The sequence below is a fragment of the Streptomyces sp. NPDC001920 genome, assembly GCF_053594495.1.
Window position 1 is genome coordinate 191,384 of record NZ_JBSFEP010000008.1, and the last position, 55,804, is coordinate 247,187.

General features: G+C 70.6%; 55 protein-coding genes, 2 tRNA genes, 1 pseudogene and 1 riboswitch (2 of these 59 cut by a window edge). Of the genes and pseudogenes, 21 read left to right on the plus strand and 37 right to left on the minus strand.

Annotated features, from left to right (window positions below; all coding sequences use genetic code 11):
• The 4 genes in view from ACWCPI_RS15935 to ACWCPI_RS15950 are tightly spaced (at most 33 nt apart) and all read right to left on the minus strand, a layout consistent with a single transcriptional unit that may run on beyond the window.
• Positions 1 to 691, minus strand: the 5' portion of a protein-coding gene (locus ACWCPI_RS15935; protein WP_451038676.1) for a DUF1707 SHOCT-like domain-containing protein. It extends 128 nt beyond the left edge of the window; 691 of the gene's 819 nt are visible here — the first part of the coding sequence; its start codon is at positions 689 to 691; its stop codon lies beyond the left edge, outside the window.
• 33 nt (positions 692 to 724) lie between these two features.
• Positions 725 to 1,762: an ABC transporter ATP-binding protein gene (locus ACWCPI_RS15940; RefSeq protein WP_451038677.1), complete on the minus strand. Its 1,038-nt coding sequence runs from the start codon at positions 1,760 to 1,762 to the stop codon at positions 725 to 727.
• Positions 1,763 to 1,772: 10 nt separating this feature from the next.
• Positions 1,773 to 2,594, minus strand: a complete 822-nt coding sequence (locus ACWCPI_RS15945; protein ID WP_451038678.1) for an ABC transporter permease — start codon at positions 2,592 to 2,594, stop codon at positions 1,773 to 1,775.
• Positions 2,587 to 3,387 carry an ABC transporter permease gene (locus tag ACWCPI_RS15950; protein WP_451038791.1) on the minus strand — a complete coding sequence of 267 codons (801 nt, stop codon included), beginning with the start codon at positions 3,385 to 3,387 and terminating at the stop codon, positions 2,587 to 2,589. Before ACWCPI_RS15950 ends, ACWCPI_RS15945 begins: the two co-directional genes overlap by 8 nt.
• 236 nt (positions 3,388 to 3,623) lie before the next feature.
• Here ACWCPI_RS15950 and ACWCPI_RS15955 point away from each other — a divergent pair, with 236 nt between their 5' ends.
• Positions 3,624 to 5,999, plus strand: a complete 2,376-nt coding sequence (locus ACWCPI_RS15955) for a transglycosylase domain-containing protein (protein WP_451038679.1) — start codon at positions 3,624 to 3,626, stop codon at positions 5,997 to 5,999.
• Between the two features lie 33 nt (positions 6,000 to 6,032).
• On the opposite strand, the gene sugE is transcribed toward ACWCPI_RS15955, so the two are convergent.
• The 3 genes from sugE to ACWCPI_RS15970 form a co-directional block, all read right to left on the minus strand.
• On the minus strand, positions 6,033 to 6,353 hold the full coding sequence (gene sugE / locus ACWCPI_RS15960) for a quaternary ammonium compound efflux SMR transporter SugE (protein WP_451038680.1): 321 nt from the start codon (positions 6,351 to 6,353) through the stop codon (positions 6,033 to 6,035).
• Between the two features lie 35 nt (positions 6,354 to 6,388).
• Positions 6,389 to 6,450: riboswitch (guanidine-III (ykkC-III) riboswitch) on the minus strand.
• Between the two features lie 57 nt (positions 6,451 to 6,507).
• A complete protein-coding gene (locus ACWCPI_RS15965; protein WP_451038681.1) occupies positions 6,508 to 6,864 on the minus strand; it encodes a GroES family chaperonin in 357 nt (118 codons plus the stop codon).
• Positions 6,865 to 6,918: 54 nt separating this feature from the next.
• Positions 6,919 to 7,248 carry a DUF3618 domain-containing protein gene (locus ACWCPI_RS15970; RefSeq protein WP_451038682.1) on the minus strand — a complete coding sequence of 110 codons (330 nt, stop codon included), beginning with the start codon at positions 7,246 to 7,248 and terminating at the stop codon, positions 6,919 to 6,921.
• Positions 7,249 to 7,343: 95 nt separating this feature from the next.
• On the opposite strand from ACWCPI_RS15970, the gene bcp reads away from it, so the two are divergent.
• The 4 genes from bcp (at position 7,344) to ACWCPI_RS15990 (ending at position 9,366) form a co-directional block, all read left to right on the plus strand.
• Entirely contained in the window at positions 7,344 to 7,811 is a 468-nt protein-coding gene (bcp, locus tag ACWCPI_RS15975; protein ID WP_451038683.1) for a thioredoxin-dependent thiol peroxidase, read from the plus strand.
• Between the two features lie 140 nt (positions 7,812 to 7,951).
• Positions 7,952 to 8,614 (plus strand): HNH endonuclease signature motif containing protein, encoded by a 663-nt coding sequence (locus ACWCPI_RS15980; RefSeq protein ID WP_451038684.1) that lies wholly within the window; start codon positions 7,952 to 7,954, stop codon positions 8,612 to 8,614.
• A complete protein-coding gene (locus ACWCPI_RS15985; RefSeq protein ID WP_451038685.1) occupies positions 8,611 to 9,285 on the plus strand; it encodes an HNH endonuclease signature motif containing protein in 675 nt (224 codons plus the stop codon). The genes ACWCPI_RS15980 and ACWCPI_RS15985 overlap by 4 nt, the downstream gene beginning before the upstream one ends.
• A tRNA-Leu gene (locus ACWCPI_RS15990) sits at positions 9,285 to 9,366 on the plus strand. Before ACWCPI_RS15985 ends, ACWCPI_RS15990 begins: the two co-directional genes overlap by 1 nt.
• A gap of 52 nt (positions 9,367 to 9,418) precedes the next feature.
• On the opposite strand, the gene rdgB is transcribed toward ACWCPI_RS15990, so the two are convergent.
• From rdgB to ACWCPI_RS16010, 4 genes are all read right to left on the minus strand, one after another.
• Positions 9,419 to 10,021 carry an RdgB/HAM1 family non-canonical purine NTP pyrophosphatase gene (gene rdgB / locus ACWCPI_RS15995; protein ID WP_451038686.1) on the minus strand — a complete coding sequence of 201 codons (603 nt, stop codon included), beginning with the start codon at positions 10,019 to 10,021 and terminating at the stop codon, positions 9,419 to 9,421.
• 45 nt (positions 10,022 to 10,066) lie between these two features.
• On the minus strand, positions 10,067 to 10,471 hold the full coding sequence (locus ACWCPI_RS16000; RefSeq protein ID WP_451038687.1) for a hypothetical protein: 405 nt from the start codon (positions 10,469 to 10,471) through the stop codon (positions 10,067 to 10,069).
• 147 nt (positions 10,472 to 10,618) lie between these two features.
• Positions 10,619 to 11,356 (minus strand): ribonuclease PH, encoded by a 738-nt coding sequence (gene rph, locus ACWCPI_RS16005; protein ID WP_451038792.1) that lies wholly within the window; start codon positions 11,354 to 11,356, stop codon positions 10,619 to 10,621.
• Positions 11,357 to 11,460: 104 nt separating this feature from the next.
• Positions 11,461 to 11,694 (minus strand): glucose PTS transporter subunit EIIB, encoded by a 234-nt coding sequence (locus ACWCPI_RS16010; RefSeq protein WP_019754029.1) that lies wholly within the window; start codon positions 11,692 to 11,694, stop codon positions 11,461 to 11,463.
• Positions 11,695 to 11,879: 185 nt separating this feature from the next.
• Here ACWCPI_RS16010 and ACWCPI_RS16015 point away from each other — a divergent pair, with 185 nt between their 5' ends.
• Positions 11,880 to 13,178: a PTS transporter subunit EIIC gene (locus tag ACWCPI_RS16015; RefSeq protein WP_451038688.1), complete on the plus strand. Its 1,299-nt coding sequence runs from the start codon at positions 11,880 to 11,882 to the stop codon at positions 13,176 to 13,178.
• Positions 13,179 to 13,299: 121 nt separating this feature from the next.
• Positions 13,300 to 14,550, plus strand: a complete 1,251-nt coding sequence (locus tag ACWCPI_RS16020; protein ID WP_388800233.1) for a PTS transporter subunit EIIC — start codon at positions 13,300 to 13,302, stop codon at positions 14,548 to 14,550.
• A gap of 88 nt (positions 14,551 to 14,638) precedes the next feature.
• On the opposite strand, the gene ACWCPI_RS16025 is transcribed toward ACWCPI_RS16020, so the two are convergent.
• Entirely contained in the window at positions 14,639 to 15,391 is a 753-nt protein-coding gene (locus ACWCPI_RS16025) for an MBL fold metallo-hydrolase (RefSeq protein WP_019753395.1), read from the minus strand.
• Between the two features lie 222 nt (positions 15,392 to 15,613).
• On the opposite strand from ACWCPI_RS16025, the gene ACWCPI_RS16030 reads away from it, so the two are divergent.
• Positions 15,614 to 16,081 carry a type II toxin-antitoxin system PemK/MazF family toxin gene (locus tag ACWCPI_RS16030; protein WP_451038689.1) on the plus strand — a complete coding sequence of 156 codons (468 nt, stop codon included), beginning with the start codon at positions 15,614 to 15,616 and terminating at the stop codon, positions 16,079 to 16,081.
• Between the two features lie 164 nt (positions 16,082 to 16,245).
• On the opposite strand, the gene ACWCPI_RS16035 is transcribed toward ACWCPI_RS16030, so the two are convergent.
• The 7 genes from ACWCPI_RS16035 to clpS form a co-directional block, all read right to left on the minus strand.
• On the minus strand, positions 16,246 to 17,196 hold the full coding sequence (locus ACWCPI_RS16035; protein ID WP_451038690.1) for a PLP-dependent cysteine synthase family protein: 951 nt from the start codon (positions 17,194 to 17,196) through the stop codon (positions 16,246 to 16,248).
• A gap of 15 nt (positions 17,197 to 17,211) precedes the next feature.
• Positions 17,212 to 17,490, minus strand: a complete 279-nt coding sequence (locus tag ACWCPI_RS16040) for a MoaD/ThiS family protein (RefSeq protein WP_019759526.1) — start codon at positions 17,488 to 17,490, stop codon at positions 17,212 to 17,214.
• A gap of 116 nt (positions 17,491 to 17,606) precedes the next feature.
• Positions 17,607 to 17,702 carry a putative leader peptide gene (locus tag ACWCPI_RS16045; protein ID WP_019759525.1) on the minus strand — a complete coding sequence of 32 codons (96 nt, stop codon included), beginning with the start codon at positions 17,700 to 17,702 and terminating at the stop codon, positions 17,607 to 17,609.
• A gap of 116 nt (positions 17,703 to 17,818) precedes the next feature.
• Positions 17,819 to 18,241 carry a Mov34/MPN/PAD-1 family protein gene (locus ACWCPI_RS16050; RefSeq protein WP_023550192.1) on the minus strand — a complete coding sequence of 141 codons (423 nt, stop codon included), beginning with the start codon at positions 18,239 to 18,241 and terminating at the stop codon, positions 17,819 to 17,821.
• A gap of 158 nt (positions 18,242 to 18,399) precedes the next feature.
• On the minus strand, positions 18,400 to 19,839 hold the full coding sequence (locus tag ACWCPI_RS16055) for an amino acid permease (RefSeq protein WP_388800249.1): 1,440 nt from the start codon (positions 19,837 to 19,839) through the stop codon (positions 18,400 to 18,402).
• A 363-nt stretch (positions 19,840 to 20,202) separates the two neighbouring features.
• Complete coding sequence (locus ACWCPI_RS16060) at positions 20,203 to 20,811, minus strand: DUF2017 domain-containing protein (RefSeq protein ID WP_451038691.1); 609 nt, start codon at positions 20,809 to 20,811, stop codon at positions 20,203 to 20,205.
• Between the two features lie 41 nt (positions 20,812 to 20,852).
• Entirely contained in the window at positions 20,853 to 21,170 is a 318-nt protein-coding gene (clpS, locus tag ACWCPI_RS16065; protein WP_019757729.1) for an ATP-dependent Clp protease adapter ClpS, read from the minus strand.
• Between the two features lie 118 nt (positions 21,171 to 21,288).
• Here clpS and ACWCPI_RS16070 point away from each other — a divergent pair, with 118 nt between their 5' ends.
• Entirely contained in the window at positions 21,289 to 22,647 is a 1,359-nt protein-coding gene (locus ACWCPI_RS16070; protein WP_451038692.1) for a nicotinate phosphoribosyltransferase, read from the plus strand.
• Between the two features lie 136 nt (positions 22,648 to 22,783).
• Positions 22,784 to 23,374, plus strand: a complete 591-nt coding sequence (locus ACWCPI_RS16075; protein WP_451038693.1) for an isochorismatase family protein — start codon at positions 22,784 to 22,786, stop codon at positions 23,372 to 23,374.
• Between the two features lie 369 nt (positions 23,375 to 23,743).
• Here the strand turns inward: ACWCPI_RS16075 and ACWCPI_RS16080 are convergent, their stop codons facing one another.
• Both ACWCPI_RS16080 and ACWCPI_RS16085 read right to left on the minus strand, forming a co-directional pair.
• On the minus strand, positions 23,744 to 24,094 hold the full coding sequence (locus ACWCPI_RS16080) for a hypothetical protein (protein ID WP_388800262.1): 351 nt from the start codon (positions 24,092 to 24,094) through the stop codon (positions 23,744 to 23,746).
• 158 nt (positions 24,095 to 24,252) lie between these two features.
• Positions 24,253 to 26,601, minus strand: coding sequence for an immune inhibitor A domain-containing protein (locus tag ACWCPI_RS16085; RefSeq protein WP_451038694.1), 2,349 nt, complete (start codon positions 26,599 to 26,601; stop codon positions 24,253 to 24,255).
• A gap of 391 nt (positions 26,602 to 26,992) precedes the next feature.
• On the opposite strand from ACWCPI_RS16085, the gene ACWCPI_RS16090 reads away from it, so the two are divergent.
• Positions 26,993 to 27,256 carry a hypothetical protein gene (locus ACWCPI_RS16090; protein ID WP_451038695.1) on the plus strand — a complete coding sequence of 88 codons (264 nt, stop codon included), beginning with the start codon at positions 26,993 to 26,995 and terminating at the stop codon, positions 27,254 to 27,256.
• A gap of 9 nt (positions 27,257 to 27,265) precedes the next feature.
• Here ACWCPI_RS16090 and ACWCPI_RS16095 read toward each other — a convergent pair whose 3' ends face one another.
• Together ACWCPI_RS16095 and ACWCPI_RS16100 are read right to left on the minus strand one after the other, a co-directional pair.
• Positions 27,266 to 27,958, minus strand: coding sequence for an RDD family protein (locus ACWCPI_RS16095; RefSeq protein WP_451038696.1), 693 nt, complete (start codon positions 27,956 to 27,958; stop codon positions 27,266 to 27,268).
• Between the two features lie 89 nt (positions 27,959 to 28,047).
• On the minus strand, positions 28,048 to 29,601 hold the full coding sequence (locus ACWCPI_RS16100) for an RDD family protein (RefSeq protein ID WP_451038697.1): 1,554 nt from the start codon (positions 29,599 to 29,601) through the stop codon (positions 28,048 to 28,050).
• A 261-nt stretch (positions 29,602 to 29,862) separates the two neighbouring features.
• Here ACWCPI_RS16100 and ACWCPI_RS16105 point away from each other — a divergent pair, with 261 nt between their 5' ends.
• Positions 29,863 to 30,276, plus strand: a complete 414-nt coding sequence (locus tag ACWCPI_RS16105) for an SsgA family sporulation/cell division regulator (RefSeq protein ID WP_451038698.1) — start codon at positions 29,863 to 29,865, stop codon at positions 30,274 to 30,276.
• 19 nt (positions 30,277 to 30,295) lie between these two features.
• Here the strand turns inward: ACWCPI_RS16105 and ACWCPI_RS16110 are convergent, their stop codons facing one another.
• Positions 30,296 to 31,702: an FAD-binding oxidoreductase gene (locus tag ACWCPI_RS16110; RefSeq protein ID WP_451038699.1), complete on the minus strand. Its 1,407-nt coding sequence runs from the start codon at positions 31,700 to 31,702 to the stop codon at positions 30,296 to 30,298.
• Between the two features lie 92 nt (positions 31,703 to 31,794).
• Between ACWCPI_RS16110 and ACWCPI_RS16115 the strand changes: the two genes are divergently transcribed.
• Entirely contained in the window at positions 31,795 to 33,273 is a 1,479-nt protein-coding gene (locus ACWCPI_RS16115; protein ID WP_451038700.1) for a tetratricopeptide repeat protein, read from the plus strand.
• A gap of 49 nt (positions 33,274 to 33,322) precedes the next feature.
• On the opposite strand, the gene ACWCPI_RS16120 is transcribed toward ACWCPI_RS16115, so the two are convergent.
• Together ACWCPI_RS16120 and hppD are read right to left on the minus strand one after the other, a co-directional pair.
• The gene (locus ACWCPI_RS16120) at positions 33,323 to 34,180 is read right to left on the minus strand and encodes a phage baseplate protein (protein ID WP_451038701.1); all 858 of its coding nucleotides are present in this window, start codon (positions 34,178 to 34,180) and stop codon (positions 33,323 to 33,325) included.
• A gap of 153 nt (positions 34,181 to 34,333) precedes the next feature.
• On the minus strand, positions 34,334 to 35,479 hold the full coding sequence (gene hppD, locus ACWCPI_RS16125) for a 4-hydroxyphenylpyruvate dioxygenase (RefSeq protein ID WP_388800289.1): 1,146 nt from the start codon (positions 35,477 to 35,479) through the stop codon (positions 34,334 to 34,336).
• A gap of 138 nt (positions 35,480 to 35,617) precedes the next feature.
• Here hppD and ACWCPI_RS16130 point away from each other — a divergent pair, with 138 nt between their 5' ends.
• The 3 genes and pseudogenes from ACWCPI_RS16130 (at position 35,618) to ACWCPI_RS16140 (ending at position 37,813) form a co-directional block, all read left to right on the plus strand.
• The gene (locus ACWCPI_RS16130; RefSeq protein ID WP_451038793.1) at positions 35,618 to 36,097 is read left to right on the plus strand and encodes an Lrp/AsnC family transcriptional regulator; all 480 of its coding nucleotides are present in this window, start codon (positions 35,618 to 35,620) and stop codon (positions 36,095 to 36,097) included.
• Positions 36,098 to 36,122: 25 nt separating this feature from the next.
• The gene (locus ACWCPI_RS16135) at positions 36,123 to 36,770 is read left to right on the plus strand and encodes an ABC transporter permease (protein WP_451038702.1); all 648 of its coding nucleotides are present in this window, start codon (positions 36,123 to 36,125) and stop codon (positions 36,768 to 36,770) included.
• Positions 36,763 to 37,813: pseudogene (locus tag ACWCPI_RS16140) on the plus strand (ABC transporter ATP-binding protein). Before ACWCPI_RS16135 ends, ACWCPI_RS16140 begins: the two are co-directional and overlap by 8 nt.
• Positions 37,814 to 38,035: 222 nt before the next feature.
• On the opposite strand, the gene ACWCPI_RS16145 reads toward ACWCPI_RS16140, so the two are convergent.
• From ACWCPI_RS16145 to ACWCPI_RS16165, 5 genes are all read right to left on the minus strand, one after another.
• The gene (locus ACWCPI_RS16145) at positions 38,036 to 38,827 is read right to left on the minus strand and encodes a YlbL family protein (protein ID WP_451038703.1); all 792 of its coding nucleotides are present in this window, start codon (positions 38,825 to 38,827) and stop codon (positions 38,036 to 38,038) included.
• Between the two features lie 66 nt (positions 38,828 to 38,893).
• Positions 38,894 to 40,003 carry an o-succinylbenzoate synthase gene (gene menC / locus ACWCPI_RS16150; protein WP_451038704.1) on the minus strand — a complete coding sequence of 370 codons (1,110 nt, stop codon included), beginning with the start codon at positions 40,001 to 40,003 and terminating at the stop codon, positions 38,894 to 38,896.
• A complete protein-coding gene (locus ACWCPI_RS16155; RefSeq protein WP_451038705.1) occupies positions 40,000 to 40,776 on the minus strand; it encodes a chorismate synthase in 777 nt (258 codons plus the stop codon). The genes menC and ACWCPI_RS16155 overlap by 4 nt, the downstream gene beginning before the upstream one ends.
• 169 nt (positions 40,777 to 40,945) lie before the next feature.
• Entirely contained in the window at positions 40,946 to 41,587 is a 642-nt protein-coding gene (locus ACWCPI_RS16160) for an IclR family transcriptional regulator (protein WP_451038706.1), read from the minus strand.
• Between the two features lie 299 nt (positions 41,588 to 41,886).
• Positions 41,887 to 43,677, minus strand: a complete 1,791-nt coding sequence (locus ACWCPI_RS16165) for a DEAD/DEAH box helicase (protein ID WP_451038707.1) — start codon at positions 43,675 to 43,677, stop codon at positions 41,887 to 41,889.
• A 426-nt stretch (positions 43,678 to 44,103) separates the two neighbouring features.
• Between ACWCPI_RS16165 and ACWCPI_RS16170 the strand changes: the two genes are divergently transcribed.
• The 5 genes from ACWCPI_RS16170 to ACWCPI_RS16190 all read left to right on the plus strand — a co-directional run bounded on the left by ACWCPI_RS16170 (position 44,104) and on the right by ACWCPI_RS16190 (position 48,244).
• Positions 44,104 to 44,175: transfer RNA gene (locus tag ACWCPI_RS16170), tRNA-Cys, on the plus strand.
• Positions 44,176 to 44,367: 192 nt separating this feature from the next.
• Entirely contained in the window at positions 44,368 to 44,832 is a 465-nt protein-coding gene (locus ACWCPI_RS16175) for a hypothetical protein (RefSeq protein WP_451038708.1), read from the plus strand.
• Between the two features lie 607 nt (positions 44,833 to 45,439).
• Complete coding sequence (locus tag ACWCPI_RS16180) at positions 45,440 to 46,414, plus strand: GNAT family N-acetyltransferase (protein WP_451038709.1); 975 nt, start codon at positions 45,440 to 45,442, stop codon at positions 46,412 to 46,414.
• Positions 46,415 to 46,472: 58 nt separating this feature from the next.
• Complete coding sequence (gene coaD, locus ACWCPI_RS16185) at positions 46,473 to 46,871, plus strand: pantetheine-phosphate adenylyltransferase (protein ID WP_451038710.1); 399 nt, start codon at positions 46,473 to 46,475, stop codon at positions 46,869 to 46,871.
• 149 nt (positions 46,872 to 47,020) lie between these two features.
• Positions 47,021 to 48,244: a hypothetical protein gene (locus ACWCPI_RS16190; protein WP_451038711.1), complete on the plus strand. Its 1,224-nt coding sequence runs from the start codon at positions 47,021 to 47,023 to the stop codon at positions 48,242 to 48,244.
• A 66-nt stretch (positions 48,245 to 48,310) separates the two neighbouring features.
• Here ACWCPI_RS16190 and ACWCPI_RS16195 read toward each other — a convergent pair whose 3' ends face one another.
• From ACWCPI_RS16195 to ACWCPI_RS16220, 6 genes are all read right to left on the minus strand, one after another.
• A complete protein-coding gene (locus tag ACWCPI_RS16195) occupies positions 48,311 to 49,504 on the minus strand; it encodes an SUKH-4 family immunity protein (protein WP_451038712.1) in 1,194 nt (397 codons plus the stop codon).
• 174 nt (positions 49,505 to 49,678) lie between these two features.
• Positions 49,679 to 50,065, minus strand: a complete 387-nt coding sequence (locus ACWCPI_RS16200; RefSeq protein WP_451038713.1) for an Imm32 family immunity protein — start codon at positions 50,063 to 50,065, stop codon at positions 49,679 to 49,681.
• Between the two features lie 89 nt (positions 50,066 to 50,154).
• Positions 50,155 to 52,464, minus strand: coding sequence for a xanthine dehydrogenase family protein molybdopterin-binding subunit (locus tag ACWCPI_RS16205; protein ID WP_451038714.1), 2,310 nt, complete (start codon positions 52,462 to 52,464; stop codon positions 50,155 to 50,157).
• On the minus strand, positions 52,461 to 54,107 hold the full coding sequence (locus ACWCPI_RS16210; RefSeq protein WP_451038715.1) for a 2Fe-2S iron-sulfur cluster-binding protein: 1,647 nt from the start codon (positions 54,105 to 54,107) through the stop codon (positions 52,461 to 52,463). The genes ACWCPI_RS16205 and ACWCPI_RS16210 overlap by 4 nt, the downstream gene beginning before the upstream one ends.
• Positions 54,104 to 54,997 carry an FAD binding domain-containing protein gene (locus tag ACWCPI_RS16215; RefSeq protein WP_451038716.1) on the minus strand — a complete coding sequence of 298 codons (894 nt, stop codon included), beginning with the start codon at positions 54,995 to 54,997 and terminating at the stop codon, positions 54,104 to 54,106. The genes ACWCPI_RS16210 and ACWCPI_RS16215 overlap by 4 nt, the downstream gene beginning before the upstream one ends.
• Positions 54,998 to 55,222: 225 nt before the next feature.
• Positions 55,223 to 55,804: the 3' end of a beta-N-acetylhexosaminidase gene (locus ACWCPI_RS16220; protein WP_451038717.1), read on the minus strand. It continues 1,050 nt past the right edge of the window; only the last 582 of its 1,632 coding nucleotides appear in the window; its start codon lies beyond the right edge, outside the window; its stop codon occupies positions 55,223 to 55,225.

Genomic DNA, 55,804 nt, shown 5'->3' on the forward strand with positions numbered 1-55,804 from the left:
CCTTCAGCTCCCGGGCGGCGGCCTTGCGCTCCAGCTTCTCCCGCCGCCGCTCCTCCCGGAGCTCCTGCCGCTCGGCCCGCGTCAGCTTCCGCTCGACCCCGACGCCGCCCCAGAAGGCGAACCCGGTGACGATCACCCGGGGCGCACCGGGATCCCCCGGCACCCCTTCCTCACGGTGATCGAAGCCCCCCATGACGCCGATCCCCCGCACCACGACCTCGACCCCGGGCGGCACGATCACCTGGATGCCGCCCATGATCGCGACACAGTTGATCTCGATCTCCCGGTCGGCGAAGTTCGCCTCCCGCAGATCGATCTCCCCGCCGCCCCAGAAGCTGAAGCAGTTGAACCGCTTCGGCACCGTCCACCGCCCCTTGCGCTGGAAGCCGGACAGCACCGCGACACCCCACGTCGACGACCCCTCACCACCGACGATCCGCTCCGCCCAACCCGCGTCCGCACCCTCGGCGTTCTTGACCATGTCGACCTTCGGCACGGCCACCTCGCCCACCGGCAGATCCCGGGTGATCGGCGCCAGCTCACCGTACGTACGCGCCCGGTACGTGGCGTCCAGGCGCTCCTCGAACTCCTCCATGTCCAGACGCCCCTCCGCGAGGGCGTCCCGCAGGACCTCGGCGACTCGTTCACGATCTGCGTCGGAGGCACGGAGCTCCGGGGCGTCGTCGGTCATGGACAGCAGCCTACGAGCAACACCGCACCGGGGCTACGAGATCGCCCGCTCGGCCTGCTCGGGCGGGGGTTCGGGGGCGCCCCCCACCGTGTGCAGCATCTTGGCGATCACGGTCTCGATGTCCGGCTCCCGCACCGACAGGTCCACCAGCGGATACGCGGCGGCGACCCGCGCCACCAGCTCCGCCGCCGACCCGGACGCCGGGAAGGCCAGCCACTGCCGCGGCCCCTCCACCTTCACCACCCGCGCCGGCGCCGCCTCGATCGGCGGCAGCTCGCGCTCAAGGTCGACCACCAGGACCCGCTCGCTCTCCCCCACCTCGTGCAGCCCCGCGAGCGGACCGTCGTACATCAGCCGCCCGCGGTCGATCACCATCACACGTGAGCACAGCTGCTCGATGTCCTGCAGGTCGTGCGTGGTCAGCAGCACGGTCGTACCGCGCTCGGTGTTCACCTCCCGCAAGAACTCCCGCACCTTCGCCTTGGAGATGACGTCCAGCCCGATCGTCGGCTCGTCCAGGTACAGCACGTCCGGATCGTGCAGCAGCGCCGCCGCGATGTCGCCGCGCATCCGCTGGCCGAGGGAGAGCTGACGCACCGGGACGTCCAACAGGACTCCCAGGTCGAGGAGTTCGACCAGCCGGTCGAGGTTCTCGCGGTAACGGCCGTCCGGGATGCGGTACATGCGGTGCATCAGCTTGTACGAGTCGATCAGCGGCAGGTCCCACCACAGCGTCGTGCGCTGACCGAACACCACCCCGATGCGGTGCGCGAGCCGGGTCCGCTCCCGGGACGGGTCGATACCGGCGACCCGCAGCCGGCCACCGCTCGGCGTGAGGATGCCGGTCAGCATCTTGATCGTCGTCGACTTGCCGGCGCCGTTCGGGCCGATGTAGCCCACCATCTCACCGCGCGCCACGGTGAAGGAGATCGAGTCGACGGCCCGCACCTGCCGCCGCTCCCGCTTGAGAAATCCGGTCTTCCTGCGTACGTCGAAGACCTTCTCGACACGGTCGAGTTCGATGAAGGGGTCCATGACAGGGTTCACACCAGGCTCCGTGACAGCGTCCATCGACTGCTCGCTAACTCCCCGTACTCCGATACGACCTCAGCCCCGACCGCCACGCCAGACCGGCCAGCGCGCAGCATCCCAGCGCCACCAGCGGTGACGCGAAAGCCGTCCACCCGGGCAGGCCGACCGGATACGGCCGCCCCAACAGGTACGAGGCGGGCACCCAGTTGACGAAGGCGAGCGGCAGCATGAAGGTCACCCCGCGCACCAGGTCCTTGCCGAACACGGTCGGCGGGTACTGCAACAGGGTGGTCCCGCCGTACGTGAACGCGTTCTGCACCTCGGCCGCGTCCTGCGCCAGGATCTGGAAGGCGGCGCCCGCCACGAAGAACGACGCGAAGATCAGCGCCCCGCTGACCACCACCAACGGCACCAGCAGCACCTTCGCCGGACTCCAGTCCACGTCGACGGCCACCAGCGACCAGCCCAGCACCACCGCGCCCTGCGTGATCCGGCCCAGGCGGCGCAGCGCGAAGTGGTCCGCGCCGATCTGCGCGAGCACCGGCGCGGGACGCACCAGCAGCGTGTCGAACGAGCCGTCCCGGATCCGGCCGCCCAGCACGTCCATGGAGCCCAGCGCCAGATCCGTGATCCCGAACGCCGTCACCGACAGCCCGTACAGCAGCGCGACCTCCGGCATCGACCAGCCGCCCAACGAGTCGACCTGCGAGAACATCAGCAGGATCGTCACGAAGTCCAGGCCGGTCACCAGCAGGTTGCCCAGCACCGTGACCACGAAGGAGGTGCGGTAGGTCATGCTCGACCGGACCCACATCCCGGCGACCAGGCCGTAGGCCCGCAGCCCCTCGCGCAGCACACCGCGCTCACCCACCCTGGACCACCACCCGCCGCGTCGCCGCCGACTGCACCAGCCGCCCCGCCACCAGCAGCGCCACCGCCCAGAACCCCTGGAAGACGTACGCCCGCAGCGGATCCGCCTCGCCCATCAGCACGTCCGCCGGCATCTGGATCTGCGCCGCCCACGGCAGCACCCGCGCGATGTCGCCGAGCGCTCCCGGGAAGACGTTCAGGGGCAGCACCATGCCGGAGAAGAAGATCCCGGTGATCATCAGGGCCTGGTTGACGCCCGTGCCGTCCATGAGCCAGAACGCGCTCAACGCCACCAGGTAGCGGATCGCGAAGCTGACGACCGCCGCCAGCACGAGCGTCACCCCGAAAGCCGCCCACAGGGTGACGTCCGTCGGCAGCGCCATGGGGAAGAAGACCCAGCCGAACGCGAACGGGACCACGCCCCGCCCCAGCAACTGGAACAGCGCCCGCCCCAGATCGCTCGCCAGCCACCACAGCTGCAGATCGGCCGGCCGGTACAGGTCGACGGCGATCTCCCCGGTGCGGATGCGCCCCATCAGGTCCTTCTCGGCGCCGCCGCCCTGGATGGCGAGGGTGGCGTACAGGCACTGCCCCAGCCACACATAGGTGACGGCCTGCGCCTGGTCGTAGCCGCCGAGATGCGGCTTCTGGTCCCAGAGCGCCAGATAGGTGTGGACGAGGATCACACCGAAGACGGTGTTGGTGAACACCCCTGCCGCCGTCGCCGTCCGATAGGTCGCGTACCGTCTGAACCCTCTTACGGCGACGGCCAGGTACAACCGCCCCGAGCCCACATCCACAGCCCTCCTCGCCCCGCGGACACCGAAGCGCAGGAGCCTAGTGCGCGGCCGAGGAGAAGGGCCAGCCGATTTCTGGCGGGAAAGCAGCCGACCGGAGAGCCTGCTCACTTTCGCGGACACGCGCCGGTTTCCGGGAACGGTTCGCCTGGTGCGAGAGTCTTCAATGGGGGCGCAGTAGGCGTACGAGGCGTACGGGAACGTACGACGCGAAACAGGAGTTCGGGCACGACATGAGCGACGAGCAGCAGCCGCCACAGCAGCCGACCCCGACGGCCGGTCGGCCGAAACGGACGGGCTGGCGACGGATCATCCCGACCTGGCGCACGGTGCTGGGCACCCTCGTCATCGGCGCGCTGCTGCTGTTCGGGTTGTTCTTCCTCGGCTACTCCATGGTCAAGATCCCGCCGGCCAACGCGCTCGCCACCAAGCAGGCCAACGTCTACCTGTACGCGGACGGCTCCGTGATCGCCCGCGACGGCCAGGTCAACCGCGAGAACGTCACCCTCGCGCAGATCTCCAAGCCCGGCCGGCACGCCATCCTGGCCGCCGAGGACCGCGACTTCTACTCCGAGTCCGCCGTCGACCCCAAGGCGATGGTGCGCGCCGCCTGGAACACCGCCCTGGGCAAGGGCAAGCAGTCCGGCTCCACGATCACCCAGCAGTACGTGAAGAACTACTACCTGCGCCAGGAACAGACCGTCACCCGCAAGGTGAAGGAGTTCTTCATCGCGATCAAGCTGGACCGCGAGAAGAGCAAGGACGAGATCCTGGAGGGCTACCTCAACACCAGCTTCTTCGGCCGCAACGCCTACGGCATCCAGGCCGCCGCCCAGGCCTACTACGGCATGGACGCCAAGGACCTCGACCCGGCACGCGCCGCCTACCTCGCCGCGCTCGTCAACGCGCCCAGCCAGTACGACGTCATCGCCCACCCGGAGAACAAGTCCGCGGCGCTGGCCCGCTGGAACTACGTCCTGGACGGCATGGTCACCAAGGGCTGGCTGGCCGAGAAGGACCGGGCCGGCATCAAGTTCCCCATGCCCAAGGAGGCCACGGCCTCCACCAACCTGTCCGGGCAGCGCGGCTACATCGTGCGGATCGTGAAGGACTACCTGATCGAGAACAAGATCGCCACGGAGGAGAACCTGGAGGCGGGCGGCTACCGCATCACCACCACCCTGCACAAGGACAAGCAGAACGCCTTCGTCGACGCGGTCAACGACCAGCTGATGTCCAAGCTGGACAAGAAGAACAACAAGATCGACACCTATGTCCGCGCGGGCGGCGCCTCCGTCGACCCGAAGACCGGCAAGGTCGTCGCGATGTACAACGGCATCGACTACGTCAAGCAGTACACCCCGAACGCCACCCGCCGGGACTACCAGGTGGGCTCCACGTTCAAGCCGTTCGTGTTCACCTCGGCCGTCCAGCACGGATCGACCACCCAGGACGGCCGCCCGATCACCCCGAACACGATCTACGACGGCACCAACAAGCGCCCCGTCCAGGGCTGGAGCGGCGGCTACGACCCCGCCAACGAGGACGACGTCTCCTACGGCGACATCACCGTACGCACGGCCACCGACAAGTCCGTCAACTCGGTGTACGCGCAGATGGCCGTCGACGTCGGCCCCGCCAAGGTCAAGGACACCGCGGTCGAACTCGGCCTGCCCGCCGCCACCCCCGACCTCACCCCGTACCCGTCCATCGCGCTCGGCACCGCCACCGCCAGCGTCCTGGACATGGCCGAGGCCTACGCGACCCTCGCCAACCACGGCAGGCACGGCACGTACACCATGATCGAGAAGGTCACCAAGGACGGCGCCGACGTCATCGACCTGCCCAAGCGCAAGACCTCCCAGGTCATCAGCCGCGAGGCCGCCGACACCACCACCTCGGTCCTCAAGAGCGTCGTCGAGAACGGCACCGGCACCCCCGCGCAGGCCGCCGGGCGCCCGGCGGCGGGCAAGACCGGCACCGCGGAGGAGGACAAGGCCGCCTGGTTCGCCGGCTACACCCCCGAACTCGCCACCGTCGTCGCCGTCATGGGCCAGGACCCGGTCACGGCCGCCCAGAAGCCCCTGTACGGCGCCCTGGGCCTCCAGCGCATGAACGGCAGCGGCCCGCCCACCGCGATCTGGGCCCAGTTCACCAAGGAGGCCCTCAAGGGCGAGCCGGTCACCGACTTCGACCTGGAACTCCAGGAGGGCGCCGACGTGCCCCAGTACCCGACGACCGACCCCACCCCGGGCGACCAGGGCAGCGGCGACCAGGACAACGGCGGCACCACCGGCGACACCACCGGCGGGACGGACACCGAGGGACAGACCGGAGGTGAGACGCCCGGACAGACGGACGGCGGCACCACCGACGGCACGGACACCGGCGGCACCGAAGGCGGCACGACCGACGGCGGCACCACCGACGGCACGGACACCGGCGGCACCACCGACGGCGGCACCACCGGAGACACCACCGGCGGGACGGACACCGGAGGAACGGACACCGGCGGTACGGGCGACACCGGTACCGGCGGAACGGACACCGGAGGCGGCTCAACGTCGGGCAACACCGGCGGACCGCAGACCGCGGGCCTCAGACTGTGAGCACCGAGCCGGTCCGGTGACGGCCGGGCCGGCTCAGTGCCCGCTGGTCGCCTTCAGCCCCACCACGGCGACCAGCAGCAGACAGACGAAGAAGATCCGCGCGGCGGTGACCGGCTCACCCAGCACCACCATGCCCACCACCGCCGCACCGGCCGCCCCGATCCCCACCCACACGCCGTAGGCGGTGCCGATGGGCAGGGACTTCGCGGCGTAGGACAGCAGCAGCATGCTGGCGACGATGCCCGCGCCGGTGAACAGGCTGGGGACAAGACGGGTGAAACCGTCGGTGTACTTCATGCCGACCGACCAGCCGACCTCCAGCAGACCGGCGACGACAAGCAGAACCCAGGCCACGACGGGCACCTCCGAGACGTATTGACGTGAGAGGGGGTGCGTCGTCTTTTCCTGCATCCCGGTACGGCGCGTCTCGTCGGGCTCCTTCAAAGCTAGCAAGCGAACGGCGCAAGGGGCCGGTGACCCTGGTCACCGGCCCCTTCCGCCCACCGGACTACAGGTAGAGCCCCGTCGAGTCCTGCGACCCCTCGAACCGGTCGGCGGCCACGGCATGCAGATCACGCTCACGCATGAGCACGTACGCCACCCCGCGCACCTCGACCTCGGCACGGTCCTCCGGGTCGTACAGCACCCGGTCACCGGTCTCCACGGTCCGTACGTTCTGCCCCACCGCGACGACCTCCGCCCAGGCCAGCCGACGACCGACGGCCGCCGTGGCGGGGATCAGGATGCCGCCACCGGAACGCCGCTCACCCTCGTTGGTGTCCTGCCGCACGAGTACACGGTCGTGCAGCATCCGGATGGGCAGCTTGTCGTGATGGGTACTGTGCTCGTTTCTGTTGGCGCTCACACCTTGAACCTACCTGCCTTCGCCGTCTGCGTCCGCCGCCGGGTCCGCCGTCACTCAGCCCTTGCGGCGCCGGGTGCCGAGGGCCAGCAGGCCCACGAGGCCGACCGCGACGAGCGCCACGGGCACGATCCGCTCGATACGGGGCGCGCCCTCCTCGTCGGTGAACTTGGCCTTGACATCGCTCACGGCCCGGTTGACCCCGACATAGGCCCGTCCGAGCGTGTGGTCGATGTTCGAGACGACCTTGGCCTTCGCGTCGCCGACGATCGTCTTCGGGTGCACCCGCACCCCGATCTCGTCGAGCGTCTCGGCCAGCACTGCGCGGCGGGCCTTGATGTCCGCCTCGATCTGCGCCGGTGTTCTGGTGTCCGACGTGTCCGCCACCGTTCGGCCTCCGAAGTGAAGCTGATGCTGTTTGCGGACAGTCTGTCAGCTCCACGGCGAACCGCACCGTCAGGCTCCCCGGTTACGCTGGTCCGATGAGCGAGCGACTCCAGCCGGGGGACGTGGCCCCCGCCTTCACCCTGCCCGACGCCGACGGCAACGAGGTGTCCCTCTCGGACCACAAGGGCCGCAAGGTCATCGTGTACTTCTACCCGGCGGCCCTCACCCCCGGCTGCACCAAGCAGGCCTGCGACTTCACGGACAACCTGGAGCTCCTGGCCGGCGCCGGCTACGACGTGATCGGCATCTCCCCCGACAAGCCGGAGAAGCTCGCCAAATTCCGCGAGAAGGAGTCCCTGAAGATCACCCTGCTCGCCGACCCCGAGAAGACCGTCACGGAGTCCTACGGCGCCTTCGGCGAGAAGAAGAACTACGGCAAGACCTACCTGGGCGTCATCCGCTCCACGATCGTCGTGGACGAGGAGGGCAAGGTCGAGCGGGCGCTGTACAACGTCCGGGCGACCGGCCACGTCGCGAAGATCATCAAGGACCTGGGCATCTGAGACCCTCCTCGTCCGCTCGAAGCGGCCCGGCCCGGATCACCCCGGACCGGGCCGCTTTGCCGTTCGGGCGTGACCGTCCGATAAACGGTTCGTTACTCCGTACGAGATCACGAACGGGTGGTCGAGAACGGAGGGGCTCGATGGGGGCCAGTGCGTACACCAGGGAGCGGCTGGAGGAGGCGGCTCGGGGGGCGCGGACGTTGTCGGAGGCGTGTGTGCGGTTGGGGGTGGATCCGAAGAGCTGGAAGCGGCGGTATGTCCACGAGCGGATGAAGAAGCTCGGCGTGGACGTCGCGCACTTCGAGCGGGAGGGCGCCAAGTGGACGCGGGAGATCCTCGAACCGGTGGTCGCCCTGTCGACGAGCGTCAACGAGGTACTGCGCCGCCTGGGACTCGACCCGGTCGGCGGGCACCACACGAACATCTCGCGGCACATCAAGGCGTACGGCCTCGACACCTCGCACTTCACCTCGGTCGTCCGCACGGAGCGGCAACGCCACAACCAGCGTCGCCGGACAGCCGGAGAGATCCTCACGGAGGTCACCTCGGCGCACGCCGGACGCGTACCGAGCAGCCGTCTCAAGCGGGCGATGCGCGCGATGGGCGGGGCGGAGCGATGCGCCCTGTGCGGAATCGAAGCCGTCTGGCTCGGCGAGCCTCTGCCCCTTGAGGTCGACCACATCGACGGCAACTGGCGGAACAACCGGATCGAAAACCTGCGCCTGCTCTGCCCCAACTGCCACTCGACGACCGACGGTTACCGCGGCCGCGGCAAACGGCGCACCAGGGAACGGGCCTCATGAGCAGCGGCACTCGGTACAGCCGGGAGCGACTGGCCGAAGCGGCCCGTCTGTGCACCGACATCGACGAGGTCATCGTCTTCCTCGGTACGCGGCCGTACGGGAACCTGCGTCGCTACCTCGTCGCACGTTTCGCCCACTTCGGCATCGACATCTCGCACTTCCGTCCCTGCGGCCGACGTCCTCGTCCCACGGAGAGCGACCTGCGTTCGGCGGTCGCCGAGTCATCCTCCCTCGCGGAGGTCCTGCGCCGTCTGGATCGCCCGGGCAACGGCTCGCAACGCACCCAGGTGCGCAGGTGGATCGCCGAGCACGACATCGACACCTCGCACTTCCTTGGGCAGGCCCATCAGCGAGGCAGACCGGCAGCGAACGCGAAGCGCCCGCAAGAGGTACTGATCCGGCACAGCGGCACCCAGCGGACAGCTACCGGTCTGCTACGTCGTGCCCTTCTGGCGGTCGGTGTCGCCGAGGAGTGCGCACGGTGCGGGGTGGGCCCGGAGTGGCTCGGCAAGCCCATGACCCTGGAGGTCGATCACATCAGCGGTGACTGGAGCGACAACCGGCGGCAGAATCTGCGGCTGCTGTGCCCCAACTGTCACGCGATCACGAGCACCTGGTGCAGGGGAGGCAACAGGCCGCGAGCGACTGCCGGTACGATGACAGACGGCTAGCGGCGGTGGTGCAATGGCGACACAGCAGGTTTAGGTCCTGTGGCCCTAGCGGGCTTGAGGGTTCGAATCCCTTCCGCCGCACGAGTACGGCCTGCGCATCGAAGGTTCCTTGCGCAGGCCGTTCCCTTCAGGGTCAGCCCAGCAGCTCCTTCACCACCGGCACCAACGCCCGGAACGCCTTCCCCCGATGGCTGATCGCGTTCTTCTCCTCGGCACTGAGTTCGGCGCACGTCCGCGTCTCCCCCTCCGGCTGCAGGATCGGGTCGTACCCGAACCCGTTCGTGCCCACCGGCGCGTGCCGGAGCACGCCGCGCAACTGTCCCTCGACCACCCGCTCCGTGCCGTCCGGCAGGGCGAGGGCGGCCGCGCACGCGAAGTGGGCGCCGCGGTGTGCGTCGTCGATGTCGGAGAGCTGGGCGAGGAGGAGGTTCAGGTTCGCCTGGTCGTCGCCGTGCCGGCCGGCCCAGCGGGCGGAGAAGATGCCGGGGGCGCCGTTCAGGACGTCGACGCACAGGCCGGAGTCGTCGGCGACCGCCGGGAGGCCGGTGGCCCGGGCGAGGGCGTGGGCTTTGAGCAGTGCGTTCTCGGCGAAGGTGACGCCGGTTTCCTTGACGTCGGGGATGTCCGGGTAGGCGTCCGCGCCGACGAGTTCGTGAGGGAGGTCTGCGTCGGCGAGGATCGCCCTGAGTTCGGTGATCTTTCCGGCGTTGCGGGTGGCGAGGATCAAGCGGGTCATGGGGTCCAGTATCGCGGCGCCCGGCCCGCTTGCCCGTGCCGGGTGTTACGGCGTGCAGACCTTGGTGAGTTCACCGGCGGCGCTGGTGACGGGGGTGATGTCGGGGGTCTCGTCGCCGTTCTTGATCGAGTCGCGGACGTTGGTGACGGCCTGCTGGAGGTCGTCCACCGCCTTGTTGACGTCGGTGTTGTCGGTCTTGTCGCCGATCTTGTCGAGGTTCTTGTCGATGGAGGTCAGCGATTCCTCGAGCTGGGTCGGGTCGTTGGCGGCGCTGTCCACGGCCTGCTGGAGTTCGGTGACGCTGTCGGCGATGGCGTCGGCGGTCTGGACGCAGTCCATCGCCTTGCTGACGGCGTCGCAGCCGGTGGTCAGCCCGGCCGTCAGTGCGGCAGCCGCGACGGCTGCGGCGGCTATGGCGATACGGCTCCGGCGGCGTCGGCTCGTGGCCATGGTTGACGTTCCCTCCCTGCCCAGGGCTTGCGGCCCCCCGTTGTTCACTGGCCGGGCGTACGGTGGTGTGCCGTACGCCCGTACCCGTAGTGACGCGGGGAACGGCGGCGCGGTTGCCCGGGGCACCAGCTGTTCTTGGTGTGTCCTTTACTTTTCGAGGACGGTATCAAGTGCCTTGCGCTGGAGTTCCGCCAGTTCCCCGCAGCCCGAGACGGCGAGGTCGAGCAGGGCGTTGAGTTCCTCGCGGGCGAAGGGTTCGGCCTCGGCGGTGCCCTGGACCTCGACGAAGCGGCCGTCGCCGGTGCAGACGACGTTCATGTCGGTGTCGGCCTTGACGTCTTCCTCGTAGCGCAGGTCGAGGAGGGGGACGCCGTCGACGATGCCGACGGAGATGGCGCTGACGGTGCCGGTGAGCGGCTTGCGGCCGGGCTTGATCAGTTTTTTGCCCTGGGCCCAGGAGACGGCGTCGGCGAGGGCGACGTAGGCGCCGGTGATGGCTGCGGTGCGGGTGCCGCCGTCGGCTTGGAGGACGTCGCAGTCGAGGACGATGGTGTTCTCGCCGAGTGCCTTGTAGTCGATGACGGCGCGCAGGGAGCGGCCGATGAGGCGGCTGATCTCGTGGGTGCGGCCGCCGATCTTGCCTCGGACGGATTCGCGGTCGCCGCGGGTGTTGGTGGCGCGGGGCAGCATGGCGTATTCCGCGGTGACCCAGCCCTCGCCGCTGCCCTTGCGCCAGCGCGGGACGCCTTCGGTGAAGGAGGCGGTGCACAGGACCTTGGTGTCGCCGAAGGAGACGAGGACGGAGCCTTCGGCGTGCTTGCTCCAGGCGCGTTCGATGGTGACGGGGCGGAGTTGTTCGGGGGTGCGGCCGTCGATTCGAGACAGTGAGGACATGGCGTTGAGCCTAGTCGCAGATGGGAAGGGCCCCTCCCGTGCTGGGGAGGGGCCCGGCAGGGCCTGAAGGTGTGGCCGCTGTGGACGCGGGTGCGTCACATCATGTCTTCGATCTCTGCCGCGATGGGGTCGGCGTCGGTGCCGATGACGACCTGGATGGCGGTTCCCATCTTGACGACGCCGTGGGCGCCGGCGGCCTTGAGGGCGGACTCGTCGACCAGTGCGGGGTCGCTGACCTCGGTGCGGAGTCGGGTGATGCAGCCCTCGATCTCTTCGATGTTGTCGATGCCGCCGAGCCCGGCGACGATCTTCTCAGCCTTGGTGGCCATGTTCCTTCTCCCTGATCCGAACCGCTTTGTCGCAGTAACCCACAGTTGGCCCATCTTTGCGAGCGGTCCTGTCGTACCTGCCGAAGGATGGCGTTCACGACAGCGGAACCGTCCCGCCGACTGGTCTACACCACCACGGGGACGGCCGACAAACCCAGCGGTGGGGGGAGCCGGAAAGGGAAGCGATGAGCGCCGACAGCGCCGACGGTACGGTCAGTCCCGCGCGTGCCCGTTGGAACCGCGCGTTCCAGGGGTTGCAGAAGATGGGGCGCAGTCTGCAGCTTCCCATCGCCGTGCTGCCGGCCGCGGGCATCCTCAACCGGCTGGGGCAGCCGGATGTGTTCGGGGACGACGGGCTGGGCTGGGACAACGTCGCGAAGGTGATGGACGGCGCGGGTGGTGCGCTGCTGGACGGCTCGCTGGGGTTGCCGTTGCTGTTCTGCGTCGGCGTGGCCATCGGCATGGCGAAGAAGGCGGACGGCTCGACGGCGCTGGCGGCGGTGGTGGGGTTCCTCGTCTACTACAACGTGCTGCGTGAGTTCCCGGAGGACTGTCCGGCGGGGACGAGGGAGGTCACCGACATCGGCTGTGCGGCGGCCGACGGGACGGTGAGTGCGTACGAGTACCAGAACCCGGGTGTGTTCGGCGGCATCGTCGTCGGTCTGCTGGCGGCCTTCTTCTGGCAGCGTTACCACCGCACGCGGCTGGTGGACTGGCTGGGCTTCTTCAACGGGCGGCGGCTGGTCCCGATCATCATGGCGTTCGTGGCGATCGGGTTCGCCGCGTTGTGTCTGTGGGTGTGGCCGCCGGTCGGGGACGCGCTGGAGAGTTTCAGCGACTGGATGAGCGACCTGGGTGCGTGGGGTGCGGGTGTGTTCGGCGTCGCCAACCGCGCGTTGCTGGTGGTCGGGTTGCATCAGTTCCTGAACGTGCCGATCTGGTTCCAGTTCGGCAGCTACACCACGCCGGACGGGGAGGTGGTGCACGGGGACATCAACATGTTCCTCGCGGGCGACCCGGACGCGGGTCAGTTCACCTCGGGGTTCTTCCCGATCATGATGTTCGCGTTGCCGGCGGCGGCCCTCGCCATCACGCACTGCGCCAGACCGAGTCGCCGCAAGGAGGTCGGGGGTCTGATGACGTCGGTGGCGCTGACGTCGTTCGTCACGGGGATCACGGAACCGATCGAGTACTCGTTCCTGTTCGTCGCTCCGCTCCTGTACGTGGTGCACGCCCTGTTGACGGGGGTGTCGATGGCGGTGACGTGGGGGCTCGGCGTGCACGACGGTTTCAGCTTCTCGGCCGGGCTGATCGACTACGTCATCAACTGGAATCTGGCGACGAGGCCTTGGGCGATCATTCCGATCGGTCTGTGCTTCGCGGTCGTCTATTACGGGATCTTCCGTTTCGCGATCACCAGGTTCGATCTCAGGACTCCGGGCAGGGAGCCGGAGGACGAGGTCGAGGACGTCACAAAGATCTAAAAGGGCCTGGTAACGGTCGGGAAAACCCTTGGGAATCGCGGGTTCCTTATCTCACCTTCATCGTGCTACAACAGGTCTACACCACTGAGTGGTGTAGACCACCACCCGATGGAGGAAGTCTATGAGCACCGCCACCGCATCGGCGGCCCCCACGAAGAAGTGGGGATCCGGTCTTTTCCAGGGCCTGCAGAAGGTCGGCCGCAGCCTGCAGCTGCCCATTGCCGTGTTGCCGGCGGCGGGCATCCTGCTGCGCCTGGGCCAGGACGACGTGTTCGGCAAGGACGGTCTCGGCTGGAACAAGGTCGCCGCCGTCTTCATGACGGCCGGCGATGCCGTCTTCGCCAACCTGCCGCTGCTGTTCTGCGTGGGCATCGCCATCGGCTTCGCCAAGAAGGCCGACGGCTCCACGGCGCTGGCGGCGCTGGTCGGCTTCCTGGTGTACAAGAACGTGCTGACCGCGTTCCCGATCACCGAGGCCAAGATAACCAAGGGCGCGGACGTCGCTGCGACGTACAACGATCCCAAGGTGCTCGGCGGCATCGTGATGGGCCTGATCGCCGCCGTCACCTGGCAGCGATTCCACCGCACCAAGCTCCCCGACTGGCTGGGCTTCTTCAACGGCCGCCGTCTGGTCCCGATCCTGATGGCCTTCATCGGCACCGCTGTCGGTGTCTTCTTCGGCCTGGTCTGGGAGCCCGTCGGTGACGTGATCACCAGCTTCGGCGAGTGGATGACCGGCCTCGGCGCCGCGGGCGCGGCCGTCTTCGGCGCCATCAACCGCGCGCTGCTCCCGGTCGGCATGCACCAGTTCGTCAACACCGTGGCCTGGCAGGAGATCGGATCCTTCAAGGACTCCGCGGGCGCTGTCTGGCACGGTGACCTGCCGCGCTTCTTCCACGGTGACCCGACCGCCGGCCAGTTCATGACGGGCTTCTTCCCGATCATGATGTTCGCGCTCCCGGCCGCCGCCCTGGCCATCACGCACTGCGCCCGGCCCGAGCGCCGCAAGGCCGTCGGCGGCATGATGATGTCGCTCGCGCTGACCTCGTTCGTCACCGGCATCACCGAGCCGATCGAGTTCGCGTTCATGTTCATCGCCCCGGTGCTGTACGTCATCCACGCGGTGCTGACCGCCCTCTCGATGGCCGTCACCTGGGCCCTGGGCGTCCACCACGGCTTCAGCTTCTCGGCCGGCGCGATCGACTACTTCCTCAACTGGAGCCTGGCCACCAAGCCCTGGATGATCATCCCGGTCGGCCTGGTCTTCGCCGCCGTCTACTACTCCGTCTTCCGTTTCGCCATCACCAAGTGGAACCTGGCCACCCCGGGCCGCGAGCCCGAGGAGGAGGTCGAGGACCTCACCAAGGCGTGAGCGCCACGGCACGACGAAGGCCCCGGAACCGGGAAGGTTCCGGGGCCTTCGCGCACGTACGGGCCCGAACCCCGTACATCCGCCTCTACTAGATCTCGTACGTCTGCCTCGGCGCCGCCAGCTCCACCGGACCGTCGTAGACCGCGCGCGCGTCGGCCAGGTTGATCTGGGGGTCGGTCCACGGCGGGATGTGGGTGAGGACCAGGCGGCGCACACCCGCGCGGGCGGCTGTCTGCCCGGCCTCGCGGCCGTTGAGGTGCAGGTCGGGGATGTCCTCCTTGCCGTGCGTGAAGGCTGCCTCGCACAGGAAGAGGTCGGCGTCGAGGGCGAGTTCGTCCAGGGCGGTGCTGATGCCCGTGTCACCGGAGTAGGTCAGGACCTTGCCGCCGTGCTCGATGCGGATGCCGTACGCCTCCACCGGATGGGCCACGCGTTCCGTGTGCACCGTGAACGGGCCGATCTCGAAGGTGGACGGCTTGACCGTGTGGAAGTCGAAGACCTCGCTCATGGACGAGGCGGTGGGGGTGTCGGCGTAGGCGGTGGTCAGGCGCTGTTCCGTGCCCTCGGGTCCGTAGACCGGGATGGGGCCGCAGCGGCCGCCGTCGTGCCGGTAGTAGCGCGCCACGAAGTACGCGCACATGTCGATGCAGTGATCGGCGTGCAGATGACTGAGGAAGATCGCGTCGAGGTCGTAGAGACCGCAGTGGCGCTGCAGCTCGCCGAGGGCGCCGTTGCCCAGGTCGAGAAGCAGCCGGAAGCCGTCGGCCTCGACGAGGTAGCTCGAACAGGCCGATTCCGCGGACGGGAACGACCCCGAGCAGCCGACGACGGTGAGCTTCATGAAACAGAAACCTCCGCTGGCGGAAAATGAGAGGATCGGGAACTTTGGCGTCGGGGGTCGTGCGGTTTGTCGAGCGTAAGGCGCAAAACCTCCGGTCGCTCCTCCGCCAAGGGCTGTTGTGGGGGAACTCACCTGTGGTGTCACGCGTTCGGCTGGAAGCGGGGAGTGTGAGGCGTGAGAGAAAGCGCGCGCGGGTGTGTGCGCGCCGGTACCTTCGTCCCTATGGACACGTCCTGGTGGCTCGCGCTCGCGGCGGTGGTACTGCTGGCGCTGGTCGCCACGCTCGTCGACGGGTGGGGGCGCGGGCGGCGGCCCCAGGGGCGGCGGACCCGGCCGCCCGGGCGGCCTCAGGGGCGGGCCGGGGGGCGTGCTCCGGCGCGTCGGCCGGAGCCCGCGGAGATCTGGTGGGCGAACGTGCCGTACGAGGACGGGCCGGGGGCGAAGGACCGGCCGTGTCTGGTGCTCGCGGTGCGCGGGCAGCAGGTCACCGTCGCCAAGATCACCAGCAAGTACCGCGACGAGCGGCACGGGGTCATCCCGCTGCCGCCGGGTTCGGTCGGGGACGCCCGAGGGCGGGCGAGCTTTCTGGAGACGGCAGAGCTGCGCCACGTGCCGGTGTGGGACTTCCGGCGGCGGGTGGGGGTGATGGACCCGATCGTGTGGGACCAGGTCCGTCACCTCGCGACATAGGGCCTTTCGTTCGGATCGTGCCGGCGCCGCGGGGCGTGGCACGCCCCGCTCGGGTCGGCCGGAAGACGGCGTCCTGCTCCAGCAGGCCTGATCCGAACGACGGACCCCGGGGCGCCGTCACTCGCCCCGTCAGGGCCTCGCGGCCCCCGAGCCGGAGGGCCGGCTCACGCCCAGAGCTGGCCCTGGAGCGTCTCGATGGCCTCTTCCGTCGTCGCCGCGGTGTAGACGCCGGTCGAGAGGTACTTCCAGCCGCCGTCGGCGACGACGAACACGATGTCGGCGGACTGACCCGCCTTCAGCGCCTTGTTGCCCACGCCGATCGCGGCGTGCAGCGCGGCTCCGGTGGAGACGCCCGCGAAGATACCTTCCTGCTGCAGGAGCTCACGGGTGCGGGTGACCGCGTCGGCCGAGCCGACCGAGAAGCGGGTGGTCAGGACGGAGGCGTCGTACAGCTCGGGCACGAAGCCCTCGTCGAGGTTGCGCAGGCCGTAGACGAGGTCGTCGTAGCGCGGCTCGGCGGCGACGATCTTCACGTCCGGCTTGTGTTCGCGCAGGTAGCGGCCGACGCCCATCAGGGTGCCGGTGGTGCCGAGGCCGGCGACGAAGTGGGTGACCGAGGGGAGGTCGGCGAGGATCTCCGGGCCGGTCGTCGCGTAGTGGGCGCCCGCGTTGTCGGGGTTGCCGTACTGGTAGAGCATCACCCAGTCGGGGTGCTCGGCCGCGAGTTCCTTGGCGACGCGTACGGCGGTGTTGGAGCCGCCCGCGGCGGGGGACGAGATGATCTCCGCGCCCCACATGCCGAGCAGGTCACGGCGTTCCTGCGAGGTGTTCTCGGGCATCACGCACACCATGCGGTAGCCCTTGAGCTTGGCGGCCATGGCCAGCGAGATGCCGGTGTTGCCGCTGGTGGGCTCCAGGATGGTGCAGCCCGGCGTGAGACGGCCGTCCTTCTCCGCCTGCTCGATCATGTGCAGCGCGGGGCGGTCCTTGACCGAGCCGGTGGGGTTGCGGTCCTCCAGCTTGGCCCAGATGCGGACGTCGGCGGACGGCGAGAGCCGCGGCAGGCACACCAGCGGGGTGTTGCCGACCGCGGCCAACGGGGAGTCGTAACGCATCGGAGGTCAGGGCCCTCAGGCCATGCCGCCGGCCACGGCCGGCAGGATCGTGACGTTGTCGCCGTCCGACAGCTTGGTGTTGATGCCGTCGAGGAAGCGGACGTCCTCGTCGTTCAGGTACACGTTGACGAAGCGGCGCAGCTGGTCGCCGTCGACGATGCGTGCCTGGATGCCCGTGTGCCGGGTTTCGAGGTCGGTGAACAGGTCGGCGAGGGTGTCACCGCTGCCCTCCACCGCCTTCTGACCGTCGGTGTACGTGCGGAGGATGGTCGGGATGCGGACCTCGATGGCCATGGCTCAGGGCTCCTGTCGGGAGTAGTCAGTCGGGGGCGCGCGGCAGCGCAAGTGCAGCAGGGTGGTGCGTGTGTGCAGCGCCGCGGCTCACGGCCGTACGGCGGCAGGGTGTCGCGTCAACAGATGGCGCTGGCGAGCCTGCACAGGTCGACGTGCAGCCGCGCCACGAGCAGCATGCCCGGCGTCTTTTCGCTCACGTCGTGGGAAACCATGGGGTCATCGTATCGATTCCCGGTCCGGGTTCTGGAAGGCGATCCCACATCTCGGACGGATCTGGGTCGGAGAGTGAGACCGCGCTGTTCAGGCGGTCGTTCCGGCGGGACGTGGATCAGTAGGCCTCGACGACCTTGACCTCCTCCTCGGTGACCTCGCCGTCGACGATCCGGAAGGAGCGGAACTGGAAGTCGCCGAGGCCGTCGGTGTCGGCGGTGGAGACCAGGACGTAGTGGGCGCCGGGCTCGTTGGCGTAGGAGATGTCGGTGCGGGACGGGTAGGCCTCGGTCGCCGTGTGGGAGTGGTAGATGACCACCGGGTCCTCGTCGCGGTCGTCCAGCTCGCGGTAGAGCTTGAGCAGGTCCCCGGAGTCGAACTCGTAGAACGTCGGCGACATGGCGGCGTTCAGCATGGGGATGAAGCGCTCGGGGCGGTCCGAGCCGGCCGGCCCGGCGACGACGCCGCACGCCTCGTCGGGGTGGTCCTTGCGCGCGTGGGCGACGATCTGGTCGACGAGGGCCTGGGTGATGGTCAGCATGCGGTCAGGATAAGCAGATGGGCCGTCCCGTACCGAGGAGTGGTACGGGACGGCCCACATGCCGGACGCGGGGACGTCCTGAGTGTGGACGTCCTGAGCGGCAGCCGGCAGAGGGCGCCACGAGTGCCCTCTGCCGGCTGGACGTCCACGGTCTCGGGTCAGCCGACCTTCTCGAGCTCCGGCTCCTCGCCGCCGCGAGCGGCGAGCTGCGGGTTGCGGCTCTTGAGGACCTTCCAGCCGACGCCGAGGGCGACGGCCCAGCCGGCCGCGACGTACAGGCAGATCCGCGCGTCCTTGTCGTACGCGATCATGCAGGTCACGCCGATGAGGAAGAGCAGTGCCACCCAGCTGAAGAGCGCACCGCCGGGAGCGGGGAAGGACGAGGCGCGCAGCCGGCCCGCGTCGACCGCGGCGCGGTAGCGGATGTGGCTGACCAGGATCATCATCCAGGTCCAGATGCCGGCCGCGGTGGCGACGGAGGTGACGTAGAGGAACGCCTTCTCCGGGACGACGTAGTTCAGGACCACGCCGATGCCCATGAGCGCCACGGAGACCGTGATGCCGACGGCGGGCGTCTTGCGGGCGTTGAGCTTGCCGAACGCCTGCGGCGCCTCGCTGTTGGAGGCCAGGTCGCGCAGCATACGGCCGGTGGAGTACATGCCCGAGTTGCAGGACGACAGAGCCGCGGTGAGCACGACGAAGTTGACGATGCCCGCGGCGAGCGGGATGCCGATCTTGCCGAAGGCGTGCACGAAGGGGCTCTCGCCGGCGGAGAACTCGGTCCACTTCACGACGGAGAGGATCACGAGGAGCGCGCCGACGTAGAAGACGATGATGCGCCACGGCAGGGTGTTGATGGCCTTGGGCAGGGTCTTCTCGGGGTTCTCGGACTCGCCCGCGGTGACGCCGACGAGCTCGACGGCGAGGTAGGCGAACATGACGCCCTGGAGGGTCATCAGGCTGGAGCCGATGCCGTTGGGGAAGAAGCCGTCGTGCGCCCAGAGGTTGGAGACGGTAGCGGTGTCACCGGCGTCGGAGAAGCCGAGGGTGAGCACGCCGAGACCGATGACGATCATGCCGATGATGGCCGTGACCTTGATCATCGAGAACCAGAACTCGACCTCGCCGAAGATCTTGACGGAGATCAGGTTGACGCCGAAGAGCACCACCAGGAACACCAGGGCGCTGACCCACTGCGGGATCTCCGGGAACCAGAAGTGGATGTAGATCGCGGCGGCCGTGAGCTCGGCCATGCCGGTGACCACCCACATGAGCCAGTACGTCCAGCCCGTGACGAAGCCGAAGAACGGACCGAGGAACTCGCGGGCGTACTCGGCGAAGGAGCCGGAGACGGGCCGGTAGAGGAGCAGCTCGCCCAGGGCCCGCATGATGAAGAAGATGACGACGCCCGCGAGGGCGTACATGAGGATGATGCTGGGGCCGGCCTTGGCGATGTTCGCTCCGGCACCCATGAACAGGCCGACGCCGATGGCGCCGCCGATCGCGATCATCTGGACCTGACGGCTGCCGAGACCGCGCTCGTACCCCTCCTCGGGGGCTTCGGCGGCCTGCGTGTCAGTGACCTTCGAAGAGGTCATGTGTAGTGCGCCTTTCTCCATGCCGACCCGGGCCTTTCGTCGGCCTCGGATCGGGTCTCGATCCCCCCGGATTGATGGAGTTGGGCGGGCCGCGGGGCCCACCCGTGCCTGGTCGGCGATCCGCCGGCCACATGGCGCACCCGGCCGAACATTCGGGTGGTGTTCGCCGGGCGGTCGTGAAGATTTATCACGGCCGTGACAGTGATCGGGTCCGGGACATGTGGCGCATCACACAAGAAGAACCGGACAAACGAACCGCCGCCGCCCATAGAGGGCGACGGCGTTGACAGGATCGTTATTCGGATTTGAGCGTCCTCTGAGCGAACACAGAATCACCACATGTGGTCACAAAACCATCGCGATTCATGGCATCAGCGTCTCGACGAGTGTCTCCTGGAGCCCGCCCAGCCACAGATACGCCATCACCATCGGCTTGCGCGGGTCCTCGTCCGGGAGCCGGTAGAGCAGGTCGGTGTCGTCCTCATCGGTGATCTCCAGCCGCGAGCCGATGGCCAGCCGCAGATCGTTGAGGGCGCCGAGCCACTGCCGGGACTCCTCGGGGGAGAGCTTGAGCACCGCGCCGCCCTCTCCGGCGGAGGCGGCGCTGAGCGCGTCCAGGGAGCGGACCACCGCGAGCGCCTTGTCGCGCTTGCCTGCACGCAGGTCGTTCTCGGTGTAGCGACGGAACTCCGCGGAGTACGCCCGCTGCTCCTCGGCCTCCGCGGCCTGCGGGGTGCCCTCGGGGTCGCTGTAGGCATCCGGGAACAGGCGCTTGAGCACCGGGTCGGCCGGCGGCTCGCTCGGACCCTCGGCGAACAGCTCGGCGAGGGGGTCGCCGGAGGCGTCCTCGGCGGGGCCGGGGCCGATGAGCTCCAGGAGCTGGACGGCCAGCGACCGGATGATGGAGATCTCGACGTCGTCGAGAGCGACGGCCGCGCCGCCGCCGGGGAGCGGTTCGAAGGTTCCTGGCATGGAGGAGATTCGCTACTTCCGGTCCTGCGAGGCGGGTCGGGTCATTTCCGGTCCTGCTGGAGGGTGGCCCACAGGCCGTAGCCGTGCATGGCCTGCACGTCGCGTTCCATCTCCTCACGAGTGCCGCTGGAGACGACCGCCCGGCCCTTGTGGTGGACATCGAGCATGAGCTTGGTGGCCTTGTCCTTGGAGTAGCCGAAGTACGTCTGGAAGACGTACGTCACGTAGCTCATGAGGTTGACAGGGTCGTTGTGGACGATCGTGACCCAGGGGACGTCGGGCTCAGGTACGGCGAAGACTTCCTCCGCCGACTCGGTGCGTTCGATCTCAAGGGGAGCGGGTGACGTCACACAGCCCATGCTGCCACCCGAGGGGCGCGGTCGCACAAACGGGCTGCGCAACGCGTGCGTTGAGGCAGGAGCGGACGCCCCGCCCCCGAAATCGTCAGACTGACGAAATGGGGGTACCATCCCCCTCATGAACACAGCGGACCTTGGGCTGCCGGTGGACGTCCCCTCGACGGCGCTCTTCACGGATCAGTACGAGTTCACGATGCTGCAAGCCGCCCTGAAGGCGGGCACCGCCGAGCGACGGTCGGTGTTCGAGGTCTTCACCCGGCGGCTGCCGAACGGTCGGCGCTACGGCGTCGTGGCGGGCACCGGGCGGGTGCTGGACGCCGTGGAGAACTTCCGGTTCGACGAGGGCGTCCTCGGCTTCCTGTGCGAGCGCAGGATCGTCGACGACGAGACCCTTCACTGGCTCGCGGGCTATCGCTTCTCCGGCGACATCTGGGGCTATCCCGAGGGGGAGGTGTACTTCCCCGGCTCGCCGATCATGCGGGTCGAGGGCACCTTCGCCGAGTGCGTGCTGCTGGAGACCGTGATCCTCTCCATCCTCAACCACGACTCCGCCATAGCCGCGGCCGCCTCCCGCATGGCGTCGGCCGCGGGTGACCGCCCGATCATCGAGATGGGCGCCCGGCGCACCCACGAGCTGGCCGCCGTCGCCGCCTCCCGGGCCGCCTACCTCGGCGGCTTCACCTCCACCTCCGACCTGGCCGCCGGGTTCCGCTACGGCATCCCCACCGTCGGCACCAGCGCCCACGCCTTCACTCTGCTGCACGACCGCGAGCGGGACGCCTTCCAGGCCCAGGTGGACTCCATGGGCCGCGGCACCACGCTGCTCGTGGACACCTACGACGTCACCGAGGCGGTCCGTACGGCCGTGGAGGTCGCCGGGCCCGAGCTGGGCGCCGTCCGCATCGACTCGGGCGACCTGCTGCTGGTCGCGCACCGGGTGCGGCAGCAGCTGGACGAGCTGGGCGCGACGAACACGAAGATCATCGTGACCTCCGACCTGGACGAGTACGCCATCGCCTCGCTGGCGGCGGCGCCGGTGGACGCGTACGGCGTCGGCACCCAGCTGGTGACCGGGTCCGGGCACCCCACCAGCTCGATGGTCTACAAGCTGGTCGCCCGCGCCGAGTCGGCCGACCCCGGGGCGCCGATGGTGGCGGTGGCGAAGAAGTCCACCGGCGGCAAGACCTCCGTCGGCGGCCGCAAGTGGGCCGCGCGCCGCCTCGACGAGTACGGCGTCGCGGAGGCCGAGGTCATCGGCACCGGGACGGTTCCGCCCGAGCTCGCCGAACGGCAGCTGCTGGTCGAGCTGGTCAAGGGGGGTGACGTGCTGGGCCGGGAGCCGCTGGACGTCGTACGGGACCGGCACACGGCCGCCCGGGCGAACCTGCCGCTGTCCGCGACGCAGCTGTCGCGAGGGGAACCCGTCATTCCCACGGAGTATGTCAACGGGCGCTCGGGGAGCCCGGCGGGGGCGTGAAGCGAGCGCGCCCGGCATGCTCACCCCATGCCCCCTCCCGTACCGAACGGGAAGTCTCTAGGCTCGGAAGTTCACGGCCGGGCCCGCACCCATTCACCGTCCCGACCTCCGCGTCCATAACCGAAGGACACCGACCATGCGCCGCGCCTTGATCGTCGTAGACGTGCAGAACGACTTCTGCGAGGGGGGCAGCCTCGCGGTGGCCGGCGGTGCCGACGTGGCCGCCGCCGTCACCGAGCTGATCGGGCAGGCGGCCGGGTCCGGCTACCAGCACGTCGTGGCCACTCGTGACCACCACATCGCGCCCGGCGGGCACTTCTCCACCAACCCCGACTTCGCGCACTCCTGGCCGGCCCACTGCGTCGCGGGCACCGAGGGTGTCGGCTTCCACCCGAACTTCGCCCCCGCGGTCGCCTCCGGCGCGGTCGACGCCGTCTTCGACAAGGGGGCGTACGCGGCGGCGTACAGCGGGTTCGAGGGCGCCGACGAGCACGGCGTGAAGCTGGGCGACTGGTTGCGGGCCAGGGAGGTCTCGGAGGTGGACGTGGTGGGCATCGCCACGGACCACTGCGTGCGCGCGACCGCGCTGGACGCGGTGCGGGAGGGCTTCCGGGCGCAGGTCCTGCTGGACCTGACGGCCGGGGTGGCCACGGAGACCACGGAGCGGGCGCTGGAGGAGCTGCGCGAGGCGGGCGTGGAACTGACCGGGAAGCCGGTCGTCGCGTAGCCGCGTCCGCGCTCCGCTTGGGGGTGCCGCGATGTGCCGTCAGCCGGGCCCGGCGCCGTCGTGGCTGGTCGCGCAGTTCCCCGCGACGACGCTCCGCTGGGGGTGCCGCGATGTGCCGTCAGCCGGGCCCGGCGCCGTCGTGGCTGGTCGCGCAGTTCCCCGCGCCCCCAGGGCGTGAGCGCACCCTCGCCGGTGTCCCCACAGGCCGGCTCAGCGGCGTGCATCGCCGTGGGCGGGTGCCGGTGCGTCGTGGCTGGTCGCGCAGTTCCCCGCGCCCCTGACGGCGTGAGCGCACGCTCGCCGGTGTCCACAGGTCGGCTCAGCGCCCCAGTGCCGCGCATCGCCTGGGGCGCGCCGTGAGGGTCTCTGCTAGGGCGTTGCCGCCGGGCGCCTCAGCAGGGCCCTGATCGGGTGCCACAGTTCCTGGGCCAGCTCCGGGCCGGGGACCGTGCCGACACCGTTGTCGGGGGCCGTGCGCCATATCAGGCCGTCAGGGTGGTGCAGGACCGCCGTGATCTCGTCCGGGGTCGGCGGGGCGGCGTTGCCGCGCAGGTAGACGGCGCGCATGCCCAGGTTGCGGAGCCTGGTCAGGGCTCGGGCGCGGTTCTGGGCGTGGACGAGGACACGGACGCAGCCCGTGCCGTGGGCGGTGGGTCTGGGCAGGTTCAGCGCCACCACCACGCTGCCGGTCGGCAGCTTGCAGAAACCTCCTGCGGCCATGCGGTCACACCCCCGTGCGATTCGGTGTCGAGGTCAGGGTCGGGGCCGGCGTCGGCGCCGGTGTCAATAACGGAAGCACAGGGTGCACCTAAACACGATCGGCGGCAACCCCGCCAGGGGGTCACCGCCGATCATGCTCTGACCTGCGAAAACGCTGTTTACTTCACCGCAGGGGCGACTTCGAGCTCGATCGTCGAGCCGTCCTTCGCCTCCTTGAGGATCTTGATCTTGGTGTTGGTGTCAGTGATCTTGACGCCCGCGGCCGGGTTCGTCGCGTCGTAGTACGTGCTGGTGTGGTCGTTGAAGACCGGCACCCCGGCACTCGACGGGATCTTGGTCGCGACGTCCGCGTTGTGCAGCCACATGCCGTCCGTGCGGAACTTGCTGAACGGCGAGTCGTACGACTGGATGCGGTTGCGCATCAGGGTGCCGTCGGACCACTTCATCACGGTCGGGTGGGAGTCGATCGGCAGGACCAGGCCGGTACCGGGGTGCTGGCTGGTGTTGTTGTCCTGCTGGGAGGTGTCCCACTTCCAGATCAACAGGCCGTTCTGGTACGCGTAGTGCTCCACCCAGTCCGGAAGGGACTTCGAGAAGCCGAAGTTGTACGGGCCCGTCTTCAGGGTCTTGTCGTACGACACGTACTGACGGTTCTCGGCGATGTAGTACTGCGCGTAGTCGTCCGTGATGGACGCGCCGATGCGGGCGAAGCCCTTCTTCGTCCAAGCGGCGTCCGCGGTCTCGGCGTTGTCGGAGAACAGGGCCGTGCCGTCGGCGGTCACGGTGATCTCGTCGGCCGCGAAGCCCTTCTGGGCCACTCCACCGTCCGTCTGGTAGCGGAAGCGCAGGTCGATCTTTTTGCCGGCGTAGGCGTCGAGCGGGAAGACCAGCTTCTTGTGCGTCTGCGAGGAGCCGTCGAGCGCCGGCTTGCCGCTGGCGTCCTTGCCGAGGGCCACGCCGTCCGCCGTACCGTCGAGGGCCGTCCAGTTGGCGCCGCCGTCGGTGGAAGCCTCGGTGTAGAGGTAGTCGTAGCCCGCCTCGATGTCCCACCAGCCGTCGAGGGTGAGCGAGGCGGCGGACTTGCCCGTGAGGTCCACGGAACGGGTCAGGGTGTTGGACAGGTTGTCGCCGCTGCCGCTCCACCACTGGTTCGCGCCCTGAGCCGGCTCCACGATCGGCGTGGTGACCTTCTTCTTGGGCAGCTCGACCACGAGGGCCTGCTTGTGCTTCGTGTTGTACTCGGCGACGCCGAGCTTGTGCCACGAGTGCGTGCCGGCCTTGGCCGTGTCGTACTTCAGCCAGCCCAGCTGCATCTTGTCCCAGGCGGTCATGTCGCCGGGCAGGTCACCGATCTCGTTCTTGCCGGTGCCGAGCCAGGAACCGGAGGACATCAGCGTCCAGAACCCGGTGGAGTTCTCGCCGCCCGCGGTGTCGTAGTGGTCCGGCAGACCGAGGTCGTGGCCGTACTCGTGGGCGTAGACGCCGAGTCCGCCGTTCTCCGGCTGGACCGTGTAGTCGCCGACCCAGACGCCGGTGTCGCCGATCTTCGCGCCGCCCAGCTTGTTGCCCTCGGGGCCGGTGGCACCCGCGTCGGTGCCGAACGCGTACCAGCGGTGGGCCCAGATCGCGTCCTCGCCCTGCGCGCCGCCGCCCGCGGACTCGTCCTCACCGGCGTGCACGATCTGGAAGTGGTCGATGTAGCCGTCGGACTCGTTGAAGTCGCCGTCGCCGTCGAAGTCGTAGCGGTCCCACTGGTCGAACTGCTTGACGTCCGCCTTGATCTCGGCGTCGGTCTTCCCAGCCGCCTTCTGCTGGGAGACCCACGCGTTCAGACCGTCGCTGACGACGTTCCAGACGCTGGAGCAGTTGGTCTGGCCGCAGGCGTTGTTGCCGTAGCGGGCCTCGTTGTAGGGGACCTTGACCCAGTCGGAGACCTCGCCCTCGACCGAGTAGCGGCCGGAGGACTGCTTCTCGTAGTACTTCTTGACCGACTCGGTCTTCTTGCCGGTGCCGAAGTACAGGTCCTCGAAGTGCTTCTGGTTGTAGTCGGCCTTCCAGGCCGTGGAGTTGTCCTTCTTGCGGTCCGGCTTGGCTATCTGGTTGTGCAGCGGGCCGGGCGTGCCGCCGAACTCGCTGATCTTGTCGCCGAACTCGACCAGGATCGTGAAGATCTTGTCGGTCTTCTCGCGGCCCAGCTCGACGTACTTGCTGTCGCCCTTCTTGCTCTTGAGCCGGACGACCTGCGAGCCTTCGCGCTTGGTCACCTTCGCTTCGCCGGATATGACCTGGTTCAGGGCTTCTTCGCGCTGCGCCTCCTGAGTTTTGCTCAGGGGCCCTTCCAGGTCGTGGTCGACGTGATTGTGTTCCGCCGGGTCGTGCCGCTCCACGGGAGCCTTCGACGTTCCCTCGTCGGCCTGCGCCACCGCATAGGTCGAGAAGGTCGCCGCGGCCGTCGCGAGCGCGACGGTGGTAGCCGCCGCTCTGAACGTCCAGGGTCTGCTGGTCACTTGCTTCCTCCCCCGCGTGCGGGCGCGCGGAATGAAGGATCCTGGTCATGGAGGGTCCGCGCGCGCCGATCAACGCGTGTAGTCAAGTGACGACATTTGACTAGAGGTTAACGAGAAAAGACAGACCTTGACTTGGACAGGTCAATTGCACTATGCGGAGCCGGTGATTCATTTAGCGGACAACGGTCTTTCACCAACGGGCGCGCGGCGCCGTCCACTTGGTGGACGCCATGACTCCGTGCGCCCCCCGTGCACCGGCACTGTTGGTCAGGTCACGCTTACTGTTTGTTCCCCTCGGGCATGCACGCGGTTAGAGTCGGATGGCGGAACGCCCGGACATCGGCGGAAAGCCAGGCCGAGACCCCCGTGCACCCCTGATTCCGAGGACACGATGATCATGCCTCGTCCGACTGCCGCACAGCTCGCCTACGGCTCGTGCACCGTGATCTTCTCGACGCTCGCCATGCTCCTGCTCTCCCAGACGAGTTCGGGCGCGGGGATCGCGATCATCGCCGTCGCGGCGCTCCTGCTGGGACTGCTGGTCGCCATGACGGTGCCCATGCCCCAAAGGTCCCGGGTGGTGGCGGTCCGCAGGTCCGCCGCCCAAACGGACCGGTCCGAACAGACCGAGGAGCCCGTGCTGACGCAGTCCTGACGGCCCGCGTCAGACGCTGACCACCACCGTCTTCGCCGCCTTGTCGTGCAGGCCCTGCTTGTAGGGCCGGTCGAAGTAGCTCCAGCCGCCCGCGATGGCGGTCCAGATACAGGCGCAGCAGAAGGCGAACGGGATCCACAGCACCGCCGCGCGGATCAGCGCGGTCTGCACGGACGGCGTGGCGCCGTTGTCGAGGTTGGCCACCCGCATGTTGAGCAGCCTCTTGCCGAGCGTCTGTCCCGACCGGACGGTCATGGCGGTGTCGTAGCCGATGAAGAGCACGGCGGCGACGAGTGACTGCACGAAGGACTTGCCGTATTCCACGTCGCCGGTGTCCACGTCGTACTCCGTGACGCCGAAGCCCCAGGTGAGCAGCCAGACGACGACGCCCACCAGAATCATGTCGATGATGCGCGCCAGCGTGCGCTTGCCACTGTCGGCCAGAGGCGGCATCCCGGCGAGCGGGTCGGCGGGGCCGCCACCGCCGCCGTACGGGTCACCGCCCCCGTAGGGGCCGCCACCACCGTAGGGACCGCCGCCGTACGGTCCGCCCCCGCCGCCGGGCGGGGGCGGGGACTGGCCGCCGTACGGCGGTTGCTCGCCATACGGCGTATCCGAGCCGCCCGGCTGCGGCGGCTGCTTCCTGAACGGGTCGTCTTCCGGGGGCTGCTGGCCGGGGCCGGGAGGCGGTTCGCTGCTCATGGCCCGAGTCGACCGCGAACCCCGCGGCTTCGCATCCGGCGCGGGGCCGTCCGGGGTACGAGATCAACCAGGCCGTACGCCGTACGCGGTCACCCCGCGACGAACGTACGCGCCGCCTTGTCGTGCCAGCACTGGTGCCACGGCCGGTCGAACAGGCACCACAGCACACCGACGACCCCGACCACCAGCAGGCCGGGGACGCTGTAGACGAGCCAGCGGCGCAGGGCGGCGCCGAACTGCGGGGGCTCGTGGGCCTCGATGTCCCGGACCTCCAGGCCGAGCAGCTTCTTGCCCAGCGTGCGGCCCCACTTGGCGGTGGGCAGCGCCTCGTAGAGGAGTCCGAACAGCAGCAGGACGGCGAGGACGATCCCCAGATACACCGACGTGGTCCCGTCCAGCAGCCAGACGGTGACCGTCCGGCCGGAGAGCCTGGCCTCGTCGATCTTGCCGTTGACGTGGTCGATCGCCCTGGTGCCGAGCGGCACGGCGGCCACCGCGGTGACGGCGGCCAGCACCACGGTGTCCACCAGGCGCGCGGCCAGCCGCTTGCCGAGGTTCGCGGGGCGGGCGGCGGCCTGGCGCAGGGCGGCCGCCGCGAAGGGGTCCTCGCGCACCGGCTTCCACGGGGCGACCGGCTGGTCGTCGGCGGACGGGTCCGCGAGCCGGTGGACCTGCTGCGCCCAGGAGGACTGCCCACCGCCGGCACCGGAAGCCATGGGCGCGGCGGACCCGGCGGCCGCCGGCGGCGGGCCGGCCTGCTGGGGAACGCTCGGGGAGGGCTGGTGCGGGGCGGCCGGAGCCGTCGGAGCGGCGGCGGCCTGAGCGCCCGCCTGGGCCTGTGCCTGGGCCACCGCGGCGCGCTCGGCGGCGGCCTTGCCGGCGCCGAAGCCGGGGCCCTGCGGGGCACCGGTCGCCGACGGGCGGTGCGCGTCCGTATGTGCGGCGCCCGAACCGGCGGACGCGCCCGTGCTCCCGGCCTGCGCCCCGGCCGCCCCGCCCTGCTGCCCGGTGCGCGGGGACAGCGCGCGGATGGCCATGGTGCCATCGGCGGGCGCGGGGCCGCCGGGGCCGGGGATGTTCGCGGCGGCCCGGCCCGGGGTGCCGGCGGCGGGTGCCTCACCGGACCCGGCCGTGGGTCTGCGCATCATGAACGTGTTTCCGGAGTCGACGTCGCCGGAGTCCGCCTCCGCCCGGGCGGACGGGGCGGCGCCCTGCTGGGCACGGCCGGACGCCGCGCGCGGGTCCCTCGGGTCACCGCCCTGCTGGGCGCCCCAGGAGACGCGGTGGTCCTGGTCGCCGCCGAAACCGGCCTGGCGCGACGGGTCGGCCCCCCAGGCGGACGCGGGATCCGGGCGGCCGCCGTGCTGCGCCCCGTCCGGTGCGGGCTCCGCGGCCGGGTCCTCGTCGAAGAAGTGCGGGCCCGTCTCCTCGACCGAGGCCGCCGGAGCGGCCGTGGACGCGGGGCCGTCAGGGTGGGCGCCCGGCGGCGGGCTGAGCGTCTCGCCGTCGGTCGGTGCCGGACGGCTGGTGCCCGGCACCCAGGAGGCGCCGTTCCAGTACCGGACATATCCAGGAATGGACGGGTCCGGGTAATACCCTTCGCGGGGCCTGTCGTCACCGGGGGCCGGGGTTGGGGCGCTCATGTCCGTCGTCCGGTATCTGCTCGAGGGTCGGTTGAGGGCCTCCACATCTATCAGACCGGCGCAACATCCACCGCCAGTCCCGCGGGACCCACCCCTTTCCGGGCAACCTCGTACACGTACTTCACCACACCGGAAGCGCCCGGAGAACAGGCCCCGGAAAAGTCCGGCGAACCCGCGTAATGATCCGCCCCCCGCTTCCTCTCCACTCGTACGAGCCCGCTCCGAGGGCCGGCACACATCACGGGAGAGGACACCCACGCCATGCATCGCACCGTCATCGAGCGCGAACTGGAGCTGAAGCTCATCCTGTCGCCGGAGCGCAGCGTCGCCGTACCGGCCCGGCTGAGCTACCGCAGCGACGACCCGTACGCCGTCCATGTCACCTTCCACATCACCTCCGAGCACCCCGTGGACTGGACGTTCTCCCGCGACCTGCTCGTCGAGGGGGTGTTCCGGCCGTGTGGGCACGGGGACGTACGGGTGTGGCCGACGAAGACCGGGGGCCGCAGCGTCGTGCTGATGGCGCTGAGTTCGCCGGACGGGGACGCCCTGCTGGAGGCGCCGGCGGCCCAGGTGTCGGCCTGGCTGGAGCGGACGCTGCGGGTGGTGCCGCCGGGAGCGGAGGGCGAGCAATTGGGGATCGACGACGCGCTCGACCAGTTGCTCGCCCGGTGAGCCGTACCCGGCGGACGGGTCAGAACAGCTTGCCCGGGTTCAGGAGGCCCAGCGGGTCGAAGACCTGCTTGATCCCCCGCTGCATCTCGATGCCGACCGGGCCGATCTCGCGCGCCAGCCACTCCTTCTTCAGCACGCCCACGCCGTGCTCGCCGGTGATCGTGCCGCCGAGTTCCAGGCCGAGGGCCATGATCTCGTCGAAGGACTCGCGGGCGCGCCGGGACTCGTCCGTGTCGGCCGCGTCGAAGCACACGGTCGGATGGGTGTTGCCGTCGCCCGCGTGTGCGACGACCCCGATGGTGAGCTGGTGTTTCTCGGCGATCCGCTCGACGCCCTCGATCAGGTCGCCCAGCCTGGAGCGCGGCACGCACACGTCGTCGATCATCGTCACGCCCCGCACCGCTTCGAGCGCCGTGAGGGACAACCGGCGTGCCTGGAGGAGGAGTTCGGACTCGGCCGCGTCGTCCGCGGGGACCACCTGGGTGGCGCCGGCCACCTCGCACAGGGTGCCCACGGCGGCGAGGTCGGCGGCGGGGTCGGGGGTGTCGAAGGCGGCCAGGAGGAGGGCCTCGGTGGTCTCCGGCAGCCCCATGTGCGCCATGGCGTTGACCGCCTTGACCGTCGTACGGTCCATGAGTTCGAGCAGGGACGGGACATGGCCGCCGGCCATGATCCGGCACACGGCGTCGCAGGCGGCGGCCGCGGAGGCGAACTCGGCGGCCAGCACCAGCTGCTGGGGCGGCTGCGGCTTCAGCGCCAGGACCGCCCGTACGACGATGCCGAGCGAGCCCTCGGAGCCGACGAAGAGACGGGTCATGTCGTATCCCGCGACACCCTTGGCCGTACGGCGGCCGGTGGACATCAGGCGTCCGTCGGCGAGGACGACGTCCAGGCCGAGGACGTACTCGGCCGTCACCCCGTACTTCACGCAGCACAGGCCCCCGGAGGCGGTGCCGATGTTGCCGCCGATGGTGCACATCTCCCAGCTGGAGGGGTCCGGCGGGTAGTACAGGCCGTGTTCGCCCACCGCCCGCGAGAGGGCGGCGTTGATGACGCCGGGCTCGACGACGGCGATCCGGTCGACCGGGTTGATCTCCAGGATGCGGTCCATCCTGGTCAGGGACAGCACGATGCATCCGTCGGTGGCGTTGGCCGCGCCCGACAGGCCCGTGCGGGCGCCCTGCGGGACCACCGGGACGCGCAGTTCGGTGGCGGTGCGCATGACGTGCTGGACCTGTTCGACGGTGCGCGGCAGCACGACGACGGCCGGGGCGCCGGCCGGGCAGAAGCTCGCCATGTCGTTGGCGTACGAGGCCGTGACGTCGGGGTCGGTGAGGACGGCCTCGGCGGGCAGACCCGCGAGCAGCCGCTCGGTGAGGTCACCGTGGGCCTGGTGGGGTGCGGCTTCGGTACGGCTCATGATCACAGCGTGGCACCCGGGGCCATCGGTGTGAACCCCGTGTACGCCGGACGCCGGGCGGCGGGGTGTGGTCGTCGTATTGACGCACAGTGAGCGCCATGGAGAAGAGCGCCATCGACGACGACACCGTGGGGAGCGACGCCCCGGAGCACGAGCAGGGCACACCGGGCCGCCGCCGGCTCGTCCGGCGGCGGGTGCTGATCGCCTCGGCGGCGGGGTGTGCCGTGCTGGGCGGGCTGTCGGCGCTGCTGCCGTGGGGGCCTGACGGGTCGCCGGCGCCCGCGCCGGCACCGGGGGCGCAGGCGCTGGCCGCGGTGACGACGGGGGTGCCGGCCGCGCTGCCCGACCTGGCGGTGCTGATCGAGGAGCGCGAGGCCCGGGTGCGCAGGCGTCCCGGGGACGCGGGATCGTGGGCGGTGCTGGGGGCGGCGTATGTGGAGCAGGGGCGGCGGACCGCGGAGCCGGTGTACTACCCGAAGGCCGAGAAGGCGCTGCGGACCTCGCTGAAGGTGCGCGCGAGGAACGCCGAGGCGCTGGACGGCATGGCGGCCCTGGCCAACGCCCGGCGGGACTTCGGGGCGGCGCGGACCTGGGCCGAGGCGGCGCTGAAAGTGGACCGCAAACGGTGGACGACGTATCCGCTGCTGATCGACGCGTACACGGGGCTGGGCCGGTACAAGGCGGCCGAGCGGGCCCTGGACCGGCTGCTGGAGCTGCGCTCCGGCCCGGCGGTGCGGGCACGGGCGGCGGCCGTCTACTGGGACCGGGGCCGGCGGGAGGACGCGGCGGCGGCGCTGTCCGACGCGGCGGCGGCGGCCGACGCCCCGGCGCAGCGGGCGGCGTACCTCGAACGGGCCGGTCAACTCGCCTTCGAGCGGGGCGACTTCGACGTGGCCCTGCGGCACTTCCAGGAAGCGGTGCGACTCGACCCCGACCAGCGGGCCGCGCTCGCCGGGCAGGGGCGGACGCTGGCGGCGATGGGCCGTACGACGGAGGCGCTGAACGCCTACCGGGTGGCTCTGGCCAAGCAGCCGTGCCCCGAGTACGCCCTGGAGCTGGGCGAGTTGTACGAGTCGCTGGGGCTGGGGCAGGCGGCGCGGGTGCAGTACGACCTGCTGCGCGAGCGGGCGGCGCGGGGTACCGCCGGCGGGGTGGACGAGGAGCTGGTGCTGGGCCGCTTCGAGGCGGACCACGGCGACGCGGGGTCCGCGGTACGGCGGCTGCGGGCCGAGTGGCGGCGCCAGCCTGGGATCGCGGTGGCCGACGCGCTGGGCTGGGCGCTGCACCGGGCCGGGGAGCACAAGGAGGCGCTGAGGTTCGCCAGGGTGGCGACCGACCGGGCCCGTGGTGGCACGGTCCGCAGCGCGCTGTACGCGTATCACCGGGGGATGATCGAGCGGGAGCTGAAGCTGACGGGGGCCGCGCGACGGCATCTGCAGGAAGCACTGCGGATCAATCCGGGCTTCTCGCCCACGCGGGCGCCGGCGGCCGAGGCGGCGTTGCGGGAGCTGGGGGAGCCGTCGGTGCGGGACGTGCCGGACTGGGACGCGGGGGACGCGAAGCGGGGGCGGCGGTAGTCGGGGGGCCGCCGGGGCGTGTGGCGAGCGGGACGTGCCCGGCCCAGCCCTACGCGCGGGGCTTGCAGTAGATCGAGAACCTGCGCTCCCCCACCTTCCCCGACCCCAGCCCCAGGCACAGCCGGCCCCCGGAGCCGTGACGGACGGCGAGGCCCTCCGGTTCGCGGTGGTCGAGGGAGTAGCCGGCCTCCGTGCGCTGCCGGTCGAGGAGTTCGCCGGTGCGGATGTCGAGGCAGGAGAGGTGGATGTTGCCGCGCCGGGCGGGCGGGTTGGTCCTGGCGTCGTACGCGGTGCCGGCCAGCTGGTAGACGTGGTCGCCGTGCAGGGCGTACCCCTGGAACGGGATCGTCGGGTCGGGATGCGCGCCGGTCTGCGGGAAGTCGGCGATCGGGGCCGAGTAGTCGCGGGCGACGAACGCGTCCAGGTCCCATACCCGGTAGCGGGGTTCGCCGTCGACGCGGTGGCGCACGGCGATGCGGCGCGTGGCCGTGCAGAGCGACGGCTGGTTGGAGGTGGAGCCCGGGACCGGGTGGCGGACCTTGACGTCGTCGCGGGTGCGGACGGCGCCCGCGGAGAAGCGGAAGCGGGTGACGCCCCTGCCGTACCCGTCCTCGGCGTCGGCCTCGGTCCAGATCCACACGGTGCCGTCGGGCGCGTGCTGCACGCCCATGGTGACGCCGTGTCCGAAGCCCCGCAGGTACATGTGGCCCAGCCGCTTGCCCCGGTAGTCGAGCCGGTTGAGGCACAGGTCGCCCGACGGGCCGCCGCCCGGGCGGAGCTGAAGGACGTACAGGTGCTTGTGGACCTCGTCGAAGGCGAACGACTGAAGCAGCGTGGGCTCCTTCAGCGTGCCCTTCTTCCACAGCCAGCGCTCGGCCGGTGCGGTCAGGTCGAAGCGGTCGGTCACTCCTGCCCTCCCCCGCTCGTGCGGGGCGCCCCCGTGGCGCCCCGCACGACTGGACATACCCGGCCGACCGGTGTTGGTTGCGCTTCAGACGAATTCACAGGGTGCGCAGAGTGGCCTCAGGAGTCGCAGGGGCTCGCCACGCCCCCGCGCCACTCAGAGGTTGCCGCGCTTGGCCTGCTCGCGCTCGATCGCCTCGAAGAGCGCCTTGAAGTTGCCCTTGCCGAAGCCCATCGAGCCGTGCCGCTCGATGAGTTCGAAGAAGACGGTCGGCCGGTCCTGGACCGGCTTGGTGAAGATCTGCAGCAGGTAGCCGTCCTCGTCGCGGTCGGCGAGGATCTTCAGCTCGCGCAGGGTCTCGACGGGGACGCGGGTGTCGCCGACCCACTCACCGAGGGTGTCGTAGTACGAGTCCGGGGTGTCGAGGAACTGCACGCCGGCCGCGCGCATGGTGCGGACCGTCGCCACGATGTCGTTGGTGTTCAGCGCGATGTGCTGGACGCCGGCGCCGCCGTAGAACTCCAGGTACTCGTCGATCTGGGACTTCTTCTTGGCGATGGCGGGCTCGTTGATCGGGAACTTGACCTTGAGGGTGCCGTCGGCCACCACCTTCGACATCAGCGCGCTGTACTCGGTCGCGATGTCGTCGCCCACGAACTCCTTCATGTTCGTGAAGCCCATGACCTTGTTGTAGAAGCCGACCCATTCGTTCATGCGGCCGAGCTCGACGTTGCCGACGCAGTGGTCGATGGCCTGGAAGGTGCGCTGGGCGGGGGGTTCGACCATCGGCGCGGCGGCGGTGTAGCCGGGCAGGTAGGGGCCGTCGTAGCCGGTGCGCTCGACGAGGGTGTGGCGGGTCTCGCCGTAGGTGGCGATGGCGGCCAGGACGACGGTGCCGTGCTCGTCCTTCAGCTCGTAGGGCTCGGCCACCGAGCGGGCGCCGTGTTCGAGGGCGTAGGCGTATGCGGCGCGCGCGTCCGGGACCTCGATGGCGAGGTCGATGACGCCGTCGCCGTGCTCGGCCACGTGCTGGGCGAGGAAGTGGCCCCAGGGGGTGGCCGGCTTGATGACCGAGGTGAGGACGAAGCGGGCGGAGCCGTTCTCCAGCACGTAGCTCGCGGTCTCGCGGCTGCCGTTCTCCGGTCCGGAGTAGGCCACGAGACGCATGCCGAAGGCGGTCGAGTAGTAGTGCGCCGCCTGCTTGGCGTTGCCCACGGCGAAGACGACCGCGTCCATTCCCTTGACCGGGAAGGGGTCGGCCTGCCGGGCGGTGTCGGGAGTGTGGTGTGTGGTCTGCGTCATAGGCGCAGCCTCACTCTGGTGGGGCAAGGTGCGCAATAGTTCGCTCATTCATTGGGCAACATGACCAGTGCAGTGCTCGTTCCTGCGGGCCTTCTGTACAGGATGACCACTCCAACCGAGGAGACAGGGCAGGCTGCTGTGGCGATCGATCATCTGGACGGGCGGATCATCGTGCTGCTGGCGCGGGAGCCGCGGATCGGGGTGCTGGAGATGTCCCGGCGGCTGGGCGTGGCCCGCGGGACGGTACAGGCGCGGCTGGACCGGCTTCAGTCGAACGGAGTCATCCGCGGATTCGGTCCCGAGGTGGATCCGGCGGCCCTCGGCTATCCGGTCACCGCCTTCGCCACGCTCCAGATCAGGCAGGGGCAAGGGGCCGACGTGCGGGCCCACTTGGCGACCGTGCCGGAGGTTCTGGAGCTGCACACCACCACCGGGACCGGGGACATGCTGTGCCGGCTCGTGGCGCGCTCCAACGCCGATCTCCAGCGTGTGATCGACCGGGTCGTCGGTTTCGATGGGATCGTCCGGGCCTCCACCGCGATCGTGATGGAGAACCCCGTGCCGCTGCGGATCATCCCGTTGGTGGAGCAGGCGGCCGAGGACCGGGAGAGGATCTAGCCGACCTGGTGATCGGGGTGAGGATGTGAGCTTCTGGGAGTACCTGGGAGGCCGGCACCAGCAGCTGCTCACCGACGCCTACCAGCACGCGAGCGCCGTCTTCCAGTGCATGGTCGTGGCGACCGCGCTGGGCGTGCTGATCGGCGTGGCCACGTATCGGAGCGAGTGGGCGGGCAGCCTCGCCACGCTGGCCACCTCGACCGTTCTGACCGTTCCGTCGCTCGCCATGATCGGTCTGCTCGTCCCGATCGTGGGGCTGGGTGTGGCGCCCACCGTGATCACGTTGACGCTGTACGGGCTGCTGCCGGTCGTGCGCAACGCGATCGTGGGGCTGCGCGGGGTCGACCCGTCGCTGGTGGACGCCGCCCGTGGCATCGGCATGTCACGCGCCGCCCGGCTGCTGCGGGTGGAGCTGCCGCTGGCCTGGCCGCCGATCCTGACCGGGATCCGGGTCGCGACGCAGATGCTGATGGGCATCGCGGCGATCGCGGCGTACGCCTCCGGCCCCGGCCTCGGCAACGTGATCTTCCGTGGCCTCGCCTCGCTGGGCAGCGCGAACGCGCTCAACCAGGTCCTCGCGGGCACGCTCGGGATCATCGTCCTGGCACTGCTGTTCGACTGCGCGTACGTCCTGCTCGGACGGTTGACCGTGCCGAGGGGGATCCGTGTCTGAGACCGGGACACGGGGCGCCCGTCCCGAGGGCCACCACGGCGCCGCCATCGAGCTGGAGAACCTGACCAAGCGCTACCCCGGTGGTCGGCAGCCGGCCGTGGACGACGTGAGCATGGAGATCAAGGCGGGCGAGGTCGTCGTCCTCGTCGGCCCCTCGGGCTGCGGCAAGTCCACCACGCTCAAGATGATCAACCGACTGATCGAGCCGAGTGCCGGCCGCATCCGCATCGGCGGCGAGGACGTCACGGACATCGATCCGGTGAAACTGCGCCGCAAGGTCGGCTACGCCATCCAGTCCGCCGGTCTCTTCCCGCACATGACGGTCGCGCAGAACATCGCCCTCGTACCGAGGATGGTCGGCTGGCCGAAGGCCCGAATCAGCGCGCGGACCGAGGAACTGCTCGACCTCGTCGGCCTCGACCCCGGCGAGTTCCACGGCCGCTACCCCCGTCAGCTCTCCGGTGGTCAGCAGCAACGCGTCGGCGTGGCGCGGGCGTTGGCGGCGGATCCCCCGGTGCTGCTGATGGACGAGCCGTTCGGGGCGGTCGACCCGATCACCCGTGATCACCTCCAGGAGGAGCTGATCAGGTTGCAGCACGAACTGCACAAGACGATCGTCTTCGTCACGCACGACTTCGACGAGGCGATCAAGCTCGGTGACCGTATCGCCGTGCTGCGCGAACGCTCGCGCATCGCCCAGTTCGACACCCCGGAGGCCATCCTCACCAACCCGGCGGACGACTTCGTGTCGGGCTTCGTGGGCGCGGGCGGGCACGCCGGTGCACGACACGGTGACCAGGGACGCGACCCTGCGGGACGCCCTGGAGGCCGTGCTGACGGACGACGCGGGCCGGGTGGCGGTGACCGGACGGCGCGGCGAGTACACCGGCGTCATCGACATGGACACGCTGATGAACTCCGTGCACGAACTGCTTGAGGCGGACCGGCTGGAGGCTCTGGAGGCGCAGCACGAACTGGAGGCCGCCCGCAGCGACCGCACGCACGCCGAGCAGGAGGGCGACGCCTGGGAGAAGAAGACGTGAGTGCTCCCGAGGCCCCCGACCTGCCCCTGGAGGAGCCGGACGAGCGGGCGCAGGAGCAGACCTCCGGGGCCGCCGTCGCGGTGCGGCCCCCCGCGCGCCGGGTGGGTCGGCGGAAGCTGACCTCAGGTGGCGCTGGAGTGGATGAAGGGGGAGGGGTTCGTACGGTAACTCGCGCGGGCCCATCGCCGAGACGCGCGCGTTGCAGGAGTCGCACGAGTTGCTTCAGCAGCCGGGAACCGGGCCCTTCCCCGACTCCAGCGCCTTCAACGCGCCCACCGCGCCCTCCAGCGTGGTCACCGGGATCAGCCGGAGCCCCTTCGGCAGTTCCGCCTCCGCTTCGGAGCACTCCGCCTTCGGCACCAGGAAGACCGTCGCCCCGTCCCGCCGGGCCGCCTGCGTCTTCAGGGCCACGCCCCCGACCGCACCGACCTTCCCGGCCGCGTCGATCGTGCCCGTACCGGCGATCGTGCGGCCGCCGGTGAGGTCGCCGCCGGAGCCGTCGCCCTGCAGCTTGTCGATGATGCCCAGGGAGAACAGCAGGCCGGCGCTGGGACCGCCCACGTCCGCGAGCTTCAGGGTGACCTCGATGTCCTTGTCGTTCAGATCCAGGTGGTTCAGCGCGGCCTCGGTCGCGGCGTCCTGGGACTCCTTCATCTGCTCGGTGTTGTACTGCTCGATCTCCTGCGTGCTGCGGCCGCTCGGATACACCGAGTCGCGCGGCATGACCGCCTGGTCCGTGCGGAACCAGGCGTCGATCACGTCGCCGAGCGTGACATCCGTGTCCGGCGAGGTGGCCGTGATGGTCGTCATGCGCAGCTGGCCGCTGGTGTCGCGGGTCGGCGCGCCGGAGATCGTGATCACCGGCTCGCCCTTGTCCTCGCCGAGCACGTTCGTCGTCTGGCCGGGCTGCGTCAGCGAGAACGGCAGCGGCGCGAAGGCCGCCGTGGCGAGCAGGGCCACGACCGGCAGGGCACAGACGGCGGCGGCCCGGGGGCGCGTGAGGCGAGAGAGCACGGCATCAATCTAACGTGACGGCGAGTTCCGGCCCGGTGCAGGTCGGAGCTGCCCAGGGTGCCCCATTCAGGTCACGTACAGGTCTCGCCGTGCCCTGGTGAAGCGCCGCAGCGCTTCCGGCAGCGGCCGCACCCCGATGCCCGGCGACCGCGGAACCGGCAGGTGGCCGTCGACCAGCACGAACGGCTCCGTGATGTCCTCGGCGAAGTAACGGCTGGACGCCGAGGTGTCCCCGGGGAGCGTGCAGCCGGGCAGGGCGGCCAGCGCCAGGTTCGGTGCGCGTCCGACACCCGTCTCCAGCATGCCGCCGCACCACGCCGGCACCCCGTGCGCGTGCGCCACGTCATGCACCCGCCGCGCCTCCAGGTACCCCCCGACCCGGGCGGGCTTGACGTTCACGGCCCGGCAGGCGTCCATCGCGATCGCGGACGCGGTGTCGCGGGCGTTGTGCAGGGACTCGTCGAGGCAGACCGGGGTGGCGAGGCGCTGCTGCAGACGGGCGTGGGCGTACAGGTCGTTCTCCGCGAGCGGCTCCTCGATCAGCAGCAGCCCGAAGTCGTCCAACCGCCGCAGATGCTCGGTGTCCGCGAGGCCGTACGCCGTGTTGGCGTCCACCTGGAGCGGCAGCCCGTCCCCGAAGCGCTCGCGCACGGCCCGTACCGGCTCCAGGTCCCAGCCGGGCTCGATCTTCAGCTTGATCCGGACGTAGCCCTCGGCGAGGTACCCCTCGACGTCGTCCAGCAGCTCGCCGACGCTCTGCCTGATCCCGACCGACACCCCGGCCGGCACCCGTTCCCGCACCGACCCCAGGTAGGTCGCGAGCGGCATCCCGTACGACCTCAGCTCCGCGTCGAGGACGGCCGTCTCCAGCGCCGCCTTCGCCAGCTCGTGCCCCTTGATCCTCGCCGTCACCGACCCGAGGTGGGCCGTGCCGAGCGCGGGCAGGACCGCCACCCGCGGCAGCAGGAAGTCGCGCAGCACGATCTCCGCGCCGGCCACGAACTCCGGGCAGTACAGCGGCTCCGGATCGCCGGCGAACTCCGACCAGCCCTCTGCCGTGTCCGTGACGACATGCAGCAAGAAGGTGTCCTTCGTGGTCATCGTGCCGAAGGAGGTACGGAAGGGGGTGACCAGCGGGATCGCCACGTGGACGATCTCGACGCGCTCCAGTTTCACGCGGCGGCCTCCGGGCGGGTGAGCGTGTACCAGCCGTCCCGGGACATCCCGGTCGCGGTGAAGCCGTCTGCGAAGGCCTTGGTGAACACCTCACGCACGGCCCGCCGCCAGCGCAGCGCCAGGTCCGGGTCGGCCGCCCGCAGCGCCACGATGTCGTCGGGCACGCGGCACCATATGTGCCGGTCGCCGAGGTCACGGCGGGCGAGCGGGCCGCCGTCGGGGGCGGTGTGCGTGGTGGGGGCGGCCTGGCGATCGGCCGGGGCGTCCGGCTGGTCGGGCAGCCGTAGGGACGGGGCGAGTTCCCAGGTCACCGCCAGCCGGTCGCTCTCGTCGCCGTCGTTGACGCCGTCGGCCATGGGGCCGTAGAAGTCGACGAGGTACTCGGTCCCCTGGGCACCCAGCTTGACCAGGTTGAAGCGGGCATTGCGGCCCACCAGCGGATCGAAGGTCCAGCGCATGGTCCGGGCCCCGTGCTCCAAGGCCCACGCCCGTTGGGCCTGCTTCACCTGGTGGCCGAGGCCCCGCTCGGCCGCGGTCAGCAAGGAGTACGTCTCTCTCGACGCGGGTGGCCCGAACACCGCGACGGACGCGCCGACCAGCTTCGGGCCGTCGTGGGCGGCGTGGACGGCGCCGCCCGCGTGGGCGAGGCTGTTCAGCGTCTCGGACAGTAACGGCGGCGCGCTCCGCGGCGTGTTCCACACGTCGCTGAAGAAGTCGGCGACGGCCCCGAACCCGGCGACGTCATGGACGGTGCGGATGCTGAGTGAGGTCATGAGTCGAGTGTCGGAGGCGGCGGCGGCCCTGCCTAGGCCCTGTCGTTCGGATCAGGCCGGCTTTGAGAGGCGGCTTCTGTCGCGACGCCGGGATGATCCAAACGACAGGGCCTGGATGTATTGACCCGCAGGGTTGTTCACGCGGCCACGCCGCCTCCGGGCGGACACCTCAGCGCAACGCCTCCGCCACCTCCCGGGCCGCGTCCATGACCCGCGGACCCACCCGCTCCGGCACCGCGTCGGCCAGCATCACCACACCCACGCTGCCCTCGACCCCGGTCACCCCGAGCAACGGCGCGGCGGCCCCGCTCGCGCCGGCCTCCAACTCGCCGTGGGTCAGGGTGTATCCGGGCTCCTCCATCGGCTGCTGCCGCGCGGCCAGGATCGCCCGGCCGGCCGCGCCGCGGTCCAGCGGGTGCCGGAAGCCGGCCCGATAGGCCACGTGGTAGTCCGTCCAGGTCGGCTCGACGACGGCGACGGCCAGCGCCTCCGTGCCGTCCACCAGCGTCAGATGGGCGGTCGCGCCTATGTCCTCGGCCAGCGAGCGCAACGCCGGCAGCGCCGCCTCCCGTACCAGCGGATGCACCTGTCGGCCCAGGCGCAGCACGCCGAGCCCGACCCGGGCGCGGCCGCCGAGGTCACGGCGTACGAGCGCGTGTTGTTCGAGCGTGGCGAGCAACCGGTACACCACGGTCCGGTTCACGCCCAGTTTGTTGGAAAGCTCGGTGACGGTCAGCCCGTGGTCCGTATCGGCCAGCAGCTTGAGGACACGCAGTCCTCGGTCGAGCGTCTGAGAGGTCTCCGCGGTCACGACGCCCACTCCTTAGTGGTGAGGTCGGCGGCCTCATCGCGGCGGGTGCGTCACCGAGTCCCGTTCGGCGACGCGCGTCAGAGGCCGCCGATCGGCCGGCGGCCCGGTGAGTCCGGACCGCGTCGCTTCACGGCTGCGCTCCGCGGCGGCGCTGCCACGGGGCGTATGCGTAGGCGGACATTAGCGAAGCCGGTTCGCTGAGCGGAAGGCTCCGTCCAGAATCCGGGCAATGGCCGATACAAAGGACTCCCGTTTGCCCAGATACGTACGGCGCGCGGGACCCGCCTCCGCGCCCGCCGTCACCGCATCCGGGTGGCCCACTCCTGCACCTTGGCGATGCGCTGCTTGAGCTGGCCGGCCGTGGCCTCGGCGCTGGGCGGTCCGCCGCACACCCGCCGCAGCTCGGTGTGGATGACCCCGTGCGGCTTGCCGCTCTGGTGGACGTAGGCGCTGACCATGGTGTTGAGCTTCTTGCGCAGCTCCATCATCTCCTTGTGCGAGACGACGGGCCGCCGCTCCGCGGGCAGCTCCAGCAGATCGGCCTCCTCGGCCGGCTTCTTGCGGCTGTGCGCGATCTGCCGGGCCTGCCGCTTCTGGAGGAGGAGCTGCACCTGGTCGGGTTCGAGGAGCCCGGGGATGCCGAGGTAGTCCTGCTCCTCCTCGCTGCCGGGGTGGGCCTGCATGCCGAACTCGGCACCGTCGTAGAGGACCCGGTCGAAGACGGCCTCGGACTCCAGCGCCTCGAAGGAGAACTGCTCCTGCTCGCCGGTGTCCTCGTCCTGCTCCTTGTTCGCCTCCTCCATCTCCTTCTCGGACTCGGCGTACGGGTCCTCCTCGCCCTCCTTCTTCGGCTTGTCGAGGGCGTGGTCGCGCTCGACCTCCATCTCGTTGGCGAAGGTGAGCAGGTCCGGGACGGTCGGCAGGAAGACCGACGCGGTCTCGCCGCGCCGCCGGGACCGTACGAAGCGGCCGACGGCCTGCGCGAAGAAGAGGGGGGTGGAGATGGTGGTGGCGTACACGCCGACCGCGAGCCGGGGGACGTCGACGCCCTCGGACACCATGCGCACGGCGACCATCCACCGGTCGTTGCTGTTGCTGAACTCGTCGATGCGGCTCGAGGCCCCGGCGTCGTCGGACAGCACGAGGGTCGCCTTGTTGCCGGTGATCTCACGGATGAGCTTGGCGTAGGCGCGCGCGGAGTCCTGGTCGGAGGCGATGACGAGCGCCCCGGCGTCCGGGATGGCCTTCCTGACCTCGGTGAGGCGCTGGTCGGCGGCGCGCAGCACGCTCGGCATCCACTCGCCACGCGGATCGAGGGCGGTGCGCCAGGCCTGGCTGACGGCGTCCTTGGTCATCGGCTCGCCGAGGCGGGCCGCGATCTCGTCGCCGGCCTTGGTCCGCCAGCGCATGTTGCCGCTGTAGGAGAGGAAGATGACGGGCCGGACGACGCCGTCGGTGAGTGCGGAGCCGTAGCCGTAGGTGTAGTCGGCGGCCGACCGCCGGATGCCGGCGTTGTCCTCCTCGTACGTCACGAACGGGATGGGGTTGGTGTCGGAGCGGAACGGCGTACCGGTCAGCGCGAGCCGCCGCGTCGCGGGCTCGAACGCCTCCAGACAGGCCTCGCCCCAGGACTTGGAGTCACCGGCGTGGTGGATCTCGTCGAGGATGACGAGCGTCTTGCGCTGCTCGACCCGGTTGCGGTGCAGCATGGGCCGTACGCCGACACCCGCGTACGTCACGGCGACACCCTGGTAGTCCTTGCCGAGCGGCCCTGCGCTGTACTCGGGGTCGAGCTTGATGCCTATGCGCGCCGCCGCCTCCGCCCACTGCTTCTTCAGGTGCTCGGTCGGCGCGACCACGGTGACCTGCTGCACGACGTGGTGGTGCAGCAGCCAGGAGGCGAGGGTGAGGGCGAAGGTCGTCTTTCCGGCGCCGGGCGTGGCGACCGCGAGGAAGTCACGCGGCTGCTCCTGGATGTACTTCTCCATCGCCCCCTGCTGCCAGGCACGCAACTTGCTGGCGGTGCCCCAGGGGGCGCGTCCGGGGAAGGCGGGGGAAAGGTGGTGGGAGGAGGCGGCGGTGGTAGTCACGGTCTCCGTCGAGGGTCGGGCGGCTCGGTGGATCAGCGGGTCGGCTGCGTATGACAACCGGGCCACCCTACCGGCGGCCCAATGCCGTCCATGCCCGGACGAGGCCGCCGCACCCGTGGGTGGGATCCACGTCACAGCCGCCCCGGTCGCCCCGCGATCACACGGAGGTCACTCGCGTCCCGCGTGGTCACACCGATGACCAGCTCGTACGCGACGTCCAGTCCGCCGCTCGCGACGTCGACGCCCCTTGACGCCGGGAAGGGTCACGTCGGCCACTCCGCGGGAACGCCGACGGACGCGCCCGGCACCGAGACCCTGGTCGTACCACCACCGGGGTTCATGAACGGGGCATGGCAGTCCTGTTGCAGGGCGGGACGTTCCCTTGAGCACCTCCAGCGCCCCGCCTACGGTCGAGTCAGCGCACACGGCCGTGTGCCCGAGTGGTTCAGGGACTCGCCTGCAAAGCGAGTTACGCGGGTTCGAATCCCGCCACGGCCTCTACTTAGTCTGACCAGGCCAAACAAATGGGCGGCCCCCCTCCAGGGTGCCACCCATTTTGGTGCTCCGTTTCAGTTCCCGTCTCAGTTGACCAGTACGAGCGCTCCGCGCTCGGCATGGCGTCACGCCCTCGGTGCTCAAGAGCGCCAACGCGCTCTTGGGCCCGGGGATTGGCGCCTCTACGATGGAGCCGTGGACTGGGGGACTCTCGCAGGCACTGCACTAGGCGCCATCTTGGGCGTCACTACAACGCTTCTGGGCGAACGGTCGCGGTGGCAGCGCGAGCACTCAGCCCGCGAGCATGCGGTCAAGCAGCAGCTATACGCCGAGTACCTAGGCGCACTGTCGCTCACTACACATCGTCTCCGAGATTTGAAGCGCAGCGTTGGCCTGAGCAGGGAAGAGCGCATAGAACAGGCAGGGAACATTCTCGGAGCCACCAATGCCTACCATCTGCGCTACCAAATATTGATCATTGCTCCTGAGCACCTCGGTGACATGGCCGACCGGGCGTTTGCGCGACTCCGGGACTTAAGGGACCGTTTCGACGAGCCCGACGTAACCTCAGATCCCGAGTGGCCTTCCAACCTGGCCGCTCTGACCGAGGCGCTCAAAGCCCTTCGTACTGCTATGCGATCCGACCTCGCCTCTACCTGAAGGCGTTTACTACTCCGCCGCGTGTGGGGCACAACCCCTCACGAGGTGCGTACAAGAGCGCAGGTTTCCAGATCAAGCCCTGACCAGCGCGGACAGTCCAGGAGGCGGGGTTCCTGACTGCCGGTTGCCTGCCACCGTGGGAGCATGACGGACGAGTTACCGGTTCGCATAGTCGATGGATGTGTAGCCAGGGCGCCTGGGGTTGGGCCAGTGGCGATGGTGTGGCTCCCCGTGGACGGGCAGGTCATCGCCAAGATCCCGCCGCCGCAAAGGCAAAGGCCGCTGGCCGCTGGCCGCTGGCCGCTGGCCGCTGGCCGCTGGCCGCTGGCCGCTGGCCGCTGGCCGCTGGCCGCTGGCCGCTGGCCGCTGGCCGCACGAAACGGTGGGCATCCGTCCCGAGTTACGCGGGTTCGATTCCCGCCACGGCCTCCACCTGCCCGAGCGGGCGGGACAAAGGGGCGGCACCTCCTCGGGGTGCCGCCCCTTCAGCCTTCGGTCTCCGATCCCTTCTCGGTCCGCCCGGGCCTAGGGGCACCGCAGCACCGTTCGCTTCGCCCGCGGCGCACGCCCGTGGTGCGATGGAACGGGGGCGGAAAGGAGAGCGATCATGCCCGCAGCGAAGCGAACGAGTGTCGCCGCCTCGGTGTCGGTCCGCCCGCTGGTCGAGCCGGACCTGGACCGGGCCGACGAGATCTTCAGGGTCGCCTTCGGGACCTTCCTCGGGGCCCCTGAGCCGGAGACGTTCTTCGGGACCGCCGACTATGTCCGCACCCGCTGGGCGGCCGACCCGGAGGCGGCCTTCGCGGCGACCGTCGCAGGCGAGGTCGTCGGAACGAACTTCGCCGCCCACTGGGGCAGCGTCGGGTTCTTCGGCCCGCTGACCGTACGTCCGGATCTGTGGGACCAGGGCATCGGCAGGCGCCTCATGGAACCGGTCCTGGCCTGCTTCGACACCTGGGAGAACCGCCACCTCGGCCTGTTCACCTTCTCGCACAGTCCCAAGCACCTCGAGCTCTACCGCCGGTACGGTTTCTGGCCCCGCTTCCTCACCGCCATCATGAGGAAACAGGTCGCCGTCAGTGCCGCGGTCCCCGGCCGAGTGCTCTACGGCGAGCTGACCGCCGCTGAGCGGCCCGCCGCGCTGAACCTCTGCCGCGCGCTGACGGGGGCCGTGTACGAGGGCCTGAGCCTGGAGCGCGAGATCATGGCCACGCAGGCGCAGGGGCTCGGTGACACCATCCTCCTGGAGGGCGCCGGCTCCGAGCTCGACGGTCTGGCCGTCTGCCACTGCGGGGCGGGGTCGGAGGCCGGTGAGGACGTGTGCTTCGTCAAGTTCGGCGCCGTACGCCCTGGCCCGGACGCCGCGGACCGGTTCGAACGGCTGCTGAGTGCGTGCGAGCAGCTGGCCGCCGAGAAGGGACTCGGACAACTGGACGCCGGAATGAACCTGGCCCGCCAGGACGCCTACCGGCGCATGGTCGACCGCGGTTTCCGTACCTGGCTGCAAGGCGTGACCATGCACAAGCCCAACGAACCGGGCTACAGCCACCCGGACGCCTACGTGATCGACGACTGGCGCTGAGTCCACCGCCGTACCGGCACTTCACCACCGGGGCCGGCCGCCGGCTGTTCTCCTGACCGTGCGAGCGCTCTTCCCAGGGTCCTTCGACCCGGTCACCCAAGGGCACCAGGACGTTCTCCGCCGCGCCGCCCTCCTGTTCGACGAGGTCGTCGTCTGCGTGATGTCCCATCCGAACAAAACCGGCCGCTACCCCGTCACCGAACGGCTGGACCGGCTGCGCGCGGCGGCGACCGACCTGAGCAACGTCACGGTCGATTCGCACACCGGCGGCCTGCTGGTCGACTACTGCCGCCGAGCCGGGATCGACGTCGTCGTCCGCGGGGTCCGCGACGTTCACGACTTGGACTACGAGATGTCGAAGGCCCGCACCAACAAGGAAGTGGCCGGAGTCGAGACGTTCCTCCTCGCTGCCGACCCGCCCTGGGCCACATCTCCTCCACCCTGGTCACCGCGGTGAGTCAGCAGGACCGTCCCCGGATGAACAGGGTGCTCGGGGCCGTCTTCCCGAACCGCAGCACAACCCTGGCCCCCCTCCGAATGTCCAGGACATGACTGGACGGCAAAGCTCCGGTCGCCGTGCTTCCTGTCCCGACGAGGAGACCCATCGTGCGCCAGCACCGCCGCCCGCACCTCCGCCCCTCGGCAGCCCTCGTGGCCGCTGCCGCCATCGCCGCGGCCGTCCCGGTGGTCGCCGCTCCCGCCGCGTCCGCCGAGGAGAGCGCCGGGCCCTCCTTGGTGGTGTCGAATCTGCCGCGTACGTCTCCCAAGCCCGGTGAGGTGTACGACGAGTCCGTCGTCATCACCAACAAGGGCAACGCGGTCGCGGACGGCGTCACCTTCCGGATCCGGCTGACCCGGGGGCTCGACTTCCCCGAGCCCGTGGCCGGCTGCACCTACTCGACGATCGAGGACCAGGTCAGACAGGCGGTCTGCGAGCTCGACACCGTCATCGAACCCGGCGCCTCCGTCGAGACTCCCGTGCGGTTCAAGGCGCTGCCCAAGGCGCTGATGGAGGCCGTCGAGTACGGGACCGGAGCCACCGGGGAGGCGCCCGGCGAGGGGTTCGGCGACAGCTACCGCCGCCTGACCCTGACCGCGGACAGTTCGGCCGACCTGGTCGCGGTCGGTGAGGACACCGAGGCGCTCGCCGGGGACGGTCAGTCGGTCACGGTGCAGCTGCGCAACGACGGCCCCGGCTGGATCCGGAACCAGGAGAGCGACGACCAGACGGCGCTCATGGTGCAGATCCCGCCGGGCACGGTCGCCGCCGAAGTACCCGAGAACTGCGCGCCGTTCGGGATCGACGGCCCGTCCGGACCCGGAGGGACACCGGGCAGGTCCAGGTACGTCTGCTCACCCGCCGACCACACCATCGAGGTCGGCCAGTCGCTCTCCTTCACCTTCTCGCTGGACATCGAGGAAAGCGCCCAGGACACCAAGGGCGAGGTGAAGGCGACGTCCGTCTACGACATCCGCCCCGCCTTCGACAAGAACCCCGCCAACGACAAGGCGTACATCAGCATCGACATCCCCGACGACTACGAGCCCGGCCCCGCTGCCTCCGGCGGTTCCTCCACCGGCGGTTCGCCGGACGGCGGTTCGACCACGGGCGGCGACGGCAACGACCCCGAGGGCCAGTCCACCGGCGGCACGGGAGCCACGTCCGCGGGCACGTCGACCGGCGGCACCGGTTCCGTCGGCGGGAGCCTCGCCAGTACCGGCTCCGACGGCGCCCCGCTCCTCGCCGGTGCCGCGGCCGCCGCGGCCGCCCTCGGCGGGGTCCTGGTCATGGCCGTACGCCGCCGCCGCACGGGAGCCACGTCCTGCTGACGGCATCACAGCCCGCCCGTCCGTCCGGTGCGGCCGGGCGGGCGGTCCTTCGTGGTCAGGACCGTCTCACCGCCCCGCGCCCACCGACTCCAGGACGCCGCTCGCCTCGTCCTGGAACATCTCCGTCCAGTAGTGCCGGCCGTCCCGGCCGGCTCTGGTGCCCGTCGGGTCGACCGTGGACAGGACCTGGAGCATCGTCATGGCCAGTTGGTCGTAGGTGCCGGTCGTCAGCTCGTGGTCCCGCTCCTCGTCGATCGCCTGCTCGCGGTGCAGCAGCCAGAGGGTGAAGGCGAGGGTCGAGACGTCGGTGTTGAGCGGGAACAGCCTCGCCTCGGTCTCGTTCCAGTCGAGGACCGCGCCGGTTTCTCCGTGGACGACCAGGCTGTTGCCCTCGACGAGGTGGCCGAGGCGTATCAAGTGGTCGGATCCGGCCGGGATCTCGGCCGAGGGATCGATGTTCGCGTAGTACTCGGCCAGGGTCGCCAGGGGCATGTCCGTGTCGAGGGAGAACAGGAAACCGTCCTCAGGCAGCCCCACCTCGCGCAGGAAGCGGCGGGTCGGCTCGTGTGTGAGCGTCGCGGGGAAGTCGACCTCCTCGAAACGCACCACCTCGCGCCGGCCGAACTCCTGGTCCAGCAGACGAGCCGGCAGGTCCAGCGCCAGGCCCGACTCCCCCGCGCGGCCCGCCACGAGCGCCAGCGGGCGGATCAGAGCCGCCATCTTCCAGAACGGGGCCGGCTCGCCCTCCGTGCCCTCGGCGAACACCGCGAGCAGTTGCCGCGACGCCTCGGCGACCGCCTTCGGGCCGTACCGGCCGACGTACGAGGCGAACTGGCCGCGCAGCCCGGCGAGTTCATCCGTCGCCTCCGCGAAGCGGACCAGCGTCCGCAGGGACGGTGCCAGGGGGCGACGGCCCATCAGGTCGGGTCGGTCGTGCAGGAAGTACGTCGTCGAGACCTCGCCCGTCGTGCCGTCCAGCAGGACCGACTCCGTCCGAAGGGCGCCGGGGCCCAGCAGTCCCCCTATCACGAGCTGGTCCCGCAGCTCCGCGGCCAGTCGGTCCTCGTCACCCGTCGAGTCGGCCACCGTCCGCAGGCCCTCGCGGTACAACTCGGCGAAGTCCAGCACACCGCTGTCGGCGGGCAGTCCGGGCCCCGTCAGCCAGCGTCGCGTCGATGCGTGCGTGACGTAAGGATCGAGCTCGGTCTCGGTCAGGATGATCGCCGTCTCACCCGCGTGATGTGTGATCGTCGTGCTCATGGCTCCCCCGCCTGCGCTTGCTCACCGCCCCCGGGCAGCGGGACACGGCCGACCGGCCGGCCTCCGAACCGGCGGCCGTCCCACTGCTCGGAACACTACGCGCCCCCACTGACAACGCACCGGAACAGCGCCGGTCCCGGCCCGCCGGACGCCGCGCCACCGGCGACTTCCCACTCATCGAGCCGGCATGCCCCCATGAGGGCCGGAGACCACCAACGGCAGTGATCCTTCGAGGAGGTAGGGGTGCTCGGGGAAGTAGTCGACGTGGAGGTGGCCGCCGTCCTCCGCCATGGCCATGATCCGCAGGTTGTGGGCGAGGACTCCCCTGGATTCGGTATCTCCGCTGATCACGAGGGCCCGCAGCCGGGTGTCGAGCTCGATGCGCACCCCGGGGTCGGAGGTGTTCCGCACCAAGATCCCCGTCGGGCCGTTGCCTTCCGGCAGCGGCTCGCAGGCGAGGAACCCGTCCCCCTCGGCCACCGCGTCGGCCAGGCCGGCCAGTTCGTCGGCCGAACCGGCGAGATCCACTTCCCCGAACCGAGGATCACGGACCAGACGCACCGGTGCGCTCCCTCGACGACATCACAGGGCCGGACCCGGCCGCCCGGGGCCACCCGCGACGGGCCCACGGCACTGCGGGCCCGGCCGGGTCACTGGCCCGTCACCACCGCCGCCTGCGGGCGGATCGGCAGGCGGTTCACCGGGCGGCCCGTCGCGGCCCGCACGGCCGACGCGATGGCCGCGGGCGAGGTCACGACCGGCACCGCGCTCACCGCCTTGGCGCCGAAGGGCGCGACCACGTCCCGCTCCTCCACCAGCTTCACGATCCGGATGTCCGGGGCGTCCAGGGCCGTCGGCAGCGAGTAGCCGGTCAGGTCCGGATGGCGGATCAGACCGCGCGCCGAGCGCAGGTTCTCCGTGAGCGCGATGCCCACGCCCTGCGTCACACCCGCCTCCAGCCGCGCCTCCAGCTGGGCCGGGTTCAGTACCCGGCCGACGTCCTGGGCGAGCGCCAGCTCGACGACCCGGACCGAGCCCAGTTCGATGTCGACGTCGACGACCGCGCGGATCGCGCAGAAGGCCATGCCCACGAAGGCGTCGCCCTGCCCCGCCTCGTTCAGCGGTTCGGTGGGGTGAGGGCGGCACTGGGCCGTCGCCCACAGTTCCTTGCCTTCCATCGCCTCGGTGACGGTGGTCGACAGCACGCCGTCGTACGAGGTGATCTTGCCGTCGGTGATCTGGAGCAGCTCGGTGGACATCCCGAACTTGTGCGCCAGGGGCTGCAGCAGTTGCGTGCGGACCATCTTGGCCGCCCGCTCCACCGCGCCGCCCGACACCCAGGTGTGCCGGCCGCGGCAGCCCGCCCCCGCCGGGGGCTGGTCGGTGTCGACGGGTGCCACGTGCACCTCGTCGATGCCCAGGGTCTCCTGGACGATCTGCCGGGCCAGGGTGGTGAAACCCTGGCCGGTCTCGACGGCGGCGCACAGCACCGTCGCCACGCCGTCGTGGACCTTCACGGTCGCCGTGGAGACCTCGTCGGCGCCCTCGGCGCCGAGCATGTGCACCATGCCGAGGCCGTAGCCGACGCCCCGCCGCACGGCACCCGGCTCGCCCGCGCCCTCGGGGCCGCCGGGCAGCAGCCACTCGTCCTCGGGCGTGTCCTTGGGCAGCGGCGGCAGCGGGTAGTCCCGTACCGCCTGCAGCAGTTCGGCCACCGGGGCCGGGCAGGTCACCGTCTGTCCGGTCGGGAGCACGTCGCCCGTCGCCATCGCGTTGCGCAGGCGCAGCTCCGCCGGGTCCACACCGAGCTTCTTGGCCAGCTTGTCCATCTGCGCCTCGTAGGCGGCGCACACCTGCATGGCGCCCTCGCCGCGCACATGGCCGGATGGCGGGTTGTTGGTGCGTACGGCCCAGCCCTCGATGAAGGCGTTCGGGACGACGTACGGGCCGCAGGCGAAGGCGACCGCCGCGGCCAGGGCGTCGGAGGAGGTGTCGGCGTAGGCGCCCGCGTCCAGCAGGATCTGCGCCTCGACCTTGACGAGCCGGCCCTCGGCGTCCGCGTGGTGGCGGTAGCGCAGGAGGGTGGGGTGCCGGTGGGTGTGGCCGAGGAAGGACTCCTCGCGCGTGGCCGTCAGCTTCACCGGGCAGCCGGTCTTCAGCGCCAGCAGACCGAGCGGGAGCTGGAAGCCCTGGTCCTCGCGGTCGGCGGTGGCGCCGGGGACGCCGGTGACGACGATCTTGACGCGTTCGGGCTCCAGGCCGTAGCAGGCGGCGGCGCGGTCGCGGTCGGTGTGCGGGTCGGTCGAGGCCAGGTAGAGCTCGACGCCGCCGTCGGGACGCGGCACGGCGAGGCCCGCCTCGGCGCCGATGGGTGCCGGGTCCTGGCGGCCGATGCGGTACAGCCCCTCGACGACGACGTCGCCCGCCGCGTCGGGGTCGCCGTGGCGCAGCGGGATGTGGCGGATCAGGTTGCCGTCGGGGTGCAGCGGCTCGGCCTCGAACGCCTGCTCGGGGTCGGTCACCGGGTCGAGCACCTCGTACTCGACGATGACGGCCGCGGCGGCCAGTCGAGCGGTGTCCGGGTGGTCGGCGGCGACGGCGGCGATGGGCTCGCCGTGGTGGCGTACGACCTCGGAGGCGAAGACCGGCCGGTCGGCCCGGCCCCGGCCGAACAGCGGGCTGCCGGGAACGTCCTCGTGCGTGACGACGGCCCGGACGCCGGGCATCTCACGCGCGTGGGAGGTGTCGATGGACGTGATGCGCGCGTGCGGGTGCGGCGAGCGCAGCACGGCCGCCCACAGCAGGCCCTCGGCCCACAGGTCGGCCGCGTACGGGAAGGTGCCCTCGGTCTTGGCACGGGCGTCGGCGGCCGGCAGGGAGGCGCCGATGCCGTGCGGGATCGGCTCGGGGGCGGGTGCTGCCTCCGCGGCTGTGGTCGCGGTGGCGGCTTCGTTGCTCACGCCTGGCCTCCGTCCTGTCCGTACGCCTGGTCACGCGGTTCCATGGCACCGGGGGCCTCGAACGCCGAGGGGTTGACCCCACCGGCTCCCGGGCCCGCCTGGTGAGGGATACGCGGCTCGTCGCCGTCCCGTTCGCCGTCGGAGGCCCTTTGCGCCTCGCGCTCGGCGACGACTTCCCTGACAGCCTCCACGACGCCCCGGTAGCCGGAGCAGCGGCACAGGTTGCCGCACAGCGCCTGCCGGGTCTCCAGCTCGGTCGGTGCCGGGTTGCCCTCCAGCAGGTCGTGCACGGTCATCGCCATGCCGGGCACGCAGAAGCCGCACTGGACGGCGCCGCACCGCGCGAGTGCCCGCTGCACGTCCGACGGCTGTCCGTCGGCGGCCAGTCCCTCGACCGTGCGCACCTCGCTGCCGGCGGCGGTCACGGCGGGCACCAGGCAGGACGCGACGAGCCGTCCGTCGACCTGCACGTTGCAGGCCCCGCACTCGCCCTGCGAGCAGCCGTCCTTGGCGCCCGCGAGCCCGAGTCGCTCGCGCAGCACGTACAGCAGCGACTCACCGATCCAGGCGTCCGGGACGGGCCGGTCGACGCCGTTGACGCGCAGGACGTAGGAGGCGAGGGGGTGTTCCTCGCCGGTGGGCCGCGGTACGCCGTCGGAGGCGGCCTCCGTGGGGGCCCCGGCGCCCTGCGCCGCCTCGTGCTCCGGGTCCGCCGCGCCGTCCTGGGCGGCGTCCGCGGCGGCCTCGGCGGGGTCGTCGGCGGCTTCTGCGGCCTCCTGGACGCCCGGGGCGCCCTGGGTGCCGTCCGCGGCTTCGGAGACCGGCTGTGCGGGCTCCGCGGCGGATTCCTCGCGCGGCCGTGTGTACGCCTGCGCGGACACCTCGGAGGTCTCCGAGAGCGGCGCGGCGGGCGCGTGCTCGTCCGGGCCCGGCTGTCCCTGCGGGGGCTGCTGGTGGGGGTGCGGGTCGTGCGGGTGGGCCGGGGCGGGCGCGTCGGGCCGTACGGCGGTCCGGTCGGCACCGGGCGCCGCGGACTGCTCCTGGGGCTGCGCGGCCTCCGCCTGCTCGCCCCACGGCTGTCCCGTCGCCTGGGTCGCCCACGGGGCGGGAGCGCCGCCCGGCAGCGTGGCCGGAGGGCTTCCGCCCCACTGCTCGACCAGCGACGACGTGGTGAACTCGCCCGATTCATCCGGAAGATCACCGTCGGCCACCGGGATCGACCACTGTCCGGTGACGTCCTGGCGGGGCTCCCCGGGGGCCTCCTGACCGGCGGCGGTCTCCGAGAAGTTCCACTGCTGGGTGGCGGCGGGGTGGTACGTGAACCGGTCACCGCCCGCGTCCTGCCCGGCAGCGTTCGGGTCGGGCCACGAGGCACCCTCGGCGGGCGCGCCCGCGACCGGCCAGCCGCCGGGGGCCGCGGGGTCGGTTCCCGCGGTCGAGCCCGACGCGACCGTTATCTGCGGCGGCACATAACCGTGGCCCGGCGCGGCGAGCGGACTGTCGGAGGAGGCCAGGAGGGCGTCGATGCCCCCTTCGGGGAGCTTGACGAAGGCAGTGGCGCCGTCGTCGTAGTCACCCTGGGGCAGCGGGTCCCAGCGGCCCGCGCCCTGGGGCGTGCCCTCTCCGTGCTGGTCGTCGGTCACGACAGCGCCCTCCCCAGTGCTCGTCGGGCCAGCGCGGCGACGGTGCGCCGCAGGTGCAGTACGGCGGGCGGATGCTGGGCCATGGACCCGTCCCCGGCCGGGGCCGGGTCGGGGATGCAGGCCGCGGCGACGTACTCCCCGAAGGCGTGCAGGGCCTCCGGGACGATCGCCCGGTTGTTGTCCCAGTCGATCAGCTGGGCGACCCAGTGCTCGGCCTCCAGGGGCCTCAGCGGCATCGGCGCTATGGCGCCCACGGCGCACCTGACTCCGCGCCGCGCGGGGTCGAGGACGACGGCGACGGACGCCATGGCGCGTCCCGGGCCGGTGCGGCCGGTGGCCTTGAGGAAGACCTGCGGGGCGTGCAGCAGCGGCACACGCACGTAGCCGATGAGTTCGCCCGGGCGAAGCATCTCCATACCGGCCAGCAGGTGCGACACCGGGATCTCCCGGCGGGCTCCGCCCGGGCCCGCGATGATCAGGGTCGCTTCGAGGGCGGCGAGGACCGGCAGCGCGTCACCGGTCGGGGACGCCGAGGCGATGTTGCCGCCCAGGGTGCCCGCGTTGCGGATCTGCGGGGGGCCCGCGGCGCGCGCGGCGGCGGCGAGCGCCGGGATCAGTGCGGCGAAGTCGGGGCGGCCCATGCGCGCGTGCGTGAGGCCCGCGCCGAGCAGGGCGTGGCCGTCCTGGTACTGCCAGCCACGGATCTCGCTGATCCGGCCGAGGCCGACCAGCGCGGCGGGCCTGAGCTGCCCGGAGTTGACGGCGGCCATCAGGTCGGTGCCACCCGCGACGGGTACGGCGGCCGGCATGGCGGCGAGTGCCGCCACCGCCTCGTCCAGCGTCGTGGGCAGCGTGACGGCCTGCGCCGCCTGCGGTGCGCTCGTGGTCAAACCGGCTGCCCCTTCCCGCTGCCCCACCTGGTCCCACCTGTGCTGCCGTACGGTACGTGCTGACAGGGCGGACGTGGCAACTCTGGCACATCTTCGCAGGACCCGAGGACACGGGTCCGCTAGGAGGCATTCGCCCACCTCATCGGGGAGATGGTCCGTTTTCGCACGGCATCGCCGATGCGTGCCGATTGACACTCTTCGGTGACCCTTGCCGGTTTTTTTCCATTACTTGTTCGGAGGCGGCCCCTCGATCGGGCGGCCGAGCACCCCTGGGCGCCGCTGCCACGGACGCGGCCCGGACGGCGGCCGGTAGGCGACGCCCAGGGCGTCGAGTCGCCCGTAATGGGTGGCCATCCGCCGCTCGAAGTCCGCGAAGTCCCGCTCCTTCGGGGCGGGCAGGCTGCTCCAGGCGACCTCGGCGAAGGCGGCGAGACGCGGGAACATCTGGTAGTCCACGCGCCCCTGGTCCTCCATCACCTCGGTCCACACGTTGGCCTGCGCGCCCAGTACGTGCCGGGCCTCGTCCGGGGTCAACTGCGCGGGCACGGGCTCGAACCGGTAGACGTCCTCCAGGGTGCGGACGTAGCCGATGGGGACCGGCTCGTCCGCGCCCGGGTCCTGCCGGTGGTCCAGGTACACCTGCTGCTCGGGGCACATGACGACGTCGTGCCCCGCGCGGGCCGCCGCGACGCCGCCCGCGTACCCGCGCCAGGACGACACCGCCGCGCCCTTCGCGAGCCCGCCCTCCAGGATCTCGTCCCAGCCGATCAGCCGGCGCCCGCGCGCCGCGAGCCAGGAGTCGAAGTG

Coding starts and splice junctions, on each gene's coding strand:
- ACWCPI_RS15940 (WP_451038677.1), bottom strand. CDS start 1,762: ATGGACGCTGTCACGGAGCCTGGTGTGAACCCTGTCATGGACCCCTTC.
- ACWCPI_RS15955 (WP_451038679.1), top strand. CDS start 3,624: ATGAGCGACGAGCAGCAGCCGCCACAGCAGCCGACCCCGACGGCCGGT.
- bcp (WP_451038683.1), top strand. CDS start 7,344: ATGAGCGAGCGACTCCAGCCGGGGGACGTGGCCCCCGCCTTCACCCTG.
- ACWCPI_RS15980 (WP_451038684.1), top strand. CDS start 7,952: ATGGGGGCCAGTGCGTACACCAGGGAGCGGCTGGAGGAGGCGGCTCGG.
- ACWCPI_RS15985 (WP_451038685.1), top strand. CDS start 8,611: ATGAGCAGCGGCACTCGGTACAGCCGGGAGCGACTGGCCGAAGCGGCC.
- rdgB (WP_451038686.1), bottom strand. CDS start 10,021: ATGACCCGCTTGATCCTCGCCACCCGCAACGCCGGAAAGATCACCGAA.
- ACWCPI_RS16000 (WP_451038687.1), bottom strand. CDS start 10,471: ATGGCCACGAGCCGACGCCGCCGGAGCCGTATCGCCATAGCCGCCGCA.
- ACWCPI_RS16010 (WP_019754029.1), bottom strand. CDS start 11,694: ATGGCCACCAAGGCTGAGAAGATCGTCGCCGGGCTCGGCGGCATCGAC.
- ACWCPI_RS16015 (WP_451038688.1), top strand. CDS start 11,880: ATGAGCGCCGACAGCGCCGACGGTACGGTCAGTCCCGCGCGTGCCCGT.
- ACWCPI_RS16020 (WP_388800233.1), top strand. CDS start 13,300: ATGAGCACCGCCACCGCATCGGCGGCCCCCACGAAGAAGTGGGGATCC.
- ACWCPI_RS16025 (WP_019753395.1), bottom strand. CDS start 15,391: ATGAAGCTCACCGTCGTCGGCTGCTCGGGGTCGTTCCCGTCCGCGGAA.
- ACWCPI_RS16030 (WP_451038689.1), top strand. CDS start 15,614: ATGGACACGTCCTGGTGGCTCGCGCTCGCGGCGGTGGTACTGCTGGCG.
- ACWCPI_RS16035 (WP_451038690.1), bottom strand. CDS start 17,196: ATGCGTTACGACTCCCCGTTGGCCGCGGTCGGCAACACCCCGCTGGTG.
- ACWCPI_RS16040 (WP_019759526.1), bottom strand. CDS start 17,490: ATGGCCATCGAGGTCCGCATCCCGACCATCCTCCGCACGTACACCGAC.
- ACWCPI_RS16045 (WP_019759525.1), bottom strand. CDS start 17,702: ATGGTTTCCCACGACGTGAGCGAAAAGACGCCGGGCATGCTGCTCGTG.
- ACWCPI_RS16050 (WP_023550192.1), bottom strand. CDS start 18,241: ATGCTGACCATCACCCAGGCCCTCGTCGACCAGATCGTCGCCCACGCG.
- ACWCPI_RS16055 (WP_388800249.1), bottom strand. CDS start 19,839: ATGACCTCTTCGAAGGTCACTGACACGCAGGCCGCCGAAGCCCCCGAG.
- ACWCPI_RS16060 (WP_451038691.1), bottom strand. CDS start 20,811: ATGCCAGGAACCTTCGAACCGCTCCCCGGCGGCGGCGCGGCCGTCGCT.
- clpS (WP_019757729.1), bottom strand. CDS start 21,170: ATGGGCTGTGTGACGTCACCCGCTCCCCTTGAGATCGAACGCACCGAG.
- ACWCPI_RS16070 (WP_451038692.1), top strand. CDS start 21,289: ATGAACACAGCGGACCTTGGGCTGCCGGTGGACGTCCCCTCGACGGCG.
- ACWCPI_RS16075 (WP_451038693.1), top strand. CDS start 22,784: ATGCGCCGCGCCTTGATCGTCGTAGACGTGCAGAACGACTTCTGCGAG.
- ACWCPI_RS16080 (WP_388800262.1), bottom strand. CDS start 24,094: ATGGCCGCAGGAGGTTTCTGCAAGCTGCCGACCGGCAGCGTGGTGGTG.
- ACWCPI_RS16090 (WP_451038695.1), top strand. CDS start 26,993: ATGATCATGCCTCGTCCGACTGCCGCACAGCTCGCCTACGGCTCGTGC.
- ACWCPI_RS16095 (WP_451038696.1), bottom strand. CDS start 27,958: ATGAGCAGCGAACCGCCTCCCGGCCCCGGCCAGCAGCCCCCGGAAGAC.
- ACWCPI_RS16100 (WP_451038697.1), bottom strand. CDS start 29,601: ATGAGCGCCCCAACCCCGGCCCCCGGTGACGACAGGCCCCGCGAAGGG.
- ACWCPI_RS16105 (WP_451038698.1), top strand. CDS start 29,863: ATGCATCGCACCGTCATCGAGCGCGAACTGGAGCTGAAGCTCATCCTG.
- ACWCPI_RS16115 (WP_451038700.1), top strand. CDS start 31,795: ATGGAGAAGAGCGCCATCGACGACGACACCGTGGGGAGCGACGCCCCG.
- hppD (WP_388800289.1), bottom strand. CDS start 35,479: ATGACGCAGACCACACACCACACTCCCGACACCGCCCGGCAGGCCGAC.
- ACWCPI_RS16155 (WP_451038705.1), bottom strand. CDS start 40,776: ATGACCTCACTCAGCATCCGCACCGTCCATGACGTCGCCGGGTTCGGG.
- ACWCPI_RS16180 (WP_451038709.1), top strand. CDS start 45,440: ATGCCCGCAGCGAAGCGAACGAGTGTCGCCGCCTCGGTGTCGGTCCGC.
- ACWCPI_RS16195 (WP_451038712.1), bottom strand. CDS start 49,504: ATGAGCACGACGATCACACATCACGCGGGTGAGACGGCGATCATCCTG.